Below are 56,665 nucleotides of genomic sequence, written 5' to 3' on the forward strand. Positions count from 1 at the left end.
GCTGCTGCGCTGCTCGGCGGCTCAGAAGGGGCTTTCCGGAATCACCGAGCGTTGCAGGGCGTGCGGGTGTGATCGGCGGAAAGGCGACAGGCGACAGGCGACAGGCGACAGGCGACAGGCGAAGGGCGGGAGATGGGAGTTGGAAAATGGGTAGGTCGGGTTAGCGCAGCGTAACCCGACATTTCTCCGTTATATCGATGCGCCATCGCTCCTGGCGGTATCCGCTGCTGTCCCCTTGTGCGGGTTCGTCTCAACCCAGGTCTGAGTGAGGATGATCCAGGTTGGAGTGAGACTGGAGCAGGTCGAAGCGAGGACGGCGCAGGTCTGAGCGAGGATGACCCAGCTGCGTAGGTCGGGTTAGCCTGCAGGGCGTAACCCGACATCCCCCGTGCCCTATCGGCACGCCATTGTTCCGCGCGGCGGCGTCGGTTGCCCGTTGTTCTGGGGCGCCTTGAACCCGAGTCAGGTTGAAGGGGGCGCGGGTCGGGTTCAAGCGAACTCCGGTCGGGTTTGAGCTGACTCGGGTCAGGTTGAAGGTGGCCCGAGTCAGGTCTGACCGAACTCGGGTCTGGTTCAAGCTGACCCGGGTCGGGTCGAAGCAAACTCGAGTCGGGTCTGAGCGAAGCTGAGTCAGGTTCAAGCCGACTCGGGTCAGGTCTGAGCCGACTCAGGTCGGCTTGAAGGTGACTCGGGTCGGGTTGGAGTGAGGATGTGTCGGGTTGAAGCGCACCGGGCCGTCGCGAGGACGGCCCGGTGTTGCGGACCCCCGGGGCGCCCCCGGGGGGTGTCAGTTGGCGCTGTCTTCGGGGGTCGGGCTGCGCTTGCCGTTGGACGCGAAGCGCTCCGAGCCATGCTCCTGCAGCGCATCGGCCACCGCGCTGCCGTCGGTGGCCTTGGCGAAGCGGTAGGCTGCCAGCGCGGATTCGTAGAGGTCGTTGCCCAGGGCCCGTTCGGTGTCGTCGGCCCGGCCGGCGAGCTGGCGCAGGCGGCTGAAGATCGGCCGCAGCTGGTCGAGGGCCACCAGGTCGCGCTGCATCTCTGCGAGGTCGAAGCTGCGCGGCAGGATGTCCGGGTCCTGCTCGAGGGTGTCGAGGGTGTGCCGCACGAAAGACTCGGAGCGCGCGCCCATCCGCAGCAGCGACACCCGCTGCGCCGCCGTCAGCTCGACCATTGCCTTGAGCTTGTCCTCAAGCCCGGCCAGCATGCCGCGGATGGCGGCGAGATCGTCGTTGGAAAGGGAGATCGAAACGATGTTCTGGGACATGGGCATAGCCTCCGGATCATTGAAACCGGGGGCTTTCGCGCGCCCCCGAATGCGCCGGGGGATTGTAGGGGTATTTGGAATGTGTATGTAAATAAATTATTAGGGCGGGCGGGGGCGGCGACTGCGGGGTGCGTGATGGAGGCGTGCCTTGCATTAATCCGCTTCGAACTCAGGAACTGGCCGGAGCGGAGTGATCCAGAAAAATGGCGCTCAGGGAGACTCTTTCGATGGCATTGCGCCGCATGTACTCCGTCGAGTCCAGCAACTCGCGGGCGGAATACTCTTCAAAGACGACCTTCAGGAACTTGCCCAGGACGAGGCGTGGGATCGAATCACCCCGGCCTGCGCCGATAGACCACTGATATGGATCGAGGGCGCCCTTGGTCAGATTGCATGGGGCACACGCACGAACCATGTTGTCGATGTTGTCCGGGCCCCCCAGCGAAACCGGGATGATGTGCTCCCACTGCAATGAGCCGGTCGTACCGCAATAAGCGCAGACGTCGCCAAGCATGAAGAGCTGCTTGTTCTCGGTGAGGATGGCCGACGGGCTTATCTTCCCTTCAACCAGCTTGCGAAACGTGAAGTTGACGAACTTGAAGTTCAATCGGTCGCCGATCGCGCTGCCGGAAATAATCTTGGCGTATTCCCAGTAGATGAGATTGCGGACAGTGGCGAAGCGGCGGGGCATGGTGAGGTCTGATCCTGAGTTGCGTCGGGTTGGTGTAGCGTAACCTGACTCGCCTCACGCCGCCCGGAGGCCTTGTTCGCCGAGCGGGTTCACAGCTTGAAGTTTTCCGGCCACAGGAAGTAGGGGCCGAATTTCGGGCTCATGCGAAATTCGCCACCGGCTTCCTTGCCGCGGGAGGTCAGGTAGTTCTTGCCGTCGCGAACCTCGAGGTGGCCTGTCGCGGCCAGCTTCTCAAGCAGTTCGTTGGTTTTCAATCCGAGCTTTTGCGCCAGCTTGGATGAGGTGACTTTGTCGGAGGTTTCCTCGGTTTCGGGCTTGCTCTCGGGCTCGTTTGCCACGCGTTCGAGCGAAATCCTGACTTCGTCGCTGATCCGGATGATGCGCTGCGCCTCTTCGTAGGCGTCCTTGTAGAGTTCGGTGTCGTCGGCGCGACGGATCAGCACGCCCATCTCGTTGTTGTTGATCTGGCTGAACTCATACAGGTTCAGGCTGGTGACGATGCACAGCTCTTCGTTCATGTAGCACTTGGCGTGCAGGTTCTTGCAGAAGCTCGTGCGGACGTAGGTGAGCTCCTTGAGCCAGTTGATCTCTTCCGGCTGCAGCTCGCTCTTGCCATAGACGATACGGACATCGATCTTGAGGCGGTTCTTGTCAGCCAGGAGCTCCTTCATCCGGTCGTTGAGCTTGAGGAAGGGGCTGATCAGAATCAGCCTGTCGCGGGCTTCCTTGATCAGTTCTTCGAGGAAGTAGTTTGTTGCGCTGGTGTTCAGGAACTTGGCCATAAGTCACTTTCAGATTGCGTACGGGTATGCAATTGTAAAAGACGATCCCTGGCTGTGGGGCGCGCCGGCATGGCAGGAATGCGCGTGCTGGATGGCCCTGGCTGTTCAACGCCCTTCGCAGCGCGATTGGCCTTTGACTCTCTTGACGCTAGCGAGCCGTCACCCCGGTTAGCCGAGATTGCGTAGCAGGCGGGTATCGGTTTGCAGTGACTGGGGCGCGCCGAGCGTGATGCGGGCGAAATCCGGGTGGCGGGGGTTGAGCAGATAGTTGCGCTCCGCCGGGACCACCGCGCTGGGAACGCTCAGAACCGCGGTCTGCATGTCTTGCAGCCACGCTTGCCCCATGGCGTGCAGTACATCGCGGGCACCGATGGTGCGCCAGTCGCCTGGCAGCTGCTCTGCATCGATGCGTGTCTCGGGCAGGCCCGAGGGCAGGTGCGCGGGGATCAGGATGTAGTGGGCGCGCAAGGGGTCGTCCTGCACCATCAGCTCGAGCAGGGCCAGGGATTGGGATTCGGCGGTATAGACCACCTCGCAGCCTTTGGGATTCCAGCGCCCCCCGTAGCGCCGCGCGCCCTCGCCGCTGAAGGCCGTGCCGGCAAAGCGGGCGGTGGTGATCCGCCAGACGGTCCGCATCAGGCGAACACGCCGTGCTCGATGCGCCCGAGGGTGTCCAGCACGCTGTCGGCGCCGATGTCGGTGTCGAGCAGTGACAGCGGGGTGACGCCGCCCAGGGATGCGTTGGGGCTCTGGAGCCAGTTCAGGGCGCTGTCGGCGTCCTCGAAGACGGTCTCTGCGCGCTCCACCACGCGGGCGAAGCGCACGAGCTTGGCCGACTCTTCGGGGGACAGGGCGCCTTCGCGTTTGCGCCGGGCCAGGGTGCGCTCGGGAATGGCCAGCGCATGGGCCAGATCGCTCTGCGTGATGCGGGTGGTGCGAACCACCGCATCGACACAGGCCGATGGCAGGCCCCGACGCACCAGGGGTATCCAGTCCATGACGACCCGAGGCTTGGCCCGCAGCACGCCTTCGCCGCCGAGCAAGGTGACGGCCGAAACAAGGGAGGTATTCAGGCTGATGGTGCTCATGGGTAGCTCCTGGAGTGGTGAAGCCATCTGGCGGCAGTATTGATCAAAAATGGCAAGGGAGTCCAGCCGGCTGCCGCTGTCTTTGTCTTGCCTCGACCGGGGACGGGCGCTGCGGCCAATTCCGCCAAGCCAGACCGAGTCGTGTCGCCGTCAGCGAACGGCCCATGGGGGCGATGGCGTGCAGTGCCTTGCCAGCCCGCGCAACCCCTCCCCGGCCCTCCCCTTGTCAGGGGAGGGAGTAAGCCGCTCTCACTCCGCCAGAAACAGCATCAACAGCTCATTGAGGAAATGCCGGCCCCGGGTGGTGGGGCGGATGGTGTCGCCGTCGGTTTCGATGAGGCCTTGCTGGCGGGCCTTGAGGAGGCCGGGTTCGGCGGCTTCGAAGGGGAGGCCGGTGCGTTCGGTGAACAGGTGGCGGGGGAAGCCCTGGTTGAGGCGCAGGGCGTTCATCATGAACTCGAAGGGCAGTTCGGCGGCGCCGAGGCTGCGCCGTTCGGCGACGAAGCTGCCGCTGTGGTGGGCGGCGAGGTAGGCGGCGGGGTGCTTGGGGCGGGCTTCGCGGACGATGCCTTCGTGGGACGAGAGCTTGCCGTGGGCGCCGGCGCCGATGCCGAGGTAGTCGCCGAAGGCCCAGTAGTTGAGGTTGTGCCGGCATTCGCGGCCGGGCTTGGCGAAGGCGGAGGTTTCGTAGTGGCGGTAGCCGGCGTCGCCGAGGCGGGCTTCGATGCGGTCCTGCATGTCGGCGGAGGCGTCGGGGTCGGGCACCTCGGGCGGGTTGGCGGCGAAGGCGGTGTTGGGCTCGAGGGTGAGGTGGTAGCAGGACAGGTGGCCGGGGCCGAGGGCGAGGGCGGTGGTGAGGTCGGCGTCGGCTTCGGCTAGCGTTTGGCCGGGCAGGGCGTACATGAGGTCGAGGTTGACGGCCTCGAAGTGGGTGAGGGCGGCTTCGGCGGCGGCGATGGCGTCGGCGCGGCCGTGGATGCGCCCGAGTGCCTTGAGGTGGCGCTCGTCGAAGCTCTGGATGCCCACCGACAGGCGGTTGACGCCGGCCTGGCGGAAGGCCTTGAAGCGGCCGGCGTCGACGGTGCCGGGGTTGGCTTCGAGGGTGATTTCGGCCAGCGGGTCGAGCTGCACGCGCATGCGGATGGCGGTGAGGAGCTCGTCGAGGCCGTCGGGGCTGATGAGGCTGGGAGTGCCGCCGCCGATGAAGATGCTGTGCACGCGGCGGCCCCAGATCTGCGGCAGGGCGCTCTCGAGGTCGGCGACGAGGGCGGCGCGGTAGGCGGCCTCGGGGATGCCGTCGTCACGTACGGCGTGGGAGTTGAAGTCGCAGTAGGGGCACTTCTGCACGCACCACGGGAAGTGCACGTAGAGCGCGAGGGGCGGCGAGGCGCTGAGCTGCGGGGCCCACCCGCCGCTGCCGGCGGCGCGGGGGGCGATGGGGATGATGCGGGCTTCGGCCATTGTGCGGTGGGGCTGGGTGATCAGGCCTGCTGCTCGGCGCGCAGGCGGTCGAGGAGCTGGCGCATGGCCTTGCCCCGGTGGGACAGGACGTTCTTGAGGCTGTGGTCGATCTCGGCGGCGGTCTGGTCGAGGTCGGGGACGAGGAACAGCGGGTCGTAGCCGAAGCCGCCCTGGCCGCGGGCGGCCTCGAGGATTTCGCCGTGCCATTCGCCGCAGGCGATGATGGGTTGCGGGTCGTCGGCGTGGCGGACGAGGGCCAGCGCGCAGTAGAAGCGGGCGCCGCGCTTGGGCTCGTCGGCCAGGCGTTCGAGGAGCAGGGCGTTGTTGCGGGCGTCGGACTTGGGTTCGCCGGCGAAGCGCGCCGACAGCACGCCGGGGGCGCCGCCGAGGACGTCGACGCACAGCCCGGAGTCGTCGGCGAGGGCCGGCAGGCCGGTGGCGCGGGCGGCGTGGCGGGCCTTGGCGATGGCGTTCTCGACGAAGCTGGGGTGGGGCTCTTCGGCTTCGCTCACGTTGAAGGCCGACTGGGGCAGCACCTCGATGCCCAGCGGGGCGAGCAGCGAGGAGAGTTCCTTGAGTTTGCCGGCGTTGCCGCTGGCGAGCACGAGTTTGTCCATGGCGGGGCTCCGATGGGGGTCAGGCGAGGCCGAGGGCCTGTTTTTGTTCGGCGACGAGGCGGGTGATGCCGGCGCCGGCGAGTTCGAGCAGGGCGTCGAGTTCGGCGCGGGAGAAGGGGCTGCCTTCGGCGGTGCCCTGGACTTCGACGAAGCCGCCGCTGCCGGTCATGACGACGTTCATGTCGGTCTCGCAGTCGGAGTCTTCGAGGTAGTCGAGGTCGAGCACCGGCACGCCCTTGTAGATGCCCACCGAGATGGCGGCGACGAAGTCGCGCATCGGGTTGGCGGGCAGCTTGCCGGCCTTGACGAGGCCGTCGAGGGCTTCGTGGACAGCCACGCAGGCGCCGGTGATGGAGGCGGTGCGGGTGCCGCCGTCGGCCTGCAGCACGTCGCAGTCGATGGTGATCTGGCGCTCGCCGAGGGCCTGCATGTCGACCACCGCGCGCAGGCTGCGCCCGATCAGGCGCTGGATCTCTTGCGTGCGGCCGCTCTGCTTGCCCTTGGCGGCTTCGCGCGGGCTGCGGGTGTGGGTGGCGCGGGGCAGCATGCCGTATTCGGCGGTCAGCCAGCCCTGGCCCTTGCCGCGCAGGAAGGGCGGCACCGATTCTTCGACGCTGGCGGTGCACAGCACGCGGGTCTCGCCGAACTCGATGAGCACCGAGCCTTCGGCGTGGCGGGTGAAGCCGCGGGTGATGCGGACCGGGCGCAGGTCGGCGGGCGTACGGCCGCTGGGGCGGACGGTGGGGCTGGTGGGGGCGTTTGTGCTCATGCGGGCTCGCTGGAGTCGTCCGCCGGGTGCGGCGGGTGGGGGTTGGGGCCGGCCGGCGAGGGCCGCCGGGGTGTTGCTGCCATTGTAGACGCTCGCGGCGCTGCCGGTCTGCAGGTGGGGCGGCGGTGGCCTTGTTTTCGGGGTTGCTGCGAGGGGCGCAGCGCCCTGGCGTGCGGGCGCAGATCTTGCATCAAACCTTGTCTTGCCACGCCGCCATGCTCCATGCGCTTATACGCAGGAGATGAGGAATTTTTTACGGTATTACTCTATGAATCATGCAAGCATGGATGCCGTTGGCGTGACCACACTTTGAAGGGGTTCCTTGCGATGCGCACCAGACTTGCCGTTTTCCATTTCGGGGCCGTGCTCCGGCTGTTGCAGGCCTGGCTGGTCGATACGACCCGGGAGAGCCGGGCGGCCCGGTTGTCGACCCTCGGGCTGCCGTCTGGTGGGCGGGGCAGTTCGTGGCAGGACGATTCGTCGCAGCGCATGCGCTGAGGGCGGCTCGCCGGGGCCGCGCACCGGGCTGGTGCAGGCCGCGAGGGGCCGGGCGAGGCGGCGCGCCGGCAAAGGCGCGGCGCGGCTCACTTGAACTTGTGGATGGCGGCGTTGATCTCGCGGATGGCGCGCTCGATCTCGTCTTCGCTGAGGTCTTCCTGGTCGCGCTTGCTGCGCCCGAAGCCTTCCATCTGGGTGGTGTAGGCGTCGGCCGGCATGGTGCGGGTGGACACGGTGTCGGGGATGTCTTCCTGCTGATCGTCGTGCCAGGTCATGGCGATCAGGGTCATGTTGTCGCACTGGGGGCCGCCGAGGGTCTCGGCCTGGTTCATCAGCTTGGGGACGCCGTCCATGACGCGCCCATCGGCGAGGGTGTTCACGATGGTGTCGGCGTCGAGGGGGCCCCACACGCCGTCGGAGCAGATCGCCAGTACGTCGCCGTTGATCAGCGAAACCCCGCGGGAGAACTCGATCTGCGGCGGGTGGTTGCCGCCCAGGCAGCTGAAGATGCGGTTGCGCCCGGGGTGCACGGCGGCGGCCTCGGCGTCGAGCAGGCCCTGGTCGAGCATCAGCTGGACGCGGGAGTGGTCGCGGGTCTGGGCGGCGAGCTTGTTCTTGCGGATCATGTAGAGCCGGGAGTCGCCGGCGTGGGCCCAGTGGGCCACGCCCTCCTGCACCAGGCAGGCAACGATGGTGGTGCGCGGCACGTCGGAGAGCTGCTTGTCGAAGGCGTAGTCGAGGATCGCGTGGTGGGCGTTGCTCAGCACCCGCGAGAGGAACAGCACCGGGTCGGAGACCTTGGGGCGGGCCTCCTGCTGGAACGACTGGGCGATGAACTGCACGGAGATCTGCGCGGCGACTTCGCCATAGAGGTGGCCGCCCATGCCGTCGGCGAGGACGAGCAGCAGCGCGTCGCGGGTGTACGAATAGGCGACGCGGTCCTGGTTGGTCTTGCGCTTGCCGACCCGGCTTTCCTGGAAAATGGTGAATCTCATGTGCGGCCTATCATTGTTTTGAGGCGGGAGCCCAGCCCTTCGAGCCAGGTTTTCTGCTGGGGCGGCGCCTCCCGGTGGCGCTGGGCGAGAACCTTCTGCAAGGCGAAACAGCTTTGTGGGCGCTTCAGCGGGTCGAGCTGAAGGCACCAGTCGATGGTGGCGAGGAAGTGGGGCGAATACTGGCCCGCCCAGGCCTTGGTGGCCGGGACCACGTTGTCGTGCTTGACGCGCTCGTCGGAGCGCTGCGGCGAGGAGCCCGCCAGGCAGGCGTACATGCTGGCCCCCACGCTGTAGATGTCGCTCCACGGGCCGAGGGCTTCGCGGCTGTGGAACTGCTCGGGCGAGGCGAAGCCGGGGGTGTACATCGGCTTCAGGATGGGCGTGTCGGAGAGCAGGGTCTGGCGCGCGGCGCCGAAGTCGAGCAGCACCGGGGTGCCGTCGGCCCGCAGGTAGATGTTGGACGGCTTGATGTCGAGGTGCAGCAGCTTGTGGGCGTGGACCTCGCGCAGGCCGTTGAGCATGCGGGTGAACACGCCGCGGATGAAGCGCTCGCGCACGTTGCCCTTGTTCTTCTGGACGTAGTCGTGGAGCGTTCTGCCGCGCTCGAACTGCATCACCATGTAAACAGTGCCGTTGGCGCGGAAGAAGTTGAGCACGCGCACCACATTGGGGTGCACCAGCTTGGCCAGCGCCCGGCCCTCCTCGAAGAAGCACTTCATGCCGTAGCGGAAGGCGCCCTGGTGGGCTTCGGTGACGTGGGGCGTGACCTCGCCCTCGGCGCGCAGGGCCAGGGAGTTGGGCAGGTATTCCTTGATGGCGACCGGCGTGCCGTCCTGATCGTAGGCCAGATAGACAATGGAAAAGCCGCCCAGTGAGAGCTGTCGTTCGACGCGGTAGTGGTCGAGCAGAAAACCAGGGGGGAGGGCGCAGTTCTGTTGAGTGGCCATCGGGCAGGGCGCTACACTTCGTCTTTTGGTGGCGTTCGGGGTCGATAGTTTACCTGCGGATCGCCGCTCCACACCGGGAAAAACACATGATTCTCAGCATGACGGGCTACGCCGTCCAGACCCGCGACCTGGGCCGAGTTGCCCTGCACCTCGAACTGCGCAGCGTCAATTCCCGCTACCTCGATCTCGCCTTCCGCATCAACGACGATCTGCGCCAGGCCGAACCCATCCTGCGGGAAGCGATCACCGGCAAGTTGAGCCGTGGCAAGGTCGAATGCCGTTTCAATCTGCAGACGAAGGATAGCGCACCTCGCGAGCTTGCGATGAACGCCGTGCTGCTTGGTCAGCTGAAAAATGCCCAGCTCGCCATCCAGGCCGAGCTGCCCCAGGCCGCGCCCCTCAGCGTGGCCGAGGTGTTGCGCTGGCCCGGTATGCTCGCCGACGATAGCCCGACCTTCGACGCGCTGCAGCCCGAGATCGTCCGGCTCGTCGCGGCGGCCCTCGACGAGCTCGTCGCCACCCGCCGCCGCGAGGGCGAAAAGCTGGCCGAGATGATCCGCGGCCGCATCGCCCACATGCGCGGCCTGGTGGCCCGGGTGCAGCCCCGGGTGCCGGCCCTCGTCGCCGAATACCAGGAGAAGCTCGCCACCCGCCTGCGCGACGCCGCCGCCACGCTGGACGACGACCGCATCCGCCTCGAAGTGGGCCTGTTCGCCCAGCGCGTCGATGTGGCCGAGGAGCTGTCGCGCCTGTCCACCCACCTCGACGAGGTCGAGCGCATCCTCAAGACCGGCGGCGCCAGTGGCAAGCGCCTCGACTTCCTGATGCAGGAGCTCAACCGGGAAGCCAACACCCTGGGCTCGAAGGCGATGGCCGCCGACATGACCGCGATCGCCGTCGAACTCAAGCTGGCCATCGAACAGATGCGCGAGCAAGTGCAGAACATCGAGTAAGGAAACCCCATGCCCGGCACCCTCTTCATCGTCACGGCGCCCTCGGGGGCCGGCAAGACGACCCTCGTGAGTGGCCTCCTCGAGCGCGACCCGCTCGTCCGCCTTTCGGTCTCATACACCACCCGCGCGCCGCGCACGGGCGAGGTGAACGGCCAGCACTATCACTTCATCGATGTGCAGGGCTTCCGCGCCCTGCGCGACAAGGGTGAATTCCTCGAGTGGGCCGAGGTCCATAGCAATTACTACGGGACGTCGAAGCGCTGGCTCGAGGAGCAGATCCGCGCCGGCCGCGACATCCTCCTCGAGATCGACTGGCAGGGCGCCCAGCAGGTGCGCAAGGTGTTCCCGAAGGCGGTCGGGGTGTTCATCCTGCCGCCCTCCGTCGAGGAGCTCGAGCGCCGCCTGCGCGGCCGCGGCACCGACAGCGAGGACGTGATCTCCCGCCGGGTGCTCGGCGCGCGTGGCGAGATGCGCCATGTGGCAGAGTTCGACTACGTTATAATCAATGAAAACTTGCCCGCCGCCATCGAAGATCTGGTGGCCGTGGTGAGGGCATCCCGGCTCCGCTACGCCAACCAGGAGGCGCGCCAGCCGGCGTTTTTCCATTACCTCGAACAGGATTGATATGGCCCGCGTTACCGTCGACGACTGTCTTAAAAGAATCCCCAACCGCTTCCAGCTCACCCTGGCCGCAACCTACCGTGCCCGTCAGCTGACGGCCGGCGCCACCCCGCAGGTCGAGCTCGACCGTCACGACAAGGACAAGCCCACCGTGATCGCGCTGCGCGAAATCGCAGCCGGCAAGGTCGGCGCCGAAGTCCTCAATCGCGGTCAGGCCTGAGCCTGCCCTGCCTGAGCGTAATGTCATGGACTCCGCCGCACCGGTTCCTTTCAGTGGTGGCGGCGTTTCCCGACCCCCTGCATCCAGCGTCCTGCCCCTCGATTTCGGGCAACTGAGGGCGCTGGTCGCGGGTTATCTCCGGCCCGAAGACCTCGGCCGCATCGAAGCCGCCTACCACTTCGCGGCCGACGCCCACACCGGGCAGCTGCGTAAGAGCGGCGAACCTTACATCTCCCATCCGGTAGCCGTCGCCGAGATCCTGGCCGGCTGGCACCTGGATTCCCAGGCCCTGTGCGCCGCCCTCCTGCATGACGTGATGGAGGACACCCACATCACCAAGGCCGAGATCGCCGAGCGCTTCGGGCGGGTCACGGCCGAGCTGGTGGATGGGGTCTCCAAACTCGACAAGATCGAGTTCCAGTCCCACGAGGAAGCCCAGGCCGAAAACTTCCGCAAGATGCTGCTGGCGATGGCCAGCGATCTGCGGGTCATCCTGATCAAGCTGGCCGACCGTCTGCACAACATGCGGACCCTCGACCACATGCGCCCCGACAAGCGTCGCCGCATCGCCCGCGAGACCCAGGAGATCCACGCCCCGATCGCCAACCGGCTGGGCCTCAACGCCATCTACCGGGAGCTCCAGGAGCTGGCCTTCAAGCATCGCTACCCGCTGCGCTTCCGGGTGCTGTCCAAGGCGATCCTGGCCGCCCGGGGCAACCGCCGCGAGGTGGTCGGCAAGATCCTCGCCGCCATCGAGGAGCGCCTGCCCCAGTGGAACATCGAGGCCGAGGTGTGGGGGCGCGAGAAGCACCTCTACAGCATCTACCGCAAGATGACCGAGAAGCGCCTGTCGTTCTCGCAGGTGCTTGATATTTATGGTTTCCGCGTCGTGGTGCCCGACGTGCAGACCTGCTACCGCGCCCTCGGCGCGCTGCACGGGCTGTACAAGCCGGTGCCCGGCAAGTTCAAGGACTACATCGCGATCCCCAAGGGCAACGGCTACCAGTCGCTGCACACCACGCTGATCGGGCCCTTCGGCACGCCGGTCGAAGTGCAGATCCGCACCCCCGAGATGAACCACGTGGCCGAGAGCGGCGTCGCCTCCCACTGGCTCTACAAGGAAGACGAAAAAACCCTCACCGAGCTGCAGCACAAAACCCACAGCTGGCTGCAGTCGCTGCTCGAGCTGCAATCCACCTCGGGCGATTCCAGCGAGTTCCTCGAGCACGTCAAGGTCGACCTCTTCCCGGGCGAGGTGTATGCCTTCACGCCCAAGGGCAAGATCTTCGCGCTGCCCCGCGGCGCCACGGTGGTCGACTTTGCCTATGCGGTGCATACCGACGTGGGCAACCGCTGCGTCGCCGGGCGCATCAACGGCGAGCTGATGCCGCTGCGCACCGAGCTCCACAACGGCGACCAGATCGAGATCATCACCGCCGCCCACGCCAGCCCCAACCCGGCCTGGCTCAGTTACGTGCGCACCGGCAAGGCCCGCGCGCAGATCCGCCACTTCCTCAAGAATGCCCAGCAGGAAGAGGCCTCGACCCTCGGCGAGCGTCTGCTCAACCAGGCCCTGCGCCCCCACGGCCTCACCCTCGGTCAGGTCAGCACCTTCGCCTGGGACCGTCTGCTGCGCGAGGTCACCCTCGCTACCCGCCGCGAGCTGATGACCGACATCGGCCTCGGGAGGCGCCTGCCGGCCATCGTCGCGCGTCGCCTGGCCGAGATCCAGGACACCGAATCGGGCCGCGCCGACGTGGTCAAGCCCAAGCCCGCCGGGGCCATCCTGATTCGCGGCACCGAAGGCGTGGCCGTCCAGCTGGCGCGCTGTTGCCGGCCGATCCCGGGCGACCCGATCGTCGGCATCATCCGCAAGGGCCAGGGCCTCGAGGTGCACATGCACGACTGCCCCCAGGCCCGCAAGCTGCGTTCCGAGCGCGACCGCTGGATCGACGTCGAGTGGGAGCCCGCCAGCGACCGCCTCTTCGACGTCACCCTGCGGGTGCTCACTCAAAACGTGCGCGGCGTGCTCGGCAAGGTCGCCAACGCCATCGCCGAGCAGAACTGCAACATTCAGAACGTCAGCACCGACGGCGAGCAGGGCACCTACACCTCGCTCAACATCACCGTCCAGGTCACCCACCGGCTGCACCTCGCCAAGGTGGTCCGGGGGGTGCGCAACATCCCCGAGGTGGTCCGCATCACCCGCCTCAAGGCCGACCAGAAAGCGGGCTGAGGCTGCTAAAATCCACGCCTGTTTCAAGGCAATCCAAGAACTTCCAGGGAGACGAGTCATGGCAATGTACGAATCCGAGCACACCAAATTCATGCGCGAGTGGATGGCAAAGCATCCCGAAGAGCGCGAAGAGCAGAAAAAAGGCCGCGCCCTGTGGTGGGACAAGCCCCAGGAAACCCAGACCACCCGCGAGTTCGCTGAGGCAAGGCTTCCCTCCAAGGCCTACCCCTACGCCACCGAGTCCTGATCACCTCAGCCTGACCCCGCGGGGGTGACGCATCTGCCGCCCGTCGGCTCCTCACCCCTCGCGCAGCACCGCACAATTGCTCCCACGCCTCGCCTTCATCGACGTTGAAACCACCGGCGCCAACCCGGTGGTCGATCGGGTCACCGAGATCGCCATCCTGCGCGTCGAGAACGGCGTGCTGGTCGAGCGCTGGTCCAGCCTGGTCAACCCGGGCATGGGCATCCCGCCGAGCATCCAGGGCTTCACCGGCATCACCGACGCCATGGTCGCCGGGGCGCCGCCCTTTGCCGAGCTGGCCGATGGTGTGCGGGCGCTCTTGGCCGACTGCGTCTTCGTCGCCCACAACGCGCGCTTCGACTACGGTTTCATCAAGAACGAGTTCCGCCGCATCGGCCAGGATTTCGACGCGCCGGTGCTGTGCACCGTCAAGCTGTCGCGGGCGCTGTACCCGCAGTTCCACCGCCACGGCCTCGACGCGTTGATCGAGCGCCACGGCCTCACCTGCACCGCCCGCCACCGGGCGATGGGCGACACCGAGGCGCTGCACCAGTTTGCCGGCATCGTCGCCGGGGAGTTCGAGCGCGACGTGCTCGAGGCCGCCATCGTCAAGGCCATGAAGGCCCCCAGCCGTCCGGCGGGCCTGCCCGAGGGCGTGCTCGAGGGCCTGCCCGAGGGGCCGGGCGTGTATTTCTTCTATGGCGAGAACGACCTGCCGATCTACATCGGCAAGAGCGTGAGCCTGCGCTCGCGGGTGATGAGCCATTTCTCGGCCGACCACCGCAGCGGCAAGGAGGCCAAGCTCGCCCAGCAGGTGCGCCGCGTCGAGTGGCAGCAGACCGCCGGCGAGCTCGGCGCGCTGCTCCTCGAGGCGCGCCTGATCAAGGAGCGCAAGCCCACCGAGAACCGCCTGCTGCGCGAAACCGACGCCGTCTTCGGGCTGCGTTTCGACCCCACCCGCAAGCGCAGCCCGGTGCTGGTGCGCGAGCTCCTGGGCGGCGGTGATCCGGCCGACTGGGCCGAGGTGTACGGCAGCTTCCGCACCAAAAAAGAGGCCGACAACGCCCTCCGCGAGCTCGCCACCCTCTACAAGCTGTGCCCGCGCCGCATCGGCACCGAGCCGTGGGGCGACGGCGCCTGTCTGGCCCACCAGATGAAACGCTGTGCCGGCGTCTGCGCCGGCCGCGAGAGCCATGCCGAGCATGACGAGCGCCTGCTGAAGGTGCTCGAGAGCCTGCGCCTGCGCCGCTGGCCGTGGCTCGGCCCGGTGGCGATCCGCGAATACCACGCCGACACCGGCCGCAGCGCGATGCACCTGGTCGACCGCTGGTGCCTGCTCGGCACCGCGGAAGACGAAGCGAGCTTTGGCGAACTCGTCGCCACCCCGCCCGGCCGGGCCTTCGACCTCGACACCTACCGCATCCTGGTGCGCTGGCTGGACACGCCGGAGGGGCGGCGGGCGGTGACGGTGGTGGGCTGACGGGGGCCTCGCTGGCCTTGACGCCTGGATGTTTGCTGGGCGGGGGGGCTCGCAAAACGTTCGGTCAGTCTCGCTCGGATTCGCCCACGGATGTCGGGTTACGCTGCGCTAACCCGACCTACCCTGCTTCCTGAGGCATCGATGGTTCTCGCCGACCCTCCATTGGGTCGCTGAGACCCTCGCTTGGGTATCCCGATACCCTCCGTTGCCTCGCGGCGACCCAAGCTTGCCCCACGGTGGGGCATCGCTGGGTCGCGGATACCCTCCGTTGGGTGTCCCGCCGCCCTTCGTTGGCCAGCGCAGACCCATCACCGGGGCGCCGGGGGGGGCAGCCGTGGGGCGACTGGCCCCGGAGGCGGGGGCTTGCCACCCCCGCGAGGCCGCCGCGGCCTCAGCCCTGCCGCTTCTCCCGCCAGCCTTCCAGCAGCGAATACACCGCCGGCACCACCACCAGGGTCAGCAGGGTCGAGCTGATCATGCCGCCGACCACCGCCACCGCCAGCGGCTGGTTGGTCTCGCTGCCGGCGCCGAAGCCCAGCGCCGCGGGGGCGAGGGCCAGGATCACCGTCATCGAGGTCATCAGCACCGGGCGCATCCGGGTGGGGCAGGCGTTGCGCAGCGCGGCGTCCACCTTCAGGCCCTCGCCGCGGCGCTGGTTGGTGAGGTCGACCAGCAGGATCGAGTTTTTCGCCACCAGGCCGATCAGCAGCACCAGCCCGATCATCGAGTAGATGTTGAGGGTCTGCCCGCTGGCCCACAGGGCCGCCACGCCGCCGACGATGGCCAGCGGTTGGGCCAGCATCACGATGGCGGGCTGCAGGAAGCTGTTGAACTGGCTGGCCAGCACCATGTAGAGCAGGGTGAGGGCGAGCAGGAAGGTGAAGCTCATGTACTTCTGGGTTTTGCCGAACTCCTCGGCCTGGCCGATCATGAGCACCTGGTAGCCGGTGGGCAGCATCTCGGCGGCGGTGGCCTTGACCAGCTCGACGGCCTCGGCCAGCGGCAGGGTGGGGGTGGCGAAGAAGGTGGTGGCGTACTGCAGGTCGAAGCGCCCGACCACCGCCGGGCCCAGGGTTTCGTGGAAGCTGGCCACGCTGTCGAGGCGCACCATCTCGCCGGCCTTGTTGCGCAGGTAGATCTTCGACAGATCCGCCGGCTGGGTGAAGCTGCCCTCCACCGCCTTCACGCGGATGTCGTAGCGCTGGCCGTCGCCGGGCTCGTCGTTGAACTTGGCGATATCGACGCCGCCGGTGAGCATGTTGATGGCGAGGGCCACGTCCTGGGTGGCGAGGCCGGCGTCGGCGATGCGCAGGCGGTCGGGGCTGAAGATGAGCTGGGGCAGGTCGAGCTGCAGGTCGGTGTCGATGCGCCCGAGCGCGGGCAGGGCGGCCAGCTTGCGCTGCAGGGCCTGGGCGTGCTGGCCGAGTTCCTGCAGGTTGGTGCCGGTGAGCACGAACTGCAGCGGCTCGCCGCGGGCGCCCTGGACCATCGGGTAGGGCGCGGCGAACACCCGGGCGCCGGCGATCCGGGTGAACTCCTGGCGCAGCATGGGGATCACGTCCTGCTGCTTGAGTGTGCGCTCGCCCCGCGGCGCCATGCGCACCACCACCGTCCCCTGGTTAACCTGGCCGGCGGCGCCGAGGCCGATCAGCGAGAACTCGGAGCGGATCTCCGGGTGGGTGTCGAGGATGGCCTCGACTTCGCGCAGCTTGGCGTCGGTGTAGTCGATGCTGGAGCCCAGCGGCGTGCGCAGCGACACCAGGAAGCGCCCCTCGTCGGCATCCGGCGCAAAGGCCTTGCCGATGTTGGCAAAGAAGAAGCCGCTGGAGGCCACCACCGCCACGGTGGCCAGCACCACCCACAGGCGGTGGCTGAGGGCGCCGTCGAGCAGGCGCACGTAGAGGGCGTCGAGCCCCGCGAAGAAGCGGTCGAAGGCGCGGTAGATGGGGCCGTGCTGCTTCTCGACCTTGAGGTAGCGCGAGCACAGCATGGGGGTGAGGGTGAGCGAGACGAACAGCGACACCAGCACCCCGAAGGTGACCACCAGCGCGAAGCTGCGGAAGAACTGCCCGATGATCCCCGAGATGAAGGCTACCGGCGCAAAGATGCAGACCAGCGACAGGGTGGCCGCCATCACCGCGAAGACCACCTCGTTGCTGCCGTTGATGGCCGCCGAGACCGGGTCGGGGTCGAGGGTCTCGCGGTGGCGGAAGATGTTCTCGAGCACCACGATGGCGTCGTCCACCACCACCCCGATCAGCAGCAGGAGGCCCAGCATGGTGAGCGAGTTGAGGGTGAAGCCGGCGAAGTAGATCACCGCGATGGCCCCCGCGAGCGACACCGGGATGGCCAGCGAGATGATCAGCGTCGAGCGCACCGAACGCAGGAAGACCCACACCACCAGCGCCGCCAGCAGGGTGCCCTCGATGAGGTGCTCCTTGAGGGAGTCGACGATCTCGATGATGAACACCGCGTCGTTGGACACCACCGACAGGCTCATGCCCGGCGGCAGGGCCGGGCGCAGCTCTTTGTCGACGCGCTCCTGGATACGTTCGGTGATCGCCACGGTGTTGGCGTTGGCGATCTTCACCATGCCCAGGCCGACGGTGGTCTGGCCGTTGAAGCGGGCCAGCTGGCGCTTGTCGGCGAGGCCGTCGTCGATGCGGGCCACGTCGCCCAGATGCACCGGCGCCTTGTCACGCCAGGCCACGATCAGCTCGCGCAGCGCCTCGACCTGGTGGAACTCCAGGTCTAGCTTGACCAGGCTCTCGGTGGTGCTGCCCACCACAAAGCCGCCGGCCAGCTGCACGTGCTCGCGGGCGAAGGCCTCGCTGATGTCCTGGGCGGTGATCTTGTGGGCGGCCATCCGGTCGGGCAGCAGGTCGACCCGGATGGTGCGGTCGCGCCGCCCGCCCAGGCGCACCTCGCCGACACCGTCGATGGTCTCGAGGCGCTTCTTGAGCACGTTGATGGCGTACTGGTTGAGCTGCTGCTGGGTGCGGTCGCCCTGCAGCGCCAGCCACATGATGGGCTGGGCGTTGGTCTCGACCTTGGCCACCACCGGCGGGTCGACATCCTTGGGCAGCCGGCGCAGCACCTGGTTGACCTTGGATTGCACCTCGTTGAAGGCCACGTCCACCTTCTTCTCGAGGGCGAAGGTGATGTTTACCGTCGACACCCCGGGCGACGAGGTGGACTGCACGTGCTCGATGCCCGGCACGCTGTTCACCGCCGATTCGATGACGTTGGTGATGCTGGAGTCGACGATGTCCGGGTTGGCGCCCTTCAGCGTGGTGGTGATCGAGATCACCGGGAATTCGATGAAGGGGTAGCGGTCGAGGCCGACCCGCTGATAGCCGATGATGCCCACCAGCACCAGCACGGCGCTCATCATCCACGCCAGCACGTGGCGTTTGACGGAAAGCTCGGGCAGGGTCATGGCTTGGTGGTGGCCGGGCCGGCGGCGGGGGCAGTCTTGACGGTGACGGCGGCGCCGTCGGAAAGGAAGCCGGCGCCGTCCTCGGCGACGACCTCGCCCGGGGCCAGGCCCTTGACGATCTCGATCTTCCCGCCCTGCTTGACGCCGGGCTCGACGATGCGCTGGCGGGCCTTGCCGTCGGCGACGATGTACACCACCTTGCCGGCCGGGCGCAGCACCACGCTCTGCTCGGGCACCACCACCGCGGCGGGCTTGCGGCCGGTGACGATGGCGCCATTGACGGTGCCGCCGGCACGCAGGCTGCCATCGTTTTCAAGGCGTACCTGCACGTCGATGGCGCGGCTGGTTTCGCTGACGGTGGGCTTCACCTGCTCGACGGTGCCTTCGATCACCCGGCCGGGCGCCTGGGCGCTGGTGAGGCGCACCGGCTGGCCCGGGCGGATGCGCGGCGCGGCGCTCTCGGGGTAGGGCAGGTGGGCCTTGAGGATACGGTTGGAGACCAGCCGGTACAGCGGGTCGCCCACTTTCACGTAATCGCCGGCGGAGACGATCTGGGTTTCGATGACGCCCTCGGTGGGCGCGGTGACCTTGCTGCGGCCCAGGTTGTTGCGGGTGGCGCTGCCCCGGGCGCGGGCGTTGGCGAGCTGGGCGCGGGCCGCGTCGCGCTGGGCGCGGGCGTCGTCGGCGCCGTTCTGGGATATGAAACCCTTGGCGACGAGCTGCTGCTGGCGCTCGGCGAAGCGTTCGGCCTGGGCCACCAGGGATTCCAGCCGGGCGATCTCGGCGGCGTCGGCCTGGCCCTGGGTGTGGAAGTCGGTGGGGTCGATCTCGGCCAGCAGCTGGCCCTTGCGCACCCGATCGCCGCTCTTGGCGTGCACCGCGATCACGCGCCCGGCCACCTCGGCGCCGATCTTCGGGTCGATCAGGGCTTCGAGGCTGCCGAGGCTGTCTTCGGTGACGTCGAGGGCCATGCTCGCCGCCGCGGTGGTGGTGATCAGCGTGGCGGGCGGCCCGGCCGGCTTGGCGGTGGCCGGCTCGGGCTTGCTGCCGCAGGCGCCGAGCCCGACGGCGAGGAACAGGGTGACGCAGGGGGCGAGACGCATGATCGAGGCCTTCGGGCGGGCGGTGCTGGCGTTACGGAAGCGGGCGTTCGCCCTTCAGGAGGTGCTCGAGGGTCTCGCGCTCGCGGATCACATGCACCGTGTCGCCATCCACCAGCACCTCGGCGGCGCGGGGGCGGGTGTTGTAGTTGGAGCTCATCGTCATGCCGTAGGCGCCGGCCGACAGGATCGCCAGCAGGTCGCCCGGGGCGACGGAGAGGTCGCGGTCGTGGCCGAGGAAGTCGCCGCTCTCGCAGATCGGGCCGACCACTTCGTAGCGGGTGGCGGGCAGCTCGCGCGGGGCGACGGCGACGATCTCGTGCCAGGCGTCGTAGAGGGCCGGGCGGGCCAGGTCGTTCATGGCCGCGTCGATGATCGCGAAGTTCTTCTCGACGCCGGGCTTGAGGTATTCGATGCGCGTGAGCAGCAGGCCGGCGTTGCCCACCAGCGAGCGGCCCGGCTCGAAGCACAGGGCCTCGGAGCGGCCCTCGAAGCAGGCGAGGAGCGGCTTGAGGTAGTCGGTGGGGGTGGGCGGCTCTTCGTCGCGGTAACGGATGCCGAGGCCGCCGCCCAGGTCGATGTGGTCGAGGTGGATGCCTTCGCGGGCGAGCTGGTCGACCAGGCCGAGGATCTTGCCGGCGGCTTCGGCCATCGGGGCCGGGTCGAGGAGCTGGGAGCCGATGTGGCAGTCGATGCCCGAGATCTCGATGGCAGGCATCCGCGCGGCCTTGCGGTAGAGATCGAGGGCCTCGGTGAAGGCCACGCCGAACTTGTTGCCGCGCAGGCCGGTGGAGATGTAGGGGTGGGTGTTGGGGTTGACGTCGGGGTTCACGCGGAAGGCGATCGGCGCGCGCTTGCCGAGCTGGGTGGCCACGTCGTTCAGGCGGTCGAGCTCGGCGGCGGATTCGACGTTGAAGCAGCCGATGCCGGTCTCGAGGGCGAAGCGCATCTCGTCGACGCTCTTGCCGACGCCCGAGAAGATCACCTTGCCCGGGTCGCCGCCGGCCGCCAGCACGCGGGCCAGCTCGCCGCCGGAGACGATGTCGAAGCCGGCGCCGAGCTTGGCGAACACCGACAGGATGCCCAGGCTGGAGTTGGCCTTGACCGCGTAGCAGACCAGCGCCTTGCGCATCCCGAGGGCCTTTTGGTAGGCCTGGTAGGCGCCGGTGAGGGCGGCGCGGGAATACACGTAGGTGGGGGTGCCGAAGCGCGCGGCGATGTCGGCGAGGGCGACCCCTTCGAGGGTCAGTCCGGCGGGGCCGGCGGCAAGGGTCGGCACGGGCAGGGCGGTCATCATTGGGCAGAGTCCTGGGGGGCGGGTTTGTTATGATCGGCAGTCGGGGCCCGGGCGGGCGCCGGCGCGCTGTTGGCCGGGCCATCGGCGGGCTTGGCGGCCGGGCGGGCGATGGGCTTGGGAACCTGCGGGAGCTGCAGCGGCCCCTTGATGCCGCAGCCGCCCAGCACGATCAGGCCGCAGGCTGCGGCGGCAGTGGCGATGGTTCGCATGATTTCCGCGCAAAAACGTGAATGTTAACAGATGGAAGGGAATGGGCGATGGATGAAGCAGGGTTCAATGCGCTGGCGGATGCCGAACTTGAGCGCCTCGAGGGCTTGCTTGATGCCTGCGGGGCCGACTTCGATTACGAGGTGAAGCCCGGCGGCGTGCTCGAGCTGGAGTTCGACAATGGCAGCAAGATCATCGTCAATCGCCACACGGCGGCCCGGGAGATCTGGCTGGCGGCGAAATCGGGCGGCTTTCATTTCCGCCCCGCCGACGGCCGCTGGCTGGGCACCCGCGATGGCGAGGATTTCTATGTGGTGCTGTCCCGCTGCATGTCGGAGCAGGCCGGCGAGCCGGTCAGCCTGAAGGGCTGAAGGCTCCGCGCGCCCGGCTGGCCGATGGAGGCGCCGGGCGTGGGGATGCCCTTCAGCCGGTGGATGGCGGCAGCCCCGGTGCCGCTGGGGCCGGCGCCGCAGCGGGCGGCGGCGCGGCGGTCGGGGCTTCGTCGGCGGGGGTGCTCGGGGTGGCTTCGGCGGGAGCGTCCACCGGTACGTCGGGGAGGTTTTCCTTGTAGATCATCTCCTCGGTGGTGGCGCCCGCCGGCTGGACGCGGATCAGGCCCTCCGGTGCCTTCGGGAAGGTTTCGGGCACTCCGTCGAGGGCCTTGCGCATGTAGCTGATCCACATCGGCAGGGCCGCGTGGCCGCCGGTTTCGCCGCTGCCCAGGTTGCGCGGCTTGTCGAAGCCGATCCAGGCCACCGTGACGAGGGTCGGCTGATAACCGCAGAACCAGGCATCGAGGTAGTCGTTGGTGGTGCCAGTCTTGCCGGCCAGGTCGCTACGCTTGAGCACCATCGCCTTGGTGGCGGTGCCGCGGCGGACGACGTCCTTCATGATCGAGTCCATCAGGTAGGCGTTGCGCTCGTCGATCGCCCGCTCGGCGGTCTCGCCGGCCACCGGTGGGTCGACGCGGGCCAGCACGTTGCCGGCATCGTCGCGGATCTCCTGCACCAGGTAGGGTTCGATGCGGTAGCCGCCGTTGGCGAACACCGCGTATCCGCGCATCATCTGCCAGGGGGTCACCGAGCCGGCGCCGAGGGCCATCGTGAGGTAGGCCGGGTGGCGTTCGGCATCGAAGCCGAACTTGGTGACGTAGTCTTGGGCGTAGCGCGGGCCGACCGACTTGAGCAGGCGGATCGAGACCATGTTCTTGGAGCGGGCCAGGGCCGTGCGCAGCGAGATCGGGCCATCGTAGCGGCCGTCGTAGTTCTTGGGCTCCCAGGCCTGGCTGCCGGTCTCGCCCGACGAGAAGGATAGCGGCGAGTCGTCCACCACGCTGTTGGGGCCGTAGCCCTTTTCGAAGGCGGCCGAGTAGATGAAGGGCTTGAAGCTGGAGCCCGGCTGGCGCCACGCCTGGGTGACGTGGTTGAACTTGTTGCGCGAGAAGTCGAAGCCGCCAGCCAGCGCGCGGATCGCGCCGGTGCGCGGGTCGGCGGAGGCGAGGGCGCCCTCGACCTCCGGCAGCTGGGTGATCTCCCAGCGGCCGTTGTCGTTGCGGGTGATGCGCACGATGGCGCCGGCGCGGATGCGTTTGTTGGGCGGGCCCTTGTCGCCCACCATGCGGTCGGCAAAGCGCAGGCCCTCGCCGCTGATGCGGATCGTCTCGCCGTAGCGGTAAACGGTGACCGCGCCCGCGCGGACTTCGGTGACGATCGCGGCCAGCATGTCGTCGTAGTCGGGGGTTTCGGCGAGGATCTCGTCCATTGCCTCACCCTCGGCCTTCATGCGGGCCGGGTCGACGTAGGCCTCGGCGCCGCGGTAGCCGTGGCGACGGTCGTAGTCCATGATGCCGCGGCGCAGGGCCCGGTGGGCGGCCTCCTGCTCGGCCCGGGTGATGGTGGTGATGACCTTGATGCCGCGGGTGTAGGCCTCTTCCTGGAACTGTTCGTAGGCGATCTGGCGGGCCATCTCGGCCACGTAATCGGCGCTGCCGCCGAAGTCGGTGCCGCTGGTGACGACCTTCAGCGGTGTGTCGATGGCCTGACGGTGCTCGGCCTCGCTGATGAAGCCGAGCTCGAGCATCCGCCGCAGCACGTATTGCTGGCGCATCGCGGCGCGTTTCGGATTGACGACCGGGTTGTAAGTCGAAGGTGCCTTGGGTAGCCCGGCGAGCATGGCGGCCTCGGGGATGTTGAGGTCGCGGATGGGCTTCCCAAAATAGGTATGCGAGGCCACCGCGAAGCCGTAGGCGCGCCGGCCGAGGAAGATCTGGTTGATGTAGACCTCGAGAATCTGGTCTTTCGTGAGATTTTGCTCAATCTTGAAGGCGAGGAGTATTTCGTAAAGCTTGCGAGAAATGGTCTTCTCTCGGGTGAGGAAAAAGTTGCGTGCCACCTGCATCGTGATCGTCGAGGCGCCCTGGCGTTTTCCGCCGGTCGCGAGGTTGGCGCCGGCGGCCCGCAGGATGCCCAGGAAGTCCACGCCCGAGTGCTGGTAGAAGCGGTCGTCCTCGGCGGCGAGGATCGCCTGCTTGAGGACCGGAGGCACATCCTGGATGCGGATGAAGGCGCGCCGCTCCTCGCCGTATTCGCCGATCAGGGCGCCGTCGGCGGTGTAAACCCGGAGCGGGATCTTGGGGTGGTAGTCGGTCAGGGCTTCGAGCGAGGGCAGGGTCGGCCAGGCGAAGGCGACCGCGAGGGCGACGATCGCGAGGCCGATCGTGATGAGGCCGAGGAGGGCGGCGAAGGGGTAAAGGAGCCAGCGCATGAGGGGAGGGCAGGTGGCAAAAAAGTCTGTGCATTATACGAGGAGCCCCGGTTTGCCGCCCGTAATGCCGCTCCCATGATTTACAGGGCCTTGCTTTACACCTGTCATTGTTGTTGTTAGGATCTCATGTAGATTGTTGTAAGTGCGTCTAACGTAAAGAATTTTCAGGACTTTTTGTGATCGACCTATCCTTTCTCAGCCCCAGGGCACGCCCCTTGATCGGTGTCGACATCTCGTCGTCGTCGATCAAGATGGTCGAGTTGTCCGCCGTTTCCGGAGGGGGGTACCGGGTCGAGCGCTACGCGATCGAGGCGCTGCCCCGCGAGGCGGTGGCAGACGGAAACATCGCCAATCTCGAGGCTGTCTCCGAGGCGATCCGCCGCGCCTGGCGCCGTCTGGGCACCAGCACCAAGTTCGTGGCGCTGGCGCTGCCCGCCTCGGCGGTCATCACCAAGCGGATCATCCTGCCCGCCGGGTTGCGTGACCAGGAGCTCGAGGTTCAGGTCGAATCCGAGGCCAACCAGTACATTCCCTTCGCCCTCGATGAGGTCAACCTCGACTTCCAAGTGATCGGCCCGGCCGCTTCCAGCGCCGAAGAAGACGAGGTGCTGATCGCCGCCTCCCGCAAGGAAAAGGTCGAAGACCGGGTCGCCGCAGCCGAGGCCGCCGGGCTGAAGGCGCTGGTGATGGACGTGGAATCCTACGCCGCCCTGTCGGCCTTCGAGCTCGTCCAGGCCCAGCTGCCCGATCAGGGCGAGGACAAGATCATCGCCCTCGTCGATGCGGGCGCCAACGTCATGAACGTGTCGGTGCTGCGCAACGGCGTTCAGGTCTATGCGCGCGAGCAGGCCTTCGGTGGTTTTCTGCTGACCCAGGACATCATGCGGCACTTCGGCATGTCCCTAGAAGAGGCCGAGGGCGCCAAGCGCAACAGCTCGCTGCCCGAAAACTACGAATCCGATCTGCTGCGCCCCTTCATGGACGCGCTGGCGCTTGAGGTGTCCCGGGCGCTGCAGTTCTTCTTCACCTCCACCCAGTTCAATCAGGTCGACCACATCGTGCTGGCTGGGGGCTGCGCGGTCATCCCGGGTTTGGCCGAGACGGTCGCGGGGCGGACCCAGGTGGACACCCTGATCGCCAACCCCTTCGCGAACATGAGCCTCAGTTCCAAGATTCGCCCTAAAAACCTCACGGCTGACGCTCCGGCGCTGCTGGTGGCTTGCGGGCTGGCCCTGCGGAGGTTCGATTCGTGATCCGCATCAACCTGCTCCCGCACCGGGAAGAAAAACGCAAGTCGCGTCGCCAGCAGTTCATCCTGTTCTCTGCCCTCGCCGCACTGGGCGGGCTGCTGGTGTGGTTCATCGGGCACTCCATCATCGCCGGCTATGTCGATGGCCAGGACGAGAAGAACGCCATGCTCAAGCAGGAGATCGCCCTGCTCGACAAGGAGATCTCCGAAATCAAGGGCCTTCGCGAACAGGCGGAGGCCCTCTTGTCGCGCAAGCAGGTCATCGAGTCCCTGCAGACCAACCGCACCGAGCCGGTGCACGTCTTCAACGAGCTGGCGCGCCAGATCCCCGAGGGGCTCTATTTCAAGAGCCTCAAGCAGACCGGTTCGCGCATCAACATCACCGGCTATGCCCAGTCGAACGCCCGGGTTTCCAACCTGATGCGTAACCTCGACGCCTCACCCCAGCTCCAGAACGCCGAGCTGGTCGAGGTGAAGGCCGCCGTGCTCAACACCCGCCGCGTGAGCGAGTTCAATCTCAACGTCAGCCTCGAGCGCCAGCCGGTCGAGGATGCCGAAAAATTCAAGGGAAAGCCTCCCGTCAGCGCAGGAGGTAAGCCGCAATGAGTTTCAAGGAGTCGCTGGAAAACCTCCGCACCCTGGATCTCCAGAGCCTGCTGCGTGACTTCAGGGGGCTTGATCCGAACGATCCGGGGCAATGGCCGCTCGCGCCACGGGTCGCCACGCTGCTGGCGATCTTCTTTGCCATCGTCGTCGGCGGGTGGTGGTTCGACTGGAGCGATCAGTTGGGGCTGCTGGAGGCCAGGGAGCGCGAAGAGGCAACGCTCAAGGAAGACTGGGTCGGCAAGAAGCGCCAGGCCGTGAATCTGCCCGAGTACCGCCGCCAGCTGAGCGAGATCGACCGCCAGTTCGGCGCGCTGCTCAAGCAGCTGCCCAACCGCTCCGAGATGGAATCGCTGCTGGCCGACATCAACCAGGCGGGCCTCGGGCGTGGCCTGCAGTTCGAGCTGTTCAAGCCCGGCACCGAAGTCATGAAGGATTTCTACGCCGAGCTGCCGATCGCCGTCCGTGTCACGGGCAACTACCACGATCTCGGCGAGTTCGTCGGAGATGTGGCGCAGATGCCCCGTATCGTGACCCTCAACGACATTGCCATCGAAACGCAGAAAGACGGTGCGCTCAAGTTCGATGCGACCGCCATGACCTACCGTTACCTTGACGACGAGGAAGTGGCGCGTCTGCGCAAGGAAAAGGCCAAAGAAAAGGCGGGCAAGTGACCACCATGCGACTGACCCTGTTGCTGCCCCTGGCCGCTGCGCTCCTCGTGTCCGGGTGTGGCGACCAGGAGGACGACCTGCGAGCCTGGATGGCCGAGGCGTCCAAGGATCTCAAACCCAATCTCAAGCCCTTGCCGCCGATCCAGCAGGTCGTGCCGGTGAGCTACCAGGGGAGCGGGATGAGCGATCCCTTCAAGGCTGCCAAGCTCGAGCCCGACAAGAAGTCCGGCATGTTCGTGCCCGATGCCAACCGTCGCCGTGAGCCGCTGGAAGCCTATCCGCTGGAGTCCCTCAAGATGGTGGGGGTCATCATCAAGCAGGGGCAGTCCCACGCCATCATTGCGGCAGACAAGACATTGCACCAGGTCCGGGTTGGTAATTATCTCGGCCAGAACTACGGGCAGATCACGGCGATCTCGGAAACCGAGATCGCCCTCAAGGAGCTCGTGGAAGATCAATCCGGCGAGTGGGCGGAGCGCGTCAGTACGCTGCAATTGCAGGAACAGGCGCCTCAGGAGGCAAAGAAATGAAAATGAGACGTGGCGTCCTGCAGGGCGCATGGGTATTGACGGCAGTCTGTGGGGCCTTGCTGCCCTCCGCGCCGGTTTTGGCGCAGGCTCCCGCTGCCGAGGTCGTGCAGGCCGGCAACCGCATCGAGAAGATCATCGCGGCCGAGCAGGGCGGCAACGTCGTCCTCAAGCTGACGATGGCCAAGCCGCTCGCGGCAGCACCCGGAAGCTTCAGCGTGGCCAGCCCGGCGCGGGTCGCCTTCGACTTCCCCGACACCGGTAACGGCCTGGGGCGCAATAGCCAGCAGTTCAATACCGGCGACCTGCGCAGCGTGAACATCGTCCAGGTGGGCGACCGCACCCGGCTGGTGCTCAACCTGTCCCGCCTGTCGCCCTACGACATCCGCCTCGAAGACCGCGACGTCCTGATCACCCTGTCGGCAGCCCAGATGCGCGAGGCCGGCAACATTGTCTCCCAGTCCACCCAGTTCGCTGCGCCGGCGCCCATGGCCCAGGGAGAACGGCACTCGATCCGTGACATCAACTTCCGCCGCGGCAAGGAAGGCGAGGGCCGGCTGGTCGTCGATCTGTCCGATGCCAGCACCGGCATCGACATCCGCCAGCAGGGCACCAGCCTGATCGTCGACTTCCTCAAGACCGAGGCGCCCGAACAGCTCCGCCGCAAGCTCGATGTGATCGATTTCGGCACCCCGGTTTCCACCGTGCTCACCCAGAGCCAGGGCGGCAACGTGCGCATGACCATCACGCCGCGCGGCCAGTGGGAGCACAACGCCTACCAGAGCGACAACCAGTTTGTTCTCGAGGTGAAGCCCGTCAAGGAAGACCCCAACAAGCTCACCCAGGGCGTGGGCAAGGGCCGCTTCGGCGGCGAGAAGCTGTCGCTCAACTTCCAGAACATCGATGTCCGGTCGGTGCTGCAGGTGATCGCCGACTTCACCAACTTCAACATCATCACCAGCGACTCGGTGCAGGGCAACCTCACCCTGCGCCTCAAGGATGTCCCCTGGGATCAGGCTCTCGACATCATCCTGCAGGCCCGCGGCCTCGACATGCGCAAGAACGGCAACGTCATCTGGATCGCCCCGCGCGACGAGCTGGCCGCCCGCGAGAAGCTCGACCTCGAAGCCAAGGCCCAGATCGGCGAGCTCGAGCCGCTGCGTACCGAGACCTTCCAGATCAACTACCACAAGGCCAAGAGCGTCGCTGAGTTCATCAAGGGCAAGGAACAGACCGTCCTCTCCAAGCGCGGCAACGTGAGCGCCGACGAGCGGAGCAACAAGCTCTTCGTCAATGACGTGCCGTCCCGCCTCGAAGACGTCCGCCGCCTCATCGCCGAGATCGACGTCGAGGTGCGCCAGGTGCTCATCGAAGCCCAGATCGTCGAGGCCACCGACACCTTCGCCCGTAACCTGGGCGTGCGGCTCGGCTTCGGTGGCAAGACCGGTGGCCTGCTTGGCACCACCACCGGTGGCGTGCCGGTGTATCGCAACACCTTCGGCACCGGCAGCCTCAACTCCACCGCCTATCAGGCGGGGCAGATCACCACCGTGCCGACCCTCGACAGCTCCCTCGGTGTCAATCTGCCGGCCTCCAACATCAACACCAAGCAGGTCGGCGCGCTGTCCTTCGCCCTCTGGAACAGCGCCGCCACGCGCTACATCGACCTGGAAGTGTCGGCCCTCGAAGCCGATGGCCGTGGCAAGGTGGTGTCCCGCCCCCGCGTGATGACCGCCGACAAGGCCGAAGCCATCATCGAGCAGGGCTCCGAAATCCCCTACCAGACCCAGACCAGCGCCACCGCGGTGGCCACCGTCAGCTTCAAGAAGGCCAACCTGTCCCTCAAGGTGAAGCCCCAGATCACCCCGGACGGCAAGGTCATGATGGCCCTCGACGTCAACAAGGACCAGCCCCGCTACGACCAGCCGGTCGCCGGCGGCAACGTCCCCATCGACACCAAGCACGTCAAGACCGACGTGGTCGTCGAGAACGGTGGTACCGTCGTGATCGGCGGCATCTACATCCAGGAAGTTGGCAACAACACCACCAAGATCCCCCTGCTGGGCGACATCCCGGTGCTCGGCTACCTGTTCCGCAACAACGAGCGCAAGGACAACAAGACCGAACTGCTCGTCTTCATCACGCCCCGCATCATCAACGATCAGCTTGGGCTGCGTTGAAAACCCAGATCTGAATGGAATAAAAATGCACAGATTCATCGTAGCCGACTGCTCTCGACGGTCGGGTTTGATTTTGTCCATCCTCGCTGCTGCGCTGCTAGCCGGTTGTGGCGGTGGTGGCGGTGGGACTAGCAATGCAACCCCGACCTGCCTGCCCTACACAACCAATCCGACCTGCGCGAGCAATCCGTCGTCAACAATCGTGACCGATCTTTCGCTGACCGTTGATTCGCCGACGCTGCAAACCGATGGTTCTTCGGTGGTCACGATCAAGGCTGCGCTGAAGGACAAATCCAACGGCATCGTTAAGGGTGAGACGGTCAGTTTTTCCGTCGATTCCGGTTCGCTCTCCTCAAGCTCGGTGAAAACAGACGACACGACCGGTGTCGCAACCGTGACCTTCGATTCCAACGACAACAAGGCCAACCGCACCGTCAAGGTGACGGCGAGCTATCAGACCCTGGTGAAGGAAACGACTATTACCGTGCTCGGTTCCCGGCTCGGTTTCGGTGGCGACTCCTCGGGTGTCGTCGGTGAAAACGTCTCGATGACCGTAACCCTGCTTGACGGTGCTGGCAAGGCCATTGCGAATCAGAGCGTTGCGGTTAAGTCTTCGCTTGGTAACCCGGTCCCGGCTACCATCACAACTAATGCCAGCGGTCTGGCAACCCTGACTTTCAAGCCGACGGTCAACGGTACTGACGTGATCTCCGTTGATGCCCAGGGTGCTAGTGCAGTCAAGAGTCTCCCGATCTCGGCGATCAACTTTGCGTTCACGAGTCCCGCAAGCAATGAAACGGTGGCGATCAACACTTGTCGCGAGGTGGAGGTCCAGCTCCAAGGCGGCCTGACCGGCACGTCTGCGACCTTCACTTCCTCGCGAGGGTCTGCCTATGCGACTCAGGCTGGGTGTGAGGCCGACCTGGCGTACAACAGGGCCAATACTGACAAGCGGACGAGCACGTCGGCAGCCGTGGCCTTCAGCGGCATGTCGGCAAAGGCCTACGTAACTTCCCCCAGCGCCGGGGCCGCAACGGTTTCCGCCATCCTGGCCACATCGGGTTCCGGCAGCGGTACGACAGCCAAGCGGGAGATCTCCTTTGTTTCCATCACGCCGACCCAGATTGTGGTTCAGGCTGATCCGACCACCCTGTCGCCCAACAGCACGGGCAACATCTATGCGATCGTACGGGACGACAGCGGTAACCCGGTTGCCGGGGCCAAGGTCATCTTTACGGCCCCCTCCGGCGGTGGGCAGGCAAATCCGTCCATTGCGGATACCGATGCGTCAGGAGTCGCTTCGACCACCTTCAAGGCAGACCCCAACCTGACGGGGAAGGATTCGGTCACTGTCGTGGCAACCGTCCTGGATACTTCCGTGACTAAGCAGACTCAGCTGACCGTTGCGGGGCAGGGAGTCAATATCGTCATCGGCACCGACAATCTCATCGAGAAGTTGACCGCTCCGCCGAAATACAAGTCCGTCTGGGGGGTTTTCGTGACGGACACGGCCGGCAACCCGATTCGCAATCAGGCCGTGACCATCGCGCTGAGGGGGGTCGAATTCCAGAAGGGTTACTTTGCCCAGGGTTCGGGAACCAATTCGGGTAAGTGGGTGAAGTACACCCAGGCCACCTGCCCCGCCGAAGATGCCAACAATGATGGCTTCTTCCAAGACGGGGAAGTGGGGGATGCAGACCTTGACGGTATTCTCGAGCCGAATGGCGCTGCGCTGGTGATGCCGCCCGTCGAGAATGCAACGGCTGCCACCAGTGTCACGGTGACCACTGATAATTCGGGATCTGCCGCGTTCTGGGTCGTCTATCCCCCCGCGTATGCCGCCTGGACCAAGATCGAGTTGAAGGTGACGGCTGCTGTTGCGGGGCAGAACAATACCGCTTCCCGGAGTTACTACCTGCCCTTTGTGGCAAGTGAGGTGAGTGATCTGGCTGTCTCGCCCTCCTTCCAGGATTCGCCTTTCGGCAATGCGCCGAATTGCAATCAGCATTGATTGGATGCTGCTGCATTGACTGGCGGCCCTGCGCGGGCCGCCAGTCCCTTGTAATATTTTGACTTTGCCCATGTCCATTGTCTCCAGCGAAAAAAATCGCTGCATCGTCCTCGTCGGCATGCCCGGTTCGGGCAAGACCACCGTGGGGCGGGATCTCGCCAAGCGGCTCGGCTTGCGTTTCGTCGACACCGATCACGAGATCGAGGCGCGGACGGGGGTCAAGATTCCGATAATCTTCGAGATCGAAGGTGAGGACGGGTTTCGCAAGCGCGAAACCCAGACCCTCGACGATCTGACCCGCGAATCCAACATGGTGCTCGCCACCGGTGGTGGTGCGGTGATCCGCCCCGAGAATCGCGCGCTGCTGCGGGAGCGCGCGGTGGTGGTGTTCCTGAGCGTGCCGCCGCCCATCTTGTGGGAGCGTACCCGCCATGACCGCAGCCGCCCGCTGCTCCAGGTGTCCGACCCCAGGGGCCGCCTCGAGGAACTCCTGAAAGTCCGCGGCCCCTATTACCGCGAAGTCGCCCACATCATCGTCGAAGGCGGGCGTGGAACGCCCCACGCGATGGTCAAGCTGATAGAGAAGGAATTGCAGGCCCTATGCGAACACTGAGCGTCGCGCTGGATGCGCGCAGCTACCCCATCCACATCGGCACCGGGCTGCTGGCCGACCCGGGCCTGATCCTGCCCTACCTCAAGAGCAAGCGGGTCGCCGTGATCACCAACACCGTGGTCGGGCCGCTGTATCTGGCGCCCTTCGTCGCTGCGCTGCGCGAGCGGGGGCTGCGGGTCACCGAGATCGTGCTTCCCGATGGCGAGGCGCACAAAGACTGGCCCACCCTCAACCTCATCTTCGACGGCCTGCTCGGCGACCGTTGCGACCGTAGCACCACCCTCATCGCCCTCGGCGGAGGGGTGGTCGGCGACATGGTCGGCTTTGCCGCGGCCAGCTACCAGCGCGGGGTGCCCTTCATCCAGGTGCCCACCACGCTGCTGTCCCAGGTGGATTCGTCGGTGGGCGGCAAGACGGCGATCAACCACCCGCTCGGCAAGAACATGATCGGCGCCTTCTACCAGCCTCGGCTGGTGCTGGCCGACATCGCCACCCTCGGCACCCTGCCGGACCGCGAGCTGAAGGCAGGCCTCGCCGAGGTCATCAAGTACGGCCTGATCCGTGACCTGCCCTTCCTCGATTGGATCGAGGCCAATCTCGACCGTCTGCTGGCTCGCGATGGCGAGGCCCTCGCCGAGGCCGTCGAGCGCTCCTGTCGCAACAAGGCCGAGGTGGTGGCCGCCGACGAGACCGAGCAGGGTGAGCGCGCCACGCTCAACCTGGGGCACACCTTCGGCCACGCCATCGAGACCGGCCTCGGCTACGGCGAATGGCTGCACGGCGAGGCGGTGGCCGCCGGCGCGGTGATGGCCGCCGAGCTGTCGCGCCGCCTGGGCTGGCTGTCGGATGCCGACGTGGAGCGGGTGCGTCGCATCCACGAGCGCGCCGGCCTGCCGGTGAAGGGGGCTGCCCTCGGCGCCGATCGCTACCTCGAGCTCATGGCCCACGACAAGAAGGTCAGCGACGGCACCCTGCGGCTGGTGCTCCTGAAGGCGATCGGCCGCGCCGTGATCACCTCCGAGGCGAGCACCGCCGACATCCGCGCCGCCATCGAGGCGTGCTGCTGAGCGGCGCCCGCCCATGAACGAGCTCGCGTCCTACGCCGTCAGCGAAGCCAACTCCCGCGGCCGCCAGGTGGCCGAGGCGCCGCCGCTGGCGCGGGGCGAGTTCCAGCGCGACCGCGACCGCATCGTGCATTGCACGGCCTTCCGGCGCCTCGAATACAAGACCCAGGTCTTCGTGAACCACGAGGGCGACCTGTTTCGCACGCGCCTCACCCACAGCATCGAGGTCGCCCAGATCACCCGCTCGATCGCCCGCGCGCTGCAGCTCAACGAAGACCTCGCCGAGGCCGTGGCGCTGTCCCACGATCTTGGTCACACGCCCTTCGGCCACGCCGGTCAGGAGGCGCTCAACGCCTGCATGAAGGACTTCGGCGGCTTCGAGCACAACCTGCAGTCCTTGCGCACGGTGGATCTGCTCGAGGAGAGCTACGCCGAATTCAACGGCCTCAACCTCATGCACGAAACCCGGGAGGGCATCCTCAAGCACTGCTCGCCCAAGCATGCCGCCGAGCTCGGCGACATCGGCCGGCGGTTTCTCGAGGGCCGCCAGCCGTCCCTCGAGGCCCAGCTCGCCAACCTTGCCGACGAGATCGCCTACAACAACCACGACGTGGACGACGGCCTGCGCTCGGGCCTCATCAGCCTCGAGCAGCTCGACGAAGTGCCCATCTTTGCGCGCAACCGGCAGTCGGTCGAAGCGCGCCATCCCGCGCTCACGGGGCGGCGCCTGATCCACGAGACCATCCGCCGCATGATCAACCTGATGGCGGTCGACCTCATCGAGCAGACCCGCGCCAACATTGCCCGGGCCGCGGTGGTCACCCTCGACGACGTGCGCGCCGCGCCGCGGCTGGTGGCCTACAGCGCCGAACTGCTGCCCGAACTGCGCGTGCTGAAGACCTTCCTGCGCGAAAAGCTCTACCACCACTACCAGGTGCTGCGCATGACCGACAAGGCCCGGCGCATCATCCAGGATCTCTTCGGCGCCTTCACAAACGATCCGCGCCTGCTTCCGCCCCAGTACCAGACCATGGCCCGCTCGGACAAGGCCCGGGCCATCGCCGACTACATCGCCGGGATGACCGACAGGTACGCCATGCGCGAGCATCGCCGCCTGTTCGCCGTCGGCGAGATCTACTGACCCCGGCGGACACCGCCGTTCGGCTGCCAGCCCGCGCCGCGCAAGCGGTTCCCCCAGTTGCGGCGCTGCAAAAAAATCTTGAAAAACCTGCGCCTGCGGCGGTATATTCGACCCTCGCCCAATGTGTTTGAACGGTCTCTTCGTCGGGATCGGACGTAGCCGGCTGGCCAAGATGCCGGCTTTTTTGACGGTTCGGGCGGGGCGTCTTCCCGCAGTCTGAAGGTCCGGTGCTACAGGAATGTGAGCGCCGGTGTGTGTTGTGTCGAGGAAAAACAAGATGGATCTTCCCCTGGAGCAGGGTCTTTACGACCCCGCCAACGAACATGACGCCTGTGGTGTCGGCTTCATAGCACATATCAAGGGCAACAAAACCCACGAGATCGTTCTGCAGGGTCTCGAAATCCTGAAAAATCTGGACCACCGGGGTGCCGTGGGTGCCGACCCGCTGCAGGGCGATGGCGCCGGTATCCTGATCCAGATTCCGGACACCCTGTTCCGCGAAGAGATGGCCAAGCAGGGTGTGACGCTGCCGCCCGCCGGCGACTACGGCGTCGGCATGGTCTTCCTGCCCAAGGAGAACGCCTCCCGCCTCGCCTGTCAGGAAGAGATCGAGCGCGCCGTCCGTGCCGAAGGCCAGGTTGTCCTGGGCTGGCGTGACGTGCCCACCGACCCGGCGATGCCCATGTCGCCGACCGTCAAGGCCAAGGAGCCGGTGATCCGCCAGGTCTTCATCGGTCGCGGCCCCGACGTGATGGTCACCGACGCCCTCGAGCGCAAGCTCTACGTGATCCGTCGCCGTGCCGCCAATGCCATCGGCAGCCTCAAGCTGAAGCACTCCAAGGAGTTCTACACGCCGTCGATGTCGGCGCGGACCATCAACTACAAGGGTCTGCTGCTCGCCGATCAGGTCGGCCAGTACTACCTCGACCTGCAGGACGCGCGCTGCGTGTCGGCGCTGTCGCTGGTGCACCAGCGCTTCTCGACCAACACCTTCCCGACCTGGCACCTGGCGCACCCGTTCCGCTACATCGCCCACAACGGCGAGATCAACACCGTCCGCGGCAACTACAACTGGATGCGTGCCCGCGAAAAGGGCACCCACTCCCCGCTGCTCGGCGACGACCTGCAGAAGCTGTGGCCGCTGATCTACCCGGGCCAGTCCGACTCCGCCTCCTTCGACAACGCCCTCGAGCTGCTCGTCATGGGCGGCTACTCGCTGGCCCACGCGATGATGATGATGATTCCCGAAGCCTGGGAATCCCACACGCTGATGGACCCGAAGCGTCGCGCTTTCTACGAATACCACGCCGCCATGATGGAGCCGTGGGACGGCCCCGCCGCGGTGGCCTTCACCGACGGCCGCCAGATCGGCGCCACCCTCGACCGTAACGGCCTGCGCCCGGCCCGCTACCTGGTCACCGATGACGACTACGTCATCATGGCCTCCGAGTCCGGCGTGCTGCCAATCCCCGACGAGAAGATCGTCAAGAAGTGGCGTTTGCAGCCGGGCAAGATGTTCCTGATCGACATGGAGCAGGGCCGCATCATCGACGACAAGGAGCTCAAGGAGTCCCTCGCCGCCGCCAAGCCCTACCAGGAGTGGCTGTCGCGCATCAACATCAAGCTCGACAACTGCGCAGAGGTCGAAGCCGTTGCGCCCGAAGCCGCCGCCTCGCTGCTCGATCGTCAGCAGGCCTTCGGCTACACCCAGGAAGACATCAAGTTCATCCTCGAGCCGATGGCCAAGAGCGGTGAAGAGGCTGCCGGCTCGATGGGTAACGACAGCCCGCTGGCCGTGCTGTCTGCTCGCAACAAGCCGATCTACAACTACTTCCGCCAGCTCTTCGCCCAGGTGACCAACCCGCCGATCGACCCGATCCGCGAACAGCTGGTCATGTCGCTGGTGTCCTTCGTCGGTCCGCGCCCCAACCTGCTCGGCATCAACGAGATCAACCCGCCGTACCGCCTCGAAGTCACCCAGCCGGTCCTCACCTTTGCCGACATGGCCAAGCTGCGCGGCATTGCCGGCTTCACCGGCAACAAGTTCCGCTCGGCCGAACTCGACATCTGCTACCCGCTGGCCTGGGGCAAGGAAGGCGTCGAAGCGCGTCTGGCCTCCCTGTGCGCCGAAGCCGAGAACGCGGTGCTCACCGGCTCCAACATCCTGATCGTCTCCGACCGCAAGGTCGATGCCGGCAACGTGGCCATCCCGGCGCTGCTCGCCACCTCGGCGATCCACCAGCACCTGGTCACCAAGGGTCTGCGCACCCGCACCGGTCTGGTCGTCGAGACCGGCTCCGCCCGCGAGACTCACCACTTCGCCGTGCTGGCCGGCTACGGTGCCGAGGCTGTGCACCCCTACCTGGCCCTCGAGACCCTCGTCGAGCTCGCCAACGGCGACGCCGCCACCGCCGACAAGTACATCAAGCACTTCATCAAGGGCGTCGGCAAGGGCCTCATGAAGGTCATGTCCAAGATGGGCATCTCCACCGTCATGTCCTACACCGGCGCGCAGATCTTCGAGGCCATCGGCCTGCAGAAGAAGCTGGTCGACAAGTACTTCACCGGCACCTCCTCCCAGGTCGAGGGCATCGGCGTGTTCGAGGTGATGGAAGAGGCGATCCGCCTCCACCAGCAGGCTTTCAGCGCCGATCCGGTGCTGGCCAACGCCCTCGATGCCGGCGGCGAGTACGCCTTCCGGATCCGCGGCGAAGAGCACATGTGGACCCCGGAGGCCATCTCCAAGCTGCAGCACTCCACCCGCTCCGGCAAGTACGACACGTACAAGGAATACGCCAAGATCATCAACGATCAGAGCAAGCGCCACATGACCCTGCGCGGCCTGTTCGACATCAAGCCCGTTGGCGCCCCGGTGCCGCTGGACGAAGTCGAATCCGCGAAAGACATCGTCAAGCGCTTCGCCACCGGCGCGATGTCCCTCGGCTCGATCTCCACCGAAGCCCACTCGACCCTCGCCGTCGCGATGAACCGCATCGGCGGCAAGTCGAACACCGGTGAAGGCGGCGAAGACCCGAAGCGCTTCATCCCGATTTCCAAGGATTCCTCCCTGGCCGAGGTCATCGGAGCCAGCCGCGTCGAGCGCGACATCCCGCTGAAGGCCGGCGACAGCCTGCGTTCCTCGATCAAGCAGGTGGCTTCCGGCCGCTTTGGCGTGACCACCGAGTATCTGGTCAATGCCGACCAGATCCAGATCAAGATGGCCCAGGGCGCCAAGCCCGGTGAAGGCGGCCAGCTGCCCGGCCACAAAGTGTCCGAGTACATCGGCTTCCTGCGCCACTCGGTGCCGGGTGTCGGCCTGATTTCGCCGCCGCCGCACCACGACATCTACTCCATCGAAGATCTGGCTCAGCTGATCCACGACCTGAAGAACACCAACCCGGTGGCCGACATCTCGGTCAAGCTGGTGTCCGAAGTAGGCGTCGGCACGGTTGCTGCCGGTGTCGCCAAGGCCAAGGCCGACCACGTGGTCATCGCCGGTCACGACGGCGGCACGGGCGCCTCGCCGCTGTCGTCGGTCAAGCACGCCGGTTCGCCGTGGGAGCTCGGCCTCGCCGAAACCCAGCAGACCCTGGTGCTCAACCGCCTGCGCAGCCGCATCCGCGTGCAGGTCGACGGCCAGATCAAGACCGGTCGCGACGTCGTCATCGGCGCCCTGCTGGGTGCTGATGAATTCGGCTTCGCCACCGCGCCGCTGGTCGTCGAAGGCTGCATCATGATGCGCAAGTGCCACCTCAACACCTGCCCGGTGGGTGTCGCCACGCAAGACCCGACCCTGCGCAAGCGCTTCTCCGGCCAGCCGGAGCACGTGGTCAACTACTTCTTCTTCGTCGCCGAAGAAGTGCGCGAGCTGATGGCCGAGCTCGGCATCCGCAATTTCGAAGACCTCATCGGTCGTGCCGACCTCCTCGACATGAGGGCCGGCATCGAGCACTGGAAGGCCAGCGGCCTCGACTACAGCCGCATCTTCCACCTGCCGAACGTGCCGGCCGACGTGCCGCGCATCCACACCGAAACCCAGGACCACAACCTGGCCAAGGCCCTCGACCACCAGCTCATCGAGCTGGCCAAGCCGGCCCTTGAGCGTGGCGAGAAGGTCTCCTTCGAGGTGCCGGTGCGCAACGTCAACCGCACCGTCGGTGCCATGCTGTCGGGCAAGTTCGCCGCCAAGTACGGCCACGCCGGCCTGCCGGACGACACCGTGCATGTGCGCCTCAACGGCACCGCCGGCCAGAGCTTCGGCGCCTTCCTGAGCCGTGGCCTGACCCTCGAGCTCGTCGGCGAAGGCAACGACTACGTGGGCAAGGGCCTCTCCGGTGGCCGCATCATCGTGCGCCCCGCGGCCGGCTTCAAGTGCGACACGCCGTCCAACATCATCATCGGCAACACCGTGCTCTACGGTGCCACCGAAGGTGAGGCCTACTTCGCCGGTGTCGGCGGTGAGCGCTTCGCGGTGCGGAACTCCGGCGCGACCACCGTCGTCGAAGGCGTGGGTGACCATGGCTGCGAATACATGACTGGTGGCACCGTGGTGGTGCTCGGCATGACCGGCCGCAACTTCGCGGCGGGCATGTCCGGTGGCGTCGCCTACGTGTTCGACGAGGAGGGTACTTTCGAGTCCCGCTGCAACATGGCCCAGGTAGCCCTGGAGCCGGTCGAGGAAGAACTCGCCGCCCGCAAGGGTTCCGAGTCCGGCGACGAGCTTGAGTCCCACGGCCGCGTCGATGTTCGCCACCTCGGCATGGCCGACGAAGCCCTGCTCAAGATGCTGGTCGAGCGTCACGCCACCTACACCGGCAGCGAGCGCGCCAAGGCGATCCTCGCCGACTGGGCCAACGCCCGTGGCAAGTTCGCCAAGGTGATGCCGCACGAATACCGTCGCGCGCTGGCCGAACAGGCCGCGCAACAACAGAAAGAACTGGAGGCCGCGTAACATGGGCAAGCCAACTGGATTCCTCGAGTACGAGCGCCTCTCCGAGGCCTACGCTCCGGTCGAGCAGCGTCTCAAGCATTACAAGGAGTTCGTCGTCACCCTGAGCGACGAAGAAGCCGCCAAGCAAGGGGCGCGCTGCATGGACTGCGGCATCCCCTTCTGCAACAACGGCTGCCCGGTGAACAACATCATTCCCGACTGGAATGACCTGGTTTACCGCGGCAACTGGAAGGAGGCGATCGAGGTCCTGCACTCGACCAACAACTTCCCCGACTTCACCGGCCGCATCTGCCCGGCGCCCTGCGAAGCCGCCTGCACGCTCAACATCAACACCGACGCGGTGGGGATCAAGTCGATCGAGCACGCGATCATCGACAAGGCCTGGGCCAACGGTTGGGTTGTGCCGCAGCCGTCCGCCACCAAGACCGGCAAGAAGGTCGCCATCGTCGGTTCCGGCCCCGCCGGCCTGGCAGCGGCCCAGCAGCTGGCCCGCGTTGGCCACGACGTCACGGTGTTCGAGAAGAGCAGCCGAATCGGCGGTCTGCTCGGCTTCGGCATCCCCGACTTCAAGCTCGACAAGTCGGTCATCGACCGCCGCGTCGAGCAGATGCAGGCCGAGGGCGTCACCTTCCGTACCCAGGTGCTGATCGGCGACAAGAACCTGCCGGCCGGCATCAACAACGACGCCACCGAAACCATCTCGGCCGACCAGCTGAAGGCGGATTTCGATGCGGTGATCCTCGCCGCCGGCTCCGAAGTGCCCCGCGACCTGCCGGTCCCGGGCCGCGAGCTGACGGGCATCCACGCCGCGCTGGAGTTCCTGATCCCGCAGAACAAGGAAGTCCAGCAGGGCATCGCCAACCCGATCAACGTCAAGGGCAAGCACGTCGTCGTGATCGGCGGCGGTGACACCGGCTCCGACTGCGTCGGCACCTCCAACCGCCACGGCGCCGCCTCGGTGACCCAGTTCGAGCTGATGCCGATGCCGCCGGAGCAGGAGAACAAGGCCCTCACGTGGCCGAACTGGCCCTACAAGCTGCGCACCTCCTCGTCCCACGACGAAGGCTGCACCCGCGATTTCGCGGTGGCGACCAAGGGTTTCGTGGGTGATGGCCAGGGCAATGTGAAGGCGCTCAAGGCTGTTCGCCTCGACTGGAAGGATGGCAAGATGGTCGAAGTGGCCGGCTCCGAGTTCGAGCTGCCCTGTGACGCGGCCTTCCTGGCGATGGGCTTCACCAACCCGGTGGGCTCGCTGCTGGAAGCCTTCGGGGTCGACAAGGACGCCCGCAACAACGCCAAGGCCACCACCGACGGCGAGGGCTGCTACCGCACCAACGTCGAAAAGGTGTTTGCCGCCGGCGACGTGCGCCGCGGCCAGTCGCTGGTGGTGTGGGCGATCCGCGAAGGCCGTCAGGCCGCCCGCGAGGTCGACGCCTTCCTGATGGGGTCGTCGCTGCTGCCGCGCTGATCGGTTTTACGCGAGTCAACAAGAACGGCCCGGTGATCCCGGGCCGTTTTTTTTGCGTGCCTTCCGCGGTGGCGTCTTCTGAAGCCGACGCCAGGCCTGTATCGCGGGCGCCTGATCGCACGCCCGCGCCGGGTACTTGTCGCGGCTCAGCCCAGGCCGAGCAGGTTCACCGTGTGGTGGGCGATCATCCATTCCTCGTTGGTCGGCACCACCAGCACCTCGACCTTGCTGTCCTTGGCGTGGATGCGCGTGGCGTGGCGGTCGTTGGCGGCGGGGTAGAGGCGCACGCCGGTCCATTCGAGCCATTCGGCGATGCGGGCGCGGATCGGCGCGGCGTGTTCGCCGATGCCGCCGGTGAACACCAGCGCCTCGAAGCCACCGGCGGCCATCGTCAGCTGGCCGATCATGCAGGCGGCGCGGTAGCAGAAGAGCTCGATGGCCTCCTTGGCGGCGACCTCATCGGATTCGAGCAGCGCGCGCATGTCCTGGCTGATGCCGGAGACACCCAGCAGGCCGGACTGCTTGTACACCAGGTTGCTCAGGGCCTTGGCGTCCATGCCCTTCTGTTCGATCAGGTGCAGCATCACGCCCGGGTCGATGCTGCCGGTGCGGGTGCCCATCATGATGCCGTCGACGGCGGTGAAGCCCATGCTGGTGTCGCGGGACAGGCCGTCACGCAGCGCGCACATGCTGGCGCCGTTGCCCAGGTGGGCCACGACGATGCCGCCGCGGGCCTTTTCGTCGCCCAGCAGCGCCGGCAGCTGGCGCGCCACGAACTCATACGACAGGCCGTGGAAGCCGTAGCGCTTGATGCCCTCGTCGAACAGGGCGCGGGGCAGCGGGAAGCGCGCCGCCACCGGGTGGCGGGTGCGGTGGAACGAGGTGTCGAAGCAGCCCACCTGGCGCACCTCGGGCATCAGCGAGAACAGCGACTTGATCGCCCGCAGGTTGTGCGGCTGGTGCAGGGGCGCCAGCGGGATCAGGGTTTCCAGGGTGCTTACAGCGTCCGGGCTGAGCACCACCGGGCCGCTGTAGTGGTCGCCCCCGTGCACGATGCGGTGGCCGGCGGCGACGATCTCGACGCCCGGGCTGTGGCGGCGGATCCAGTCGAAGACGAACTCGAGGGCGTTGCGGTGCTGGCCGTTCTGGTCGGTGCCGTCGGGCACGGCCAGGTTTTCGGTGAAACGCTCGCCGGTGTGGGTGTCCTTGGCGTGCATCAGCGGCTCGGCGCCGATGCCCTCGACCTGGCCGGAGAGCTGCGGCAGGTCGGCGAGCCGCGGCGTCATCGGGAAGAGGGCGAACTTGAGGCTGGACGAGCCGGCGTTGAGGATGAGGATGGCTTTCACAGGCGGACTCCCTGGCGACGTTTGTGGGCCATCAGCTGCGCGATGGCGCAGGAGGCGGTGCGGGTTTCGGCGGTATCGGCGCGGCTGGTGAGCACGATGGGCACGCGGGCGCCGAGCACCACGCCGGCCATCAGCGCATCGGCCAGGTATTCGAGCTGCTTGGCCACCATGTTGCCGGATTCGAGGTCGGGCACGACCAGGATGTCGGCCTGGCCGGCCACCGCCGAGCGGATGCCCTTGGTCTTGGCGGCGACGAGGGAGATGGCGTTGTCGAAGGCCAGCGGGCCGTCGAGCAGGCCGCCCTTGATCTGGCCGCGGTCGGCCATCTTGCACAGGGCCGCGGCATCGAGGGTGGAGCGGATCTTGACGTTGACGGTCTCGACCGCCGACAGGATCGCCACCTTGGGCTCGGGCACGCCCATCATGATCGCCAGCTCGATGGCGTTCTGGATGATGTGCACCTTGTCTTCGAGGGTGGGCTCGATGTTGATCGCCGCGTCGGTGATGAGGAGCGGGTGCGGGTAGGTGGGCACGTCGGCCATGAACACGTGGGACAGGCGGCGCGCGGTGCGCAGGCCGGTCTCGCGGGCGACCACCTCGCTCATCAGCTCGTCGGTGTGCAGCGAGCCCTTCATGAGCGCCTCGACTTCGCCGCTGCGTGCCAGCTTGACGGCGGTGGCCGCCGAGGCGTGGCTGTGGGGCACGTCGATGATGCGCACGCCGCGCAGATCAAGGTGCTCGCGCTCGGCCACCTCGCGGATCTTGGCCTCGGGGCCAACCAGCACCGGGATCACCAGGCCGGCGTCGCGGGCCTGCAGCGGGCCGCGCAGGGATTCGGTGTCGCAGGGGTGGGCCACCGCGATGGGGATCGGCTCCATGCCCTTGGTCATCTCGAGCACATGCAGGTAGCGCTGCTGGCGGTCGGAGATGGTGATGCCGGGCAGGGCGATGCGCGGGCGCTTGATCTTCTCGGTGGGCGCCATCACCTCGGCGGTGCCGTCGATGACCTTCAGGCCGTCCTGGTTGACGCACAGGCATTCGAGCAGCAGGTGGTGGTTGTGCTCGAAGCGATGGGTGCAGGTGATGGTGACCGTGAGGGTGTCGCCGATGGTGATCGGGCGCCAGAACTTGAGGGTCTGGCCCACATACACGGTGCCCGGGCCGGGGAATTCGGTGCCGAGGATGGACGAGATCAGCACGCTGCCCCACATCGAGTGGCCGACCACCTCGCGGAACTGGCTCGAGCGGGCGAACTCCGGGTCGACGTGGGTGGGGTTGACGTCGCCCGACATCACCGCGAACAGGTGGATGTCTTCGGGGCGGAGGGTGCGGACCAGATGCGCGGCGTCGCCGATGGCGATCTCGTCGAATGTCCGGTTCTGGATGAAATCGTGTGCTTCGATGGTCATGGGGATCTTTCTGGTTTCTGCAATGCAGCAATCGAATTCTACGGAAAACCGTGTGACGAACTTTAGTGTTAGATCAAAAACCCTGTTGCGTCGCATCATCCGGCGTGCAAGGCTGGCACCAAACCGAGAATTCTGACGCTAAGAGCGTAAATTTACCCGTGCTATCATCGGCGCGAAGCCGATTTCAATTCAAACCGCATCAAGGGAAGTCCATGGAAGTCATCGTTCTCGCCGCCGGGCAGGGCAAGCGTATGCGTTCGGTGTTGCCGAAGGTCCTGCAGCCGCTGGCCGCCAAGCCCATGCTGGGCCATGTGCTGGATACCGCCCGCGCCCTCGAGGCGCGCCGCATCGTCGTGGTGTACGGCCACGGTGGCGAAGTCGTGCGCGAAGCCCTCGATGCGCCCGACCTGGCCTGGGCCCGCCAGGACCCGCCCCAGGGCACCGGCCACGCCGTGCAGCAGGCCATGCCCCTCGTCGAGGACGGCGACACCGCCCTCATCCTTTACGGCGACGTGCCCCTCATCGGCGTGCCCACCCTGCAGCGCCTGATGGCCGCCGCCGGCGACCGCCAGATGGCGCTGCTCACCGTGCACATGGCCGACCCCACCGGCTACGGCCGCATCCTGCGCGACGCTGCCGGCCAGGTCACCCGCATCGTCGAAGAGAAAGACGCCACCCCCGACGAGCGCCGCGTCACAGAAGTTAACACCGGCATCCTCGCCGCCCCCGTCGAGCGCCTGCGCCACTGGCTCGCCAACCTTAAAAACGACAACGCCCAGGGCGAGTACTACCTCACCGACATCATCGCGATGGCGGTGGCCGAGGGCATCCAGGTGATCACCACCCAGCCCGACGCTTTCGAGGAGACTCTCGGCGTCAACAATAAAACCCAGCTTGCCGAACTCGAGCGCATCCACCAGCGCAACATCGCCCGCGGCCTCACCGACGCCGGCGTCACCGTGATCGACCCGGCCCGCCTCGACGTGCGCGGCCAGCTCATCTGCGGCCGCGACGTGGAGATCGACATCAACTGCGTCTTCGAAGGCCGCGTCGAGCTCGGCGACGGCGTGCGCATCGGCCCCAACTGCGTGATCCGCAACGCCACCCTCGGCGCCGGCACCAAGGTTGCCGCCTTCTCGCAGATCGAAGACACCGTGATGGGCGAAGCCTGCGTGATCGGCCCCTACGCCCGCACCCGCCCGGGCACCGTGCTCGGCGCCGACGTGCACCTGGGCAACTTCGTCGAGGTCAAGAACAGCAACATCGCCGACCACTCCAAGGCCAACCACCTGGCCTACGTGGGCGACGCCGACATCGGCAAGCGCGTCAACGTGGGCGCCGGCACCATCACCTGCAACTACGATGGCGCCAACAAGTTCCGCACCATCATCGAGGACGACGTCTTCATCGGCTCCGACACCCAGCTCGTCGCGCCGGTGCGCGTCGGCCGCGGCGCCACCCTCGGCGCCGGCACCACCCTCTCCAAGGACGCGCCGCCCGAGCAGCTCACCGTCTCCCGCGCCAAGCAGGTGTCGGTAGAGGGCTGGAAGCGCCCGGTCAAAGCCAAGAAAGCCTGATCCAACCCATTTCATCTTCAATCCGGCCCCAGGGCCGGATTTCCTTAAAGAGGCTCCCCCTATGTGTGGCATCGTCACCGCCATTGCCCGTCGCAACATCGTCCCCGTGCTGCTCGAAGGCCTGCGCAAGCTTGAATACCGCGGCTACGACTCCGCCGGCCTGGCCGTCCTGAAGACCGAAGGCACGCCCGAACTCACTCGCCTGCGCGCCGTCGGCCGCGTGGCCGAACTGGCCGCCCAGGCCGACGCCACCCAGCTGTCCGCCAACATCGGCATCGCCCACACCCGCTGGGCCACCCACGGCGTGCCCTCCGAGCGCAACGCCCACCCGCACATCTCCGGCGGCCTCGCGGTGGTGCACAACGGCATCATCGAGAACTTCGAAGAGCTCCGCAGCAAGCTGCAGGCCAAGGGCTACGCCTTCACGTCCGAGACCGACACCGAGGCCATCGCCCACCTGCTGCACGACAAGCTCAAGACCATCCCCGACCTCTTCGACGCGGTGCGTGCCACCATCGCCGAGCTCGTCGGCGCCTACGCCATCGGCGTGCTCACCGAGGCCGACCCCAGCCGCGCCATCGTCGCCCGCAAGGGCTCGCCGCTGCTGCTGGGCATCGGCGAAGACGGCCACTACGCCGCCTCCGACACCGCCGCGCTGCTGCAGGTCACCCGCAAGGTGGTGTACCTCGAAGACGGCGACGTGGCCGAGCTCACCCTTGACAGCTACCGCGTCACCCTTCAAGACGGCACCCCGGTCGAGCGCCCGGTGAACATCTCCAGCCTGTCCGCCGACGCGGTCGAGCTGGGCAAGTACCGCCACTACATGCAGAAGGAGATCTTCGAGCAGCCCCAGGCCCTGGCCAACACCCTCGAGATCATCGCCGGCGGCGGCGGCATCAGCCCGCAGATCTTTGGCGCCGAGGCCGTCGACGTGCTCAAGGCCACCCGCCGCGTGCTGATCCTCGCCTGCGGCACCAGCTACCACTCCGGCTTCACCGCCCGCTACTGGCTCGAATCGGTCGCCAAGATCCCGTGTACCGTCGAGATCGCCTCCGAATACCGCTACCGTGAATCGGTGCCCGACGCCGACACCCTGGTCGTCGTCATCTCCCAGTCGGGCGAAACTGCCGACACCCTGGCCGCCCTCAAGCACGCCAAGAGCCTGGGCATGACCAAGACCCTGGCCATCTGCAACGTGCCCGAGTCCGCCATCGTCCGCGAATCGGCCCTGCGCCTGATCACCCGCGCCGGCCCCGAGATCGGCGTCGCCTCCACCAAGGCCTTCACCACCCAGCTCGCCGCTCTGGCGCTGCTGACGCTGGCCCTGTCCAAGATCAACGGCCACCTCAGCGCCGAGCAGGAAGCCGGCTACCTCAACCAGCTGCGTCACCTGCCGGTGGCCGTCGCCAAGGTGCTCGAGCTCGAACCCGAGATCGAAAAGTGGGCCCAGCGTTTCGCCGGCAAGCACCACGCGCTCTTCCTGGGCCGTGGCAGCCACTGGCCCATCGCCATGGAAGGCGCCCTCAAGCTCAAGGAAATCTCCTACATCCACGCCGAAAGCTACGCCGCCGGCGAGCTCAAGCACGGCCCGCTGGCCCTGGTCGACAAGGACATGCCCGTCATCGCCGTGGCCCCGGCCGACGAGCTCCTCGAAAAGCTCAAGAGCAACCTCCAGGAAGTCCGCGCCCGCGGCGGCGAGCTCTACGTGTTCGCCGACGCCGGCTCCGAGATCCCGGAATCCGAAGGGGTGCACATCCTCCACATGCCCGAGCACTACGGCATGCTGTCCCCCATCCTCCACGTCATCCCGCTGCAGCTCCTCAGCTACCACGCCGCGCTCGTCAAGGGCACCGACGTGGACAAGCCGCGCAACCTCGCCAAGTCGGTGACGGTGGAGTGATTTTTTGGGAGCTTCAGCGGGGCTTTATGACTTTCTGAGTTGGAGATCCTGCGCCCTTTGATGTGATAACGCCCGGCTTGCCGGGCGTTGTTGCGTGTGAAGGCGGGGATGTGGAGTGTGGGGTGGTTTTCGGCCATTGCTGACGTTCAGCGTCGTCTGCTTGAACGTCTCAAGTACTACGCAAAGCTGACTGCACAGCCTCCGCAAAACCCGGGGCGATTCATCCACCACCAACCGGCCTACCCGCCATGAATCCTGGCGCAAGTGTGGTTCGCCGACTCTTTGGATAAGAGTCATACTGCAGACTGAATAGGCCAACTAGTCGAATAGTCATCCCGCGACGCGCCTGGGCCAGCACATCACAATAAGGAAGGGAGAAACGGCCCATGCAGCCGAACAAAACTTCACCGCTGACGCTTTTCAGTCAGTCCTTGCAGTATCTGGTGCCCATCTTTCAGCGTGGTTACGTCTGGACCGTTGAGCGTCAGATTCAGCCGCTGTGGGCCGACATCGTCGACCGGGCCCGTGAGCTGGAACGCTACATGGCTATTCGGCAAACCGCAGAGGCTCAAGGAGCCCCTCACTTGGCGCGAAAGCCTCGACAGCATTTTCTCGGAACAGTCATCGTCACCGAGCACCGGGATGGCACGATTGGCGAACCGAGAACTACCGAGGTAATCGATGGCCAGCAACGCATGACCACCACGCAAGTGCTGGCGCTGGCATTCCGCGATGTCGTGGCTGACCTTGATGATGAGTTCCTGCGTCAGTGCATGGACACCTACACTTGCAACGCAGGCACCTACCGCATGCCTCATGCGCGCTACAAGGTATGGCCCACCAATGCCGGGCACCAGGAAATGACTGATTTGGTTGAGTGTCGGTCGCTCAAGAAGGTCTGCGAGCGCTACCCGGTAGCGACGATCGGCGGAGGCAAGAGCCGCAAGCGCGTGCCCAGGCCTCTAATGGTGGAAGCCTATCTGTACTTCTACGGTGTCATCGGCCTTTTTTTGCGCAGTGTGGATTTCGACGAAGTGGTGCCACCCAAACCCGGCAGCCTGGAAGAGCTGACCGACGAGGTGTTGATGGACCAGGGCCACGACGTAGACCGCTCCCTCGGTGCCCATTGGATTCGTGAAATTCGGCACGAGTCCGACCCCAAGCTGCCGCGGAGCGAGCGGCCCATCCAACCTGAGCGCATTCAACTGCTGATTTCCACGCTGACAGAGTACGTGCAGTTGATTGAACTGCGTCTCGGTGCGGACGACGATGCGCAGGTGATCTTCGAATCGTTGAACGACCGAGGCGAACGGTTGACGCCAGCCGACCTGGTGCGGAACTTCGTGTTCCTGGAGGCCACTCGCAATAACACGTCTGCGGCCGCCTTGTACGACCAGCATTGGCGCGACTTCGATGAGGCTCCGGCCGAGAAGGGGGCGGTCAGCAAGAGCAAGCTGTTCTGGAAAGTGGACGAGCGACAGGGGCGCCTGACGAACACGCGGTTGGACACCATGCTGTACCACTACGTGTCGATGCGTACGATGAACGACGTGAAGCTCGACCACGTCTTCGAGGAGTTCAAGCAGTGGTGGTTGGCCGGAAGGAAGGACGTAGACCAGGAGCTTGTACGCCTGAAACAGGCTGCCGCCGTGTTCCGGGCGATGGTGTATCCGGACCGCACCACGCGCTTGGGCCGTTTTGCCCACAACCTACGGGTGTTGGACAGCACTACCGTCACGCCAGTGGTGCTGTTCTTGGCCGAGCGCCTGGGGTGCGACAGTGATGCCTTCCTGTCGTGCCTGACCGTGATCGAGTCCTACCTCGTGCGGCGTGCCGTGTGCGGCCGATCGACCAAGGCTTACAACCGAGTCTTCCCTGGGCTGCTGAAGCGTTTGAGCGAGGCGAATGCGCCAACGTCTGAACTGCTTGCCGCGCATCTTCAAGGTTTGTCAGGCGGTGAGACCCAAGATTGGCCTGACGATGCGATCTTCCAAAAGGCGTGGCTGGAGTTCAATACCTACAAGGTGCTGCGTACTGCCAAGACGAAAATGCTGCTTGAGGCCTTGGAACTGGGCAGTCGCAACGAAGTGCACCATGAGTCGACGCAATTGCCGTCCGCCGCGCTTCATGTCGAGCATGTACTCCCTGTGGCTTGGGAAATCCATTGGCCTTCGCCAGGGGACGAGAATGCGGTGCTGCTGCGCAACCATCTGCTGCACAACATCGGCAATCTCACGCTGCTAACAGCGAAGCTGAATCCCTCTCTGAGCAACTCGGGCTTTGGCGTGAAGCGCCCTGAGATTACGAAGAGCCTGCTTGCGCTGAACGCCCACTTTCAAGGCACGATCTTTACCATCGCAGAGCCTGTGTGGGACGAAACGCGCATCCGCGAACGGGCTCAAGCACTATTTGCAGTCGCGGTCCGCATCTGGCCCTTCAGCGTATCGATTTCAGCGAGGCATTGATTGGGGAGAAACAGCGGATTCATCAACAGGCTTGGCGCGTCTTGAATCGCCCCGGCTTTCATAGTCGCATCCAAGGTCCGCATTTCTCTCTTGAACGGCCGGTATCACGAAGTCCATCGGGCGTCGGCCGACGACCAGTCAGACGCCTGCGTTGTCTCCAGCACCCTCCCAGGATTGGTTTGAACCGTTCGAGTTTCACGCGCCTCCGTGCCTGACCGAGGCTGCAAGGCCCGGCGCCCGGTTTTTGCCGGGAACACCGTCAGCTACACACCCCCCCCGCCGATCCATTTCCGCGCCGAACCATCTCTGCAACGACGACGCGTTCCAGACAGCCCGAATCAAGGCTGCCGCTCCGCCCGTCGCCCTCGACAACAAGCCGCGCTGCAGGCTTGCCCCGCTGGCGACGCCTGAGACCCGGCATCGAACGCTACCCCGCGCCCCGCAGGGCGAGCCAGTGCAGCAAAAAACGCGCTTTCACACCAAAAAACGACGTTGCCGGGCCTTGCAACGTCGTTTTTTCATTGAACAACGTCGTTGCACGACGTAAAACAACGATGTCGGGCCTGACAACTCAATTGTTTGACCGAACAACAACGATGTTTAGCCTGACAACGTTGTTTCACGCCGAAAAACATCAATGTTTGTGCTGACAACGACGTTGTCGGGCCCAACAATGACGACGTCGGGGCCGACAGCTCGATTTCACGGCGAAAAACTGGCTTGTCTGGCCGAACCGCCCGGTTTGCAGGCACTGAAGCAAGGCTCTCCGCCTTGAGGCAAGCACGGTGTCCGTGTCGGTGATGCCTTCGCCGGGATCGGCAAGGTGTTCGAGGGGGTGCCCTGAACGCCCGGGCGGGCACAGATCGGCGTGTCGGCAGGTTTGTGGGCTTCAGCCGAGCCCGCGCCTTCAAGCAGGCCATGGCCCGGGCGCTGCTGACCGGCCGTGGCGCCCCGGTTGGCCTAGCCTGCGGCGGGTGCTCCCCGCCCTGCAGGCGAAGCCAGCTTTATTGACTTTTATCAGATTCGCGATAAATTATCCCTGCAAAGATAATTTCGGATAATCGCCATGATCGCCTTCCCCCGCAGCACCCTGGCGCAGGGTCTGGTGGCCGCCCTGCAAGGCAAGGCCCTGCTGGGCGATGCCCACAACGGCCTGTTCCTGGCCGCGCCACGCCGCACCGGCAAGTCCACGTTCCTGCAGGGGGACCTGCGGCCGGCCTTGCAGGCCGTCGGCGTGGTGGTGGTCTATGTGGACCTGTGGGCCGACGCCCGGCGCGACCCGGGCGGGCTGATCGCCGAAGCCATCGCCCGGGCGCTGGCGCCCCAGCTGGGCCTGGTGGCGCGCACGGCCCGCAAGGCCGGCCTGGACAAGGTCAAGGTGGGTGGCCTGGAGGTGGACACCAGCAAGATCGGCAAGGTCGATGGCCTCACCCTCACCGACGCCCTGCGCCTGCTGCATGAGAGTGCGGGCAAGCCGGTGGCGCTGATCATCGACGAGGCCCAGCACGCCCTCACCAGCGAAGCCGGCGAGGCGGCCATGACGGCCCTGAAGTCGGCCCGCGACCAGCTCAACCAGCCCGGGGTGGTGAACCTGATGCTGGTGATGTCGGGCTCCGACCGCGACAAGCTGCTGCGCCTGGTCAATACCGTCGGCGCTCCGTTCTACGGTTCGCAGATCCAGCGCATGCCGCCCCTGGGGCCTGACTTCATCGCCCACATCGCTGCCCTGATCGAAGCGCAGCGGCCTGAACTCCGGCCGGTGGATCAGGCTCTGCTGCAGCAGGCCTTCGAGGTGTTCGGCCATCGGCCCCAGTTCTTCATGGCGGCGCTGGGCCAGGTGCTCAGCCCCCTGGCCGCCCTGAGCGGGCGCTTCGAGGTGGCCCTGCTGGAGGCCGCGCAGCAACAGCAGGCCCAGGACGAGGCCCAGATGGAGTCGGAATACCTGGGGCTCAAGCCCACCGAGCAGGCCGTGCTGTGGCGGATGCTGGAGCAAGGCCAGCGCTACCGCCCCTACGACGCCGAGGCGCTGCGCTTCTACCGCGACAAAACGGGCCACCCGGTCAGCGCAGCCCAGGCCCAGCGGGCGCTGGAGGCCCTGCGCCAGCGCACGCCGGCGCTGGTGTGGAAGTCGGCCCGGGGCGAATACGCGCTGGAAGACGCGGCCATGCACCGCTGGTTCGAGACACGCAAGGAGGCCGGCCAATGGCCCCCCGCTGCGCCCCAAGGGCTGCTGCCCTTGGACGACGACTAAAGCCGGCTCCCATGCGGGCATGAGCGAGCGCATCGATAAGCCAGAACGGGCCACCCAGAACCGGGTGGTCGAACTGTTCACCCGGCAGCTGGGTTACCGCTACCTGGGCGACTGGTCGGGCCGCGAGGGCACGCACTGCATCGACGAGGGTTTGCTGACAGCCTTTCTGGCCCGCAGTGGCTACAGCTCGGCCCACATCAGCGCCACGCTGCACAGGCTGCGCACCGAAGCCTTGCGGCACGGGCGCACGCTGTACGCCGCCAACCAGGCGGTGTACCCGCTGCTGCGCTACGGTGTTCCGGTGAAGGTGGCGGCCGGCCAGGTGAAGAGGTTCTGGATGGCTGGTGCCGGCAGCAGCTGCGGGACGCGCTGCCAGCGCTACTGGACAAGTGGGAGCCCTTGCTGAAGGTGAAGGCCAGGCGGGTGTTCGTACAGCGCATGAAGACCAGATGGGGCCGCTGCACGCCCGCATCCGCTTGCATCCGGCTCAACACCGACCTGGCCAAGAAACCACCGGAGTGTCTGGAATACATCGTGGTGCATGAGCGGGGGCACCTGCTGGAGCCCACGCACAATGAGCGTTTTGCAGCGCTACTGGACCTGCACTTGCCGCGTTGGCAGCACTTGAGGAAGCAGCTCAACCGCCTGCCGGTGCGGCATGAGGGGTGGGAATTCTGACGCAGGAGCGCCTGGGTTCGAGGGGGCGCCCGCCCACCTGCCGGCCTCAGCCCCCGGCGGCCTTGAAGCCCGGGTGGCGGAAGTATTTGGCGTAGGACTTGAGGGCCTGGACGACGCGCACCGCGCCGTCGTGCCGCGGGGCGGCGGCCTTGCCTTCCATGGCCTCGGCGCCGGCCAGCAGCTCGGCGATGACCAGATGGAGCTGGGCGTCGGCTTCGGGGGCCAGCTTGCAGCGCTCGACGGCGTAGGCCACGTTGCGGTTGACGGCGGCGGCCAGGGCGTCGTAATCGGCCTCGCCGAAGCGGCTGTGGTGGATGGCGGGGAGCGCCTTGGCCATGGCCCGGTTGATGCCGTCCATCGACTGGCGCAGCGGGGTGTCGGTGGCCCATTGCCTGCCGGCGTTGAGGCGCAGCGTGGGCTCGCTGGCGTGGCTGTCGCCGTGGTGATGGTGGGCGTCGGCGGCCAGCGCGGGGAGGCTGGCCGAGGCGCCGGCGATCAGGGTGACGGCGGCGAGGGCGAGCAGGCGTGGGGTTTTCATCGGGGGGGCTCCGGGTCGGCTGTTAATACCTGACGACTATAGTCGGGTATGGGCCGGCCGGCTTTAACCGGCATCAAGCCGGGCGCCGGGCCCGCCGCCGGCCTACCACATCAGGTCGTCGGGCACCTGGAAGGCGGCATAGGGGTCGTCCGCCTCGACCTCGGTGCTGGCTTTCTTGATCTGCACCACCAGCGACGGGTCGCGCTCGGCGATCTTGTCGGCGATCACCTTGGGCAGCAGCTCGGTGGCCTCGCCCAGGCAGACGATCACCAGGTGGCCGGCGATCAGGTGCTCGCGCACCTTGGGCGACACGTGCACGCGCTTGATCTTGTTGTCGTGGGTGAAGTTGTAGGCGACGTCGCCCTTACCCTTGCTCTGGCGGTTCTGCTGAACCATTTGCACGATCTGCGCCATGATCGCCTTCTGGGTGGCCGCGGCGTCGCGCTGGGCGTTGAGCTCGCGGGCCCGCTCGGCGTTCTTGCGTTGGATCTCGAGGGCCGCCAGGCGCGCCTCGTCGACGCTCTGGGTGCCGGCCCGGCGCTCGTCCTTCTTTTGCTTGGCTTTTTCCTGGTGGACCTGCTTGGCCTTGCCCTTGTTGACCAGGCCGGCTTTCAAAAACTGTTCCTGCAAGGAGGCCATGTCTGCCGCTCCGTAAATGGGTTCATCCGGCCGGGCTGAGGCGCCGGCCTGGGGGAGAGGCGGGAGGATAGCAAAGATGGCGGGGGAGCGGCTTCGGCGGGTGCGGCGTCAGCCGTCCGGTCCGGCCTTGGTGGAGCGGATCAGGCCGATCAGGTCGTGGGGCTGGCCGCGCATGAGCTTGAGCAGCTCATCCCGGGCGCGGGCGAATTCGACGCCGTCGGCCACCAGCTTGTCGAGCATCTCGCCAAAGCGCTGGCGCCGCCGCAGGCCCCCGGGCGACTGGTCGCGGCGGTCGGAGAAGGTTTCGAGCAGGGTCGAGCCGCAGGCGCAGTTGCGAAACACCTCGACGATCGCGGCGCCGTCCTCGTCGATGCCCTCCTTCAGCCCGGTGTGGTCGGGCCGCACCTGCCGGGTGGCGGCCAGAAACTCGGCGGCGTCCTCGTATCGGTGCCCGCAGTTGCGGCATACCTTGGGGAAGGTCGCCTCTTCGAGGGCCCGCAGGCTGCGGAACAGGTCTTGGTGGGAGTAGCGGAGGCTCATGGGGCCGGGATGGAGGCAAAGAAGCTTTAACGGCCACGGATGCATTCATTTTAGTGCGGGCGGCGGTGCGACAATCGGTCGCAGGCTGCGGCCCCGGGAATGCACCGGCCCTTTTCCGTCGAGCAGCTATAATTGTAAGTAACTTATTACATACAAACGGCCATGCCTTCCAATCCCCGCCAATCAACCGGGTCGCGTCAGGCCGAGATCATCGCGACGATGCTTGCGCTGGCGGCCGCCAGAAATCCTGCCGACATCACGACGACCGACATCGCCAAAGCGATGGGCGTTACGCAGGGCGCGCTGTTCCGGCATTTTTCAAGCAAGGAGGCGATCCGGCTGGCGGTGGCCGAGTGGATCGAGGCGCACTTGATGGCCAGGCTGGGCGAGGCGCGGCAGGCGGCTCCCGATGCGCTGCAGGGGCTGGAGGCGATGTTCCTGGCCCATGTGCAATTCATCCGGGAGCTTCCCGGCGTCCCGCGCTTTGTGTTTGCCGAGCTTCAGCAGCCGGGTGATTCGCCAGTGCGCCAATGCGTTCAGAAGATCATGCAGCGCCACCGCCAGACCGTGGCTGAAGCGCTGGAGAGCGCCAAGGCCGTGCAGCTGATCCGGCTCGACCTGGATTGCCACGCCGCGGCGGCCCTGTTTCTGGGTGCCATCCAGGGGCTGGTCATCCAGACCATGCTGGGCGAGGTGCCGGCGGAGATCGATGAGCGGGCCCGCGGGGTGTTGCGCCTGTACCTCTGCGGCCTGGGAGCCAGGCCATGAAGCCTGGCAGCTTGTTCAGCCGCAAGGCCGGTCTTGGGCTCCTGGCGGCTGTCCTCATCGTCGGCTTTGGCTGGGTGGTCGCGCGCTCGGGCCCGCTGTCGCCCATACGTGTGACGAGCCTGCGTGTCGAGGCGGGCGCCTTGTCGCCGGCTATCTTCGGCATCGGCACCGTCGAGGCGCGGCGCAGCTATCTCATCGGGCCCACCGCCGCCGGGCGCGTGCGGGCCGTCCATGCCGACGTCGGCGAGCGGGTGAGGGCGGGGCAGGTGCTGGCCGAGATCGACCCGGTGGACCTGGACGAGCGCCTGCGTTCCAGCGAGGCGGCGCACACCCGGGCGACCAGCGCCGTCGCCGCGGCCGAGGCCCTGCGCAAGGATGCGCTGGCCAGACGCCAGCTGGCCGAGCTGAATGCCCGGCGCTACCGGGATCTGGGCGGCAGGAGCTTTGTGAGCACCAGCGCGGTGGAGGGCAAGCAGCAGGAGCTGGATTCCGCCGCCGCGACGCTGGAGGCCAGCGAGGCCAACCTGCAGGGCGCCCGGCAGGAGCTGCGCCGCCTGCAGGCCGACCAGGACGGCCTCTTGCAGCAAAAGCGCAACCTGCACTTGCTGGCCCCGCGGGACGGCCTGGTGATCAGCCGGGACGCCGAGCCGGGCTCCACGGTCGTCGCCGGCCAGGCAGTGCTCCGGGTGGTGGAGCCGGAGAGCCTGTGGGTGAAGGCGCGGCTGGACCAGGGGCGGTCGCGCGGGCTGGCGGTCGGGCAGGCGGCGGAGATCGTCCTGCGCAGCCATGCCTCGACGCCGCTGGCGGGCAAGGTGGCTCGCATCGAGCCACTGAGCGACAGCGTCACGGAGGAGCGCATCGCCATGGTGAGCTTCGAGCGGATTCCCGACGGGCTCGGAGTGGGTGAGATGACCGAGGTCACCATCAACACCGGTTCGGCTCAGCCCGGGCTGGTTGTGCCGAATGCGGCCATCAAGCCGATGGCCCAGGGGGCCGGGGTATGGAAGCTCACCGAGGGCAAACCGCGTCTCACCCCGGTAAAGTTGGGCAACACCAGCCTCGACGGCGCCGTGCTGGTGGTGGCCGGCCTGGCGGCGGGCGACGAGGTCGTTGTGCATAGCGAACGTGAGCTCGCTGAGGGTGCGCAGGTGAAGGTCGTCAGCCAGCTCGTGGGGGCGCCGCGGTGATCAGCCTGGCGGGGCGCGACATCCTGCACTCCTGGCCCAGGTTCGTGCTGACCGGGGTCGGCCTCGGCCTGCTGATCGGCGTCACCTTGACGATGGCCGGCGTGTACCGCGGGATGGTCGACGACGCCCGGGCGCTGCTCAACAACAGCGGGGCCGATATCTGGGTCGTGCAGCAGGACACCCAGGGGCCCTACGCCGAGTCGTCGAGCATCCACGATGACGCCTATCGCAGCTTGCGCGTGCTGCCAGGGGTGGCGCGGGCGGCTAGCGTCACCTACCTGACGATGCAGGTCCGGCGCGGCGACATCGACGTGCGTGCGATGGTGGTGGGCTTCGAGCCGGGGCAGCCGGGCGAACCGGGCTATCTGGTGGCCGGCCGGCAGATCACCCGCAGCCACTACGAAGCGGTGGCTGATGTGAAGACCGGGTTTCAGCTGGGCGATACCTTGCGCATCCGCCGTCACGACTATCGGGTGGTCGGCCTGACGCGGCGGATGGTCTCGTCGGGCGGCGACCCGATGGTCTTCATCCCGCTCAAGGACGCCCAGGAGGCGCAGTTTCTGAAGGACAACGACGCCATCCTGGGCGAGCGGGCCCGCACCGCGGCCAACCCGGCGCTCAACCGCCCCGGCGTGCCGGGCTTGCTCGAGGCGCTGCAGGCGTCGCAGACCGCCAACCGCAACGTCAATGCGGTGCTCGTCCAGGTGGCCCCGGGGGCCGATACGGCCAGCGTGGCGGGCGAGATCCGGCGCTGGAAGCACCTGCAGGCCTACACCCGGCCCCAGATGGAGGAGATCCTGGTGTCCAAGCTGATCGCCACCTCGGCAAGGCAGATCGGCATGTTCCTGGTCATCCTGGCCATCGTGAGTGCCGCCATCGTGGCCTTCATCATCTACACGATGACGCTGGGCAAGATCCGCGAGATTGCCGTGCTCAAGCTGATCGGCACGCGCAACCGCACGATCGCCGGGATGATCCTGCAGCAGGCGATGGGGCTCGGCCTCATCGGCTTCATGGTCGGCAAGACGGCGGCAACCGTCTGGGCGCCGTTCTTTCCAAAATATGTCCTGCTCGAACCTGGCGACGCCGCGCGCGGCCTGCTTGTGGTCATGGTGATCTGCGCCCTGGCCAGCACGCTTGCGATCCGGGTCGCCTTGCGGGTCGACCCGGCGACGGCCATCGGAGGTTGAATTGGAAGGCTTCGGGATTCACAT

General features: G+C 66.5%; 49 protein-coding genes and 1 pseudogene (1 of these 50 cut by a window edge). 30 read left to right on the plus strand and 20 right to left on the minus strand.

The window, feature by feature from the left end:
• Window positions 1-606: 606 nt before the first annotated feature.
• Window positions 607-681 (plus strand): annotated as a pseudogene (locus ZRA01_RS21360) (hypothetical protein); the annotation flags it as partial.
• Window positions 682-787: 106 nt separating this feature from the next.
• Here ZRA01_RS21360 and ZRA01_RS07485 read toward each other — a convergent pair.
• The 8 genes from ZRA01_RS07485 to rph all read right to left on the minus strand — a co-directional run bounded on the left by ZRA01_RS07485 (window position 788) and on the right by rph (window position 6,672).
• Complete coding sequence (locus tag ZRA01_RS07485; RefSeq protein WP_141350866.1) at window positions 788-1,264, minus strand: hypothetical protein; 477 nt, start codon at window positions 1,262-1,264, stop codon at window positions 788-790.
• A 169-nt stretch (window positions 1,265-1,433) separates the two neighbouring features.
• Entirely contained in the window at window positions 1,434-1,955 is a 522-nt protein-coding gene (locus ZRA01_RS07490) for an HNH endonuclease (protein ID WP_141350868.1), read from the minus strand.
• Between the two features lie 89 nt (window positions 1,956-2,044).
• Window positions 2,045-2,737, minus strand: a complete 693-nt coding sequence (locus ZRA01_RS07495; protein WP_141350869.1) for a phospholipase D family protein — start codon at window positions 2,735-2,737, stop codon at window positions 2,045-2,047.
• A gap of 168 nt (window positions 2,738-2,905) precedes the next feature.
• A complete protein-coding gene (locus tag ZRA01_RS07500) occupies window positions 2,906-3,373 on the minus strand; it encodes an RES family NAD+ phosphorylase (protein ID WP_141350871.1) in 468 nt (155 codons plus the stop codon).
• A complete protein-coding gene (locus ZRA01_RS07505; RefSeq protein ID WP_141350873.1) occupies window positions 3,373-3,825 on the minus strand; it encodes an Xre family toxin-antitoxin system antitoxin in 453 nt (150 codons plus the stop codon). Before ZRA01_RS07505 ends, ZRA01_RS07500 begins: the two co-directional genes overlap by 1 nt.
• Window positions 3,826-4,074: 249 nt before the next feature.
• On the minus strand, window positions 4,075-5,286 hold the full coding sequence (gene hemW, locus ZRA01_RS07510; RefSeq protein WP_141350874.1) for a radical SAM family heme chaperone HemW: 1,212 nt from the start codon (window positions 5,284-5,286) through the stop codon (window positions 4,075-4,077).
• 20 nt (window positions 5,287-5,306) lie between these two features.
• Complete coding sequence (gene rdgB, locus ZRA01_RS07515) at window positions 5,307-5,903, minus strand: RdgB/HAM1 family non-canonical purine NTP pyrophosphatase (RefSeq protein WP_141350876.1); 597 nt, start codon at window positions 5,901-5,903, stop codon at window positions 5,307-5,309.
• A 19-nt stretch (window positions 5,904-5,922) separates the two neighbouring features.
• The gene (rph, locus tag ZRA01_RS07520) at window positions 5,923-6,672 is read right to left on the minus strand and encodes a ribonuclease PH (RefSeq protein WP_141350878.1); all 750 of its coding nucleotides are present in this window, start codon (window positions 6,670-6,672) and stop codon (window positions 5,923-5,925) included.
• Window positions 6,673-6,999: 327 nt separating this feature from the next.
• On the opposite strand from rph, the gene ZRA01_RS20495 reads away from it, so the two are divergent.
• On the plus strand, window positions 7,000-7,170 hold the full coding sequence (locus ZRA01_RS20495) for a hypothetical protein (protein ID WP_170182919.1): 171 nt from the start codon (window positions 7,000-7,002) through the stop codon (window positions 7,168-7,170).
• An 86-nt stretch (window positions 7,171-7,256) separates the two neighbouring features.
• Here the strand turns inward: ZRA01_RS20495 and ZRA01_RS07525 are convergent, their stop codons facing one another.
• Entirely contained in the window at window positions 7,257-8,165 is a 909-nt protein-coding gene (locus ZRA01_RS07525) for a PP2C family protein-serine/threonine phosphatase (RefSeq protein ID WP_141350880.1), read from the minus strand.
• Complete coding sequence (locus ZRA01_RS07530; protein WP_141350882.1) at window positions 8,162-9,112, minus strand: serine/threonine protein kinase; 951 nt, start codon at window positions 9,110-9,112, stop codon at window positions 8,162-8,164. The genes ZRA01_RS07525 and ZRA01_RS07530 overlap by 4 nt, the downstream gene beginning before the upstream one ends.
• 86 nt (window positions 9,113-9,198) lie before the next feature.
• Between ZRA01_RS07530 and ZRA01_RS07535 the strand changes: the two genes are divergently transcribed.
• From ZRA01_RS07535 to ZRA01_RS07560, 6 genes are all read left to right on the plus strand, one after another.
• Complete coding sequence (locus ZRA01_RS07535) at window positions 9,199-10,065, plus strand: YicC/YloC family endoribonuclease (protein ID WP_141350884.1); 867 nt, start codon at window positions 9,199-9,201, stop codon at window positions 10,063-10,065.
• A 9-nt stretch (window positions 10,066-10,074) separates the two neighbouring features.
• Window positions 10,075-10,689, plus strand: a complete 615-nt coding sequence (gene gmk, locus ZRA01_RS07540) for a guanylate kinase (protein ID WP_141350886.1) — start codon at window positions 10,075-10,077, stop codon at window positions 10,687-10,689.
• Between the two features lies 1 nt (window position 10,690).
• On the plus strand, window positions 10,691-10,906 hold the full coding sequence (gene rpoZ / locus ZRA01_RS07545) for a DNA-directed RNA polymerase subunit omega (protein ID WP_141350887.1): 216 nt from the start codon (window positions 10,691-10,693) through the stop codon (window positions 10,904-10,906).
• 25 nt (window positions 10,907-10,931) lie between these two features.
• Entirely contained in the window at window positions 10,932-13,142 is a 2,211-nt protein-coding gene (locus tag ZRA01_RS07550) for a RelA/SpoT family protein (RefSeq protein ID WP_141350890.1), read from the plus strand.
• A gap of 58 nt (window positions 13,143-13,200) precedes the next feature.
• A complete protein-coding gene (locus tag ZRA01_RS07555; protein WP_141350892.1) occupies window positions 13,201-13,389 on the plus strand; it encodes a DUF3460 family protein in 189 nt (62 codons plus the stop codon).
• A 76-nt stretch (window positions 13,390-13,465) separates the two neighbouring features.
• On the plus strand, window positions 13,466-14,866 hold the full coding sequence (locus ZRA01_RS07560) for an exonuclease domain-containing protein (RefSeq protein ID WP_141350893.1): 1,401 nt from the start codon (window positions 13,466-13,468) through the stop codon (window positions 14,864-14,866).
• 391 nt (window positions 14,867-15,257) lie between these two features.
• Here the strand turns inward: ZRA01_RS07560 and ZRA01_RS07565 are convergent, their stop codons facing one another.
• Genes ZRA01_RS07565 through lptM form a run of 4 tightly spaced genes read right to left on the minus strand, consistent with a single transcriptional unit; the run spans window position 15,258 to window position 20,911 of the window.
• Window positions 15,258-18,305 (minus strand): efflux RND transporter permease subunit, encoded by a 3,048-nt coding sequence (locus ZRA01_RS07565; protein WP_141350895.1) that lies wholly within the window; start codon window positions 18,303-18,305, stop codon window positions 15,258-15,260.
• Window positions 18,302-19,408, minus strand: coding sequence for an efflux RND transporter periplasmic adaptor subunit (locus ZRA01_RS07570; protein ID WP_141350897.1), 1,107 nt, complete (start codon window positions 19,406-19,408; stop codon window positions 18,302-18,304). Before ZRA01_RS07570 ends, ZRA01_RS07565 begins: the two co-directional genes overlap by 4 nt.
• A 31-nt stretch (window positions 19,409-19,439) precedes the next feature.
• Window positions 19,440-20,702 carry a diaminopimelate decarboxylase gene (gene lysA / locus ZRA01_RS07575; protein ID WP_141350899.1) on the minus strand — a complete coding sequence of 421 codons (1,263 nt, stop codon included), beginning with the start codon at window positions 20,700-20,702 and terminating at the stop codon, window positions 19,440-19,442.
• The gene (gene lptM, locus ZRA01_RS07580) at window positions 20,699-20,911 is read right to left on the minus strand and encodes an LPS translocon maturation chaperone LptM (protein ID WP_141350901.1); all 213 of its coding nucleotides are present in this window, start codon (window positions 20,909-20,911) and stop codon (window positions 20,699-20,701) included. Before lptM ends, lysA begins: the two co-directional genes overlap by 4 nt.
• A gap of 48 nt (window positions 20,912-20,959) precedes the next feature.
• On the opposite strand from lptM, the gene cyaY reads away from it, so the two are divergent.
• Entirely contained in the window at window positions 20,960-21,280 is a 321-nt protein-coding gene (gene cyaY, locus ZRA01_RS07585) for an iron donor protein CyaY (RefSeq protein ID WP_141350903.1), read from the plus strand.
• 52 nt (window positions 21,281-21,332) lie between these two features.
• Here the strand turns inward: cyaY and ZRA01_RS07590 are convergent, their stop codons facing one another.
• Window positions 21,333-23,672 carry a penicillin-binding protein 1A gene (locus ZRA01_RS07590; RefSeq protein WP_141350905.1) on the minus strand — a complete coding sequence of 780 codons (2,340 nt, stop codon included), beginning with the start codon at window positions 23,670-23,672 and terminating at the stop codon, window positions 21,333-21,335.
• 176 nt (window positions 23,673-23,848) lie between these two features.
• Here ZRA01_RS07590 and ZRA01_RS07595 point away from each other — a divergent pair, with 176 nt between their 5' ends.
• The 11 genes from ZRA01_RS07595 (at window position 23,849) to ZRA01_RS07645 (ending at window position 40,153) form a co-directional block, all read left to right on the plus strand.
• Entirely contained in the window at window positions 23,849-24,925 is a 1,077-nt protein-coding gene (locus tag ZRA01_RS07595) for a pilus assembly protein PilM (RefSeq protein WP_141350907.1), read from the plus strand.
• Window positions 24,922-25,527, plus strand: a complete 606-nt coding sequence (locus ZRA01_RS07600; protein WP_141350908.1) for a PilN domain-containing protein — start codon at window positions 24,922-24,924, stop codon at window positions 25,525-25,527. The genes ZRA01_RS07595 and ZRA01_RS07600 overlap by 4 nt, the downstream gene beginning before the upstream one ends.
• Complete coding sequence (locus tag ZRA01_RS07605) at window positions 25,524-26,198, plus strand: type IV pilus inner membrane component PilO (RefSeq protein ID WP_141350910.1); 675 nt, start codon at window positions 25,524-25,526, stop codon at window positions 26,196-26,198. The genes ZRA01_RS07600 and ZRA01_RS07605 overlap by 4 nt, the downstream gene beginning before the upstream one ends.
• A 5-nt stretch (window positions 26,199-26,203) precedes the next feature.
• Complete coding sequence (locus ZRA01_RS07610; RefSeq protein ID WP_141350974.1) at window positions 26,204-26,728, plus strand: pilus assembly protein PilP; 525 nt, start codon at window positions 26,204-26,206, stop codon at window positions 26,726-26,728.
• Window positions 26,725-28,905, plus strand: a complete 2,181-nt coding sequence (locus tag ZRA01_RS07615) for a type IV pilus secretin PilQ (RefSeq protein ID WP_141350912.1) — start codon at window positions 26,725-26,727, stop codon at window positions 28,903-28,905. Before ZRA01_RS07610 ends, ZRA01_RS07615 begins: the two co-directional genes overlap by 4 nt.
• Before the next feature lie 25 nt (window positions 28,906-28,930).
• Window positions 28,931-30,916, plus strand: coding sequence for an Ig-like domain-containing protein (locus tag ZRA01_RS07620; RefSeq protein WP_141350914.1), 1,986 nt, complete (start codon window positions 28,931-28,933; stop codon window positions 30,914-30,916).
• Between the two features lie 70 nt (window positions 30,917-30,986).
• On the plus strand, window positions 30,987-31,529 hold the full coding sequence (locus tag ZRA01_RS07625) for a shikimate kinase (RefSeq protein ID WP_141350916.1): 543 nt from the start codon (window positions 30,987-30,989) through the stop codon (window positions 31,527-31,529).
• Window positions 31,517-32,596: a 3-dehydroquinate synthase gene (gene aroB, locus ZRA01_RS07630; protein WP_141350917.1), complete on the plus strand. Its 1,080-nt coding sequence runs from the start codon at window positions 31,517-31,519 to the stop codon at window positions 32,594-32,596. The genes ZRA01_RS07625 and aroB overlap by 13 nt, the downstream gene beginning before the upstream one ends.
• A 13-nt stretch (window positions 32,597-32,609) precedes the next feature.
• Window positions 32,610-33,734 (plus strand): deoxyguanosinetriphosphate triphosphohydrolase, encoded by a 1,125-nt coding sequence (locus tag ZRA01_RS07635; RefSeq protein ID WP_141350919.1) that lies wholly within the window; start codon window positions 32,610-32,612, stop codon window positions 33,732-33,734.
• 277 nt (window positions 33,735-34,011) lie between these two features.
• A complete protein-coding gene (locus tag ZRA01_RS07640) occupies window positions 34,012-38,685 on the plus strand; it encodes a glutamate synthase-related protein (protein ID WP_141350921.1) in 4,674 nt (1,557 codons plus the stop codon).
• Window position 38,686: 1 nt separating this feature from the next.
• Window positions 38,687-40,153, plus strand: a complete 1,467-nt coding sequence (locus ZRA01_RS07645) for a glutamate synthase subunit beta (protein WP_141350923.1) — start codon at window positions 38,687-38,689, stop codon at window positions 40,151-40,153.
• Window positions 40,154-40,299: 146 nt separating this feature from the next.
• Here the strand turns inward: ZRA01_RS07645 and ZRA01_RS07650 are convergent, their stop codons facing one another.
• Both ZRA01_RS07650 and ZRA01_RS07655 read right to left on the minus strand, forming a co-directional pair.
• The gene (locus tag ZRA01_RS07650; protein ID WP_141350925.1) at window positions 40,300-41,499 is read right to left on the minus strand and encodes an acetate/propionate family kinase; all 1,200 of its coding nucleotides are present in this window, start codon (window positions 41,497-41,499) and stop codon (window positions 40,300-40,302) included.
• On the minus strand, window positions 41,496-42,908 hold the full coding sequence (locus tag ZRA01_RS07655; protein ID WP_141350927.1) for a bifunctional enoyl-CoA hydratase/phosphate acetyltransferase: 1,413 nt from the start codon (window positions 42,906-42,908) through the stop codon (window positions 41,496-41,498). The genes ZRA01_RS07650 and ZRA01_RS07655 overlap by 4 nt, the downstream gene beginning before the upstream one ends.
• A 212-nt stretch (window positions 42,909-43,120) precedes the next feature.
• Here ZRA01_RS07655 and glmU point away from each other — a divergent pair, with 212 nt between their 5' ends.
• The 6 genes from glmU to ZRA01_RS07685 all read left to right on the plus strand — a co-directional run bounded on the left by glmU (window position 43,121) and on the right by ZRA01_RS07685 (window position 51,779).
• Window positions 43,121-44,485, plus strand: coding sequence for a bifunctional UDP-N-acetylglucosamine diphosphorylase/glucosamine-1-phosphate N-acetyltransferase GlmU (glmU, locus tag ZRA01_RS07660; protein ID WP_141350929.1), 1,365 nt, complete (start codon window positions 43,121-43,123; stop codon window positions 44,483-44,485).
• Window positions 44,486-44,546: 61 nt separating this feature from the next.
• Window positions 44,547-46,385, plus strand: coding sequence for a glutamine--fructose-6-phosphate transaminase (isomerizing) (gene glmS / locus ZRA01_RS07665; protein WP_141350931.1), 1,839 nt, complete (start codon window positions 44,547-44,549; stop codon window positions 46,383-46,385).
• A gap of 386 nt (window positions 46,386-46,771) precedes the next feature.
• Window positions 46,772-48,850: a DUF262 domain-containing protein gene (locus tag ZRA01_RS07670; RefSeq protein WP_141350933.1), complete on the plus strand. Its 2,079-nt coding sequence runs from the start codon at window positions 46,772-46,774 to the stop codon at window positions 48,848-48,850.
• Between the two features lie 1,066 nt (window positions 48,851-49,916).
• Entirely contained in the window at window positions 49,917-51,101 is a 1,185-nt protein-coding gene (locus ZRA01_RS07675) for an ATP-binding protein (RefSeq protein ID WP_141350935.1), read from the plus strand.
• Between the two features lie 19 nt (window positions 51,102-51,120).
• Complete coding sequence (locus ZRA01_RS07680; protein ID WP_218028679.1) at window positions 51,121-51,507, plus strand: hypothetical protein; 387 nt, start codon at window positions 51,121-51,123, stop codon at window positions 51,505-51,507.
• Entirely contained in the window at window positions 51,483-51,779 is a 297-nt protein-coding gene (locus ZRA01_RS07685; RefSeq protein ID WP_246093401.1) for a M48 metallopeptidase family protein, read from the plus strand. The genes ZRA01_RS07680 and ZRA01_RS07685 overlap by 25 nt, the downstream gene beginning before the upstream one ends.
• 46 nt (window positions 51,780-51,825) lie before the next feature.
• Here ZRA01_RS07685 and ZRA01_RS07690 read toward each other — a convergent pair whose 3' ends face one another.
• The 3 genes from ZRA01_RS07690 to ZRA01_RS07700 all read right to left on the minus strand — a co-directional run bounded on the left by ZRA01_RS07690 (window position 51,826) and on the right by ZRA01_RS07700 (window position 53,496).
• Window positions 51,826-52,317 carry a hypothetical protein gene (locus ZRA01_RS07690; protein WP_141350939.1) on the minus strand — a complete coding sequence of 164 codons (492 nt, stop codon included), beginning with the start codon at window positions 52,315-52,317 and terminating at the stop codon, window positions 51,826-51,828.
• A 102-nt stretch (window positions 52,318-52,419) separates the two neighbouring features.
• Complete coding sequence (locus tag ZRA01_RS07695; protein WP_141350940.1) at window positions 52,420-52,956, minus strand: DUF2058 domain-containing protein; 537 nt, start codon at window positions 52,954-52,956, stop codon at window positions 52,420-52,422.
• A 108-nt stretch (window positions 52,957-53,064) separates the two neighbouring features.
• Window positions 53,065-53,496, minus strand: a complete 432-nt coding sequence (locus ZRA01_RS07700; RefSeq protein WP_141350942.1) for an oxidoreductase — start codon at window positions 53,494-53,496, stop codon at window positions 53,065-53,067.
• A 162-nt stretch (window positions 53,497-53,658) separates the two neighbouring features.
• Between ZRA01_RS07700 and ZRA01_RS07705 the strand changes: the two genes are divergently transcribed.
• The 4 genes in view from ZRA01_RS07705 to ZRA01_RS07720 are tightly spaced (at most 1 nt apart) and all read left to right on the plus strand, a layout consistent with a single transcriptional unit that may run on beyond the window.
• Complete coding sequence (locus ZRA01_RS07705) at window positions 53,659-54,264, plus strand: TetR/AcrR family transcriptional regulator (protein ID WP_141350944.1); 606 nt, start codon at window positions 53,659-53,661, stop codon at window positions 54,262-54,264.
• A complete protein-coding gene (locus ZRA01_RS07710) occupies window positions 54,261-55,451 on the plus strand; it encodes an efflux RND transporter periplasmic adaptor subunit (protein ID WP_141350946.1) in 1,191 nt (396 codons plus the stop codon). Before ZRA01_RS07705 ends, ZRA01_RS07710 begins: the two co-directional genes overlap by 4 nt.
• Window positions 55,448-56,641, plus strand: a complete 1,194-nt coding sequence (locus ZRA01_RS07715) for an ABC transporter permease (RefSeq protein WP_141350948.1) — start codon at window positions 55,448-55,450, stop codon at window positions 56,639-56,641. Before ZRA01_RS07710 ends, ZRA01_RS07715 begins: the two co-directional genes overlap by 4 nt.
• Window position 56,642: 1 nt before the next feature.
• Window positions 56,643-56,665 carry the 5' end (the start) of an ABC transporter ATP-binding protein gene (locus ZRA01_RS07720; protein WP_141350950.1) on the plus strand. Its footprint extends 682 nt past the window's final position, so 23 of the gene's 705 nt are visible here — the first part of the coding sequence; the start codon lies at window positions 56,643-56,645; its stop codon lies beyond the right edge, outside the window.

This window comes from Zoogloea ramigera (assembly GCF_006539865.1).
Taxonomy (GTDB): domain Bacteria; phylum Pseudomonadota; class Gammaproteobacteria; order Burkholderiales; family Rhodocyclaceae; genus Zoogloea; species Zoogloea ramigera.

What these genes read in the sequence shown, in the direction of transcription:
- ZRA01_RS07485 (WP_141350866.1), bottom strand. Translation starts at nt 1,264, where the DNA reads ATGTCCCAGAACATCGTTTCGATCTCCCTTTCCAACGACGATCTCGCC.
- ZRA01_RS07490 (WP_141350868.1), bottom strand. Translation starts at nt 1,955, where the DNA reads ATGCCCCGCCGCTTCGCCACTGTCCGCAATCTCATCTACTGGGAATAC.
- ZRA01_RS07495 (WP_141350869.1), bottom strand. Translation starts at nt 2,737, where the DNA reads ATGGCCAAGTTCCTGAACACCAGCGCAACAAACTACTTCCTCGAAGAA.
- ZRA01_RS07500 (WP_141350871.1), bottom strand. Translation starts at nt 3,373, where the DNA reads ATGCGGACCGTCTGGCGGATCACCACCGCCCGCTTTGCCGGCACGGCC.
- ZRA01_RS07505 (WP_141350873.1), bottom strand. Translation starts at nt 3,825, where the DNA reads ATGAGCACCATCAGCCTGAATACCTCCCTTGTTTCGGCCGTCACCTTG.
- hemW (WP_141350874.1), bottom strand. Translation starts at nt 5,286, where the DNA reads ATGGCCGAAGCCCGCATCATCCCCATCGCCCCCCGCGCCGCCGGCAGC.
- rdgB (WP_141350876.1), bottom strand. Translation starts at nt 5,903, where the DNA reads ATGGACAAACTCGTGCTCGCCAGCGGCAACGCCGGCAAACTCAAGGAA.
- rph (WP_141350878.1), bottom strand. Translation starts at nt 6,672, where the DNA reads ATGAGCACAAACGCCCCCACCAGCCCCACCGTCCGCCCCAGCGGCCGT.
- ZRA01_RS20495 (WP_170182919.1), top strand. Translation starts at nt 7,000, where the DNA reads ATGCGCACCAGACTTGCCGTTTTCCATTTCGGGGCCGTGCTCCGGCTG.
- ZRA01_RS07525 (WP_141350880.1), bottom strand. Translation starts at nt 8,165, where the DNA reads ATGAGATTCACCATTTTCCAGGAAAGCCGGGTCGGCAAGCGCAAGACC.
- ZRA01_RS07530 (WP_141350882.1), bottom strand. Translation starts at nt 9,112, where the DNA reads ATGGCCACTCAACAGAACTGCGCCCTCCCCCCTGGTTTTCTGCTCGAC.
- ZRA01_RS07535 (WP_141350884.1), top strand. Translation starts at nt 9,199, where the DNA reads ATGATTCTCAGCATGACGGGCTACGCCGTCCAGACCCGCGACCTGGGC.
- gmk (WP_141350886.1), top strand. Translation starts at nt 10,075, where the DNA reads ATGCCCGGCACCCTCTTCATCGTCACGGCGCCCTCGGGGGCCGGCAAG.
- rpoZ (WP_141350887.1), top strand. Translation starts at nt 10,691, where the DNA reads ATGGCCCGCGTTACCGTCGACGACTGTCTTAAAAGAATCCCCAACCGC.
- ZRA01_RS07550 (WP_141350890.1), top strand. Translation starts at nt 10,932, where the DNA reads ATGGACTCCGCCGCACCGGTTCCTTTCAGTGGTGGCGGCGTTTCCCGA.
- ZRA01_RS07555 (WP_141350892.1), top strand. Translation starts at nt 13,201, where the DNA reads ATGGCAATGTACGAATCCGAGCACACCAAATTCATGCGCGAGTGGATG.
- ZRA01_RS07565 (WP_141350895.1), bottom strand. Translation starts at nt 18,305, where the DNA reads ATGACCCTGCCCGAGCTTTCCGTCAAACGCCACGTGCTGGCGTGGATG.
- ZRA01_RS07570 (WP_141350897.1), bottom strand. Translation starts at nt 19,408, where the DNA reads ATGCGTCTCGCCCCCTGCGTCACCCTGTTCCTCGCCGTCGGGCTCGGC.
- lysA (WP_141350899.1), bottom strand. Translation starts at nt 20,702, where the DNA reads ATGATGACCGCCCTGCCCGTGCCGACCCTTGCCGCCGGCCCCGCCGGA.
- lptM (WP_141350901.1), bottom strand. Translation starts at nt 20,911, where the DNA reads ATGCGAACCATCGCCACTGCCGCCGCAGCCTGCGGCCTGATCGTGCTG.
- cyaY (WP_141350903.1), top strand. Translation starts at nt 20,960, where the DNA reads ATGGATGAAGCAGGGTTCAATGCGCTGGCGGATGCCGAACTTGAGCGC.
- ZRA01_RS07590 (WP_141350905.1), bottom strand. Translation starts at nt 23,672, where the DNA reads ATGCGCTGGCTCCTTTACCCCTTCGCCGCCCTCCTCGGCCTCATCACG.
- ZRA01_RS07605 (WP_141350910.1), top strand. Translation starts at nt 25,524, where the DNA reads ATGAGTTTCAAGGAGTCGCTGGAAAACCTCCGCACCCTGGATCTCCAG.
- ZRA01_RS07610 (WP_141350974.1), top strand. Translation starts at nt 26,204, where the DNA reads ATGCGACTGACCCTGTTGCTGCCCCTGGCCGCTGCGCTCCTCGTGTCC.
- ZRA01_RS07615 (WP_141350912.1), top strand. Translation starts at nt 26,725, where the DNA reads ATGAAAATGAGACGTGGCGTCCTGCAGGGCGCATGGGTATTGACGGCA.
- ZRA01_RS07620 (WP_141350914.1), top strand. Translation starts at nt 28,931, where the DNA reads ATGCACAGATTCATCGTAGCCGACTGCTCTCGACGGTCGGGTTTGATT.
- ZRA01_RS07625 (WP_141350916.1), top strand. Translation starts at nt 30,987, where the DNA reads ATGTCCATTGTCTCCAGCGAAAAAAATCGCTGCATCGTCCTCGTCGGC.
- aroB (WP_141350917.1), top strand. Translation starts at nt 31,517, where the DNA reads ATGCGAACACTGAGCGTCGCGCTGGATGCGCGCAGCTACCCCATCCAC.
- ZRA01_RS07635 (WP_141350919.1), top strand. Translation starts at nt 32,610, where the DNA reads ATGAACGAGCTCGCGTCCTACGCCGTCAGCGAAGCCAACTCCCGCGGC.
- ZRA01_RS07640 (WP_141350921.1), top strand. Translation starts at nt 34,012, where the DNA reads ATGGATCTTCCCCTGGAGCAGGGTCTTTACGACCCCGCCAACGAACAT.
- ZRA01_RS07645 (WP_141350923.1), top strand. Translation starts at nt 38,687, where the DNA reads ATGGGCAAGCCAACTGGATTCCTCGAGTACGAGCGCCTCTCCGAGGCC.
- ZRA01_RS07655 (WP_141350927.1), bottom strand. Translation starts at nt 42,908, where the DNA reads ATGACCATCGAAGCACACGATTTCATCCAGAACCGGACATTCGACGAG.
- glmU (WP_141350929.1), top strand. Translation starts at nt 43,121, where the DNA reads ATGGAAGTCATCGTTCTCGCCGCCGGGCAGGGCAAGCGTATGCGTTCG.
- glmS (WP_141350931.1), top strand. Translation starts at nt 44,547, where the DNA reads ATGTGTGGCATCGTCACCGCCATTGCCCGTCGCAACATCGTCCCCGTG.
- ZRA01_RS07670 (WP_141350933.1), top strand. Translation starts at nt 46,772, where the DNA reads ATGCAGCCGAACAAAACTTCACCGCTGACGCTTTTCAGTCAGTCCTTG.
- ZRA01_RS07675 (WP_141350935.1), top strand. Translation starts at nt 49,917, where the DNA reads ATGATCGCCTTCCCCCGCAGCACCCTGGCGCAGGGTCTGGTGGCCGCC.
- ZRA01_RS07680 (WP_218028679.1), top strand. Translation starts at nt 51,121, where the DNA reads ATGAGCGAGCGCATCGATAAGCCAGAACGGGCCACCCAGAACCGGGTG.
- ZRA01_RS07690 (WP_141350939.1), bottom strand. Translation starts at nt 52,317, where the DNA reads ATGAAAACCCCACGCCTGCTCGCCCTCGCCGCCGTCACCCTGATCGCC.
- ZRA01_RS07695 (WP_141350940.1), bottom strand. Translation starts at nt 52,956, where the DNA reads ATGGCCTCCTTGCAGGAACAGTTTTTGAAAGCCGGCCTGGTCAACAAG.
- ZRA01_RS07700 (WP_141350942.1), bottom strand. Translation starts at nt 53,496, where the DNA reads ATGAGCCTCCGCTACTCCCACCAAGACCTGTTCCGCAGCCTGCGGGCC.
- ZRA01_RS07705 (WP_141350944.1), top strand. Translation starts at nt 53,659, where the DNA reads ATGCCTTCCAATCCCCGCCAATCAACCGGGTCGCGTCAGGCCGAGATC.
- ZRA01_RS07710 (WP_141350946.1), top strand. Translation starts at nt 54,261, where the DNA reads ATGAAGCCTGGCAGCTTGTTCAGCCGCAAGGCCGGTCTTGGGCTCCTG.